Source organism: Aureimonas jatrophae, from assembly GCF_900104035.1.
Taxonomy (GTDB): Bacteria; Pseudomonadota; Alphaproteobacteria; order Rhizobiales; family Rhizobiaceae; genus Aureimonas; species Aureimonas jatrophae.
On the sequence record NZ_FNIT01000001.1, the window covers coordinates 108,404 to 166,074 of the forward strand.

The following is a 57,671-nucleotide window of genomic DNA, read 5'->3' on the forward strand; positions in this document are numbered from 1 at the left end:
GATGTCATGGGAGGGGTCCTTTTTCGGTGTTTCGCGCGGTCAGCGGCCGAGGGCCGCCTGGCGCTGAAGGGCGATGCGCTGCTGAAGGCGCTGCTGGAACTGGTCGACCACCACGGCGGCGATGATCACGAGACCCTTGATCACGGTCTGCCAGAAGGACGAGACGCCCATCATCACCAGTCCGTCGGACAGGATGCCGATCACGAAGGCGCCGACGATCGTGCCTCCGATCCGCCCGCGCCCGCCCGACATGGATGTGCCGCCGAGAACGGCCGCGGCGATGGCGTTGAGCTCGAAGGTCTCGCCGGTCGCGGGATGCGAGGCGACGAGCTGCGAGGAGACGATGAGGCCGACGATCGCCGCGCAGAAGCCCGAGAACATGTAGACGAACATCTTCGTCCGGTTGACGCGCAGCCCCGAGAGCGCGGCGGCCCGCTCGTTGCCGCCGACCGCGTAGATGGCGCGCCCGAGCGGCGTGCGCGCGGCGAGATATGCCGCCCCGCAGCCGACGATCACGAGAAGCCAGATCGAGACCGGCACGCCCGCGACCGCGCCCGCGCCGATGAAGGGAAAGCTCGCCGTGCCCCACTCGGCCGACCCGCGCAGGTTCGGAAAGGTCGCCCCGTCCGAGGACAGGAGCGCAAGGCCGCGCGCCACATAGAGCGTGCCGAGCGTCGCGATGAAGGGCGCGACGTTGAGGCGGGTGACGAGGAGCCCGTTGACGACGCCGACGAGGACGCCGACGCCGAGCGTGATCACGACGATCTCCGCCGTGTTGAAGAAGACGGTGTAGCCGAGGGGATCGATCGCGACGCCGTTGAGGACGAGATAGCCCGCCACCATGCCGCAGAGGCCGACGATCGAGCCGACCGACAGGTCGATGCCGCCCGTCACGATCACGAAGGTCATGCCGATCGCCAGAAACGCGTTCAGCGCGACGTGCTCCGACATGATCACGAGATTGGCCGCCGACAGGAAGTTCGGCGCGGCCACGCTGAAGAAGGCGATCACCGCGAAAAGGGCGATGAAGGTACGCGCCTTCAGAAGGAGAAGGGCGACCGAGACGTCGCCGGATCCTGCGGGCACGGTGGGATGGGCGGCGGTCATCGAGGCGTCTCCGGAAGCGTGGGGCCGGACGAGGGGCGGTGGCCGGCCGCGGACAGGGCAACGATCTCGGCCTCGTCGGTCGCGGCGCGCTCGCGCTCGCCGGTCATCCGCCCGTTGGACATGACGAGGATGCGGTCCGACAGCTCCATGACCTCCTCGAGGTCGGAGGTGACGAAGAGGATGCCGAGCCCGCCCGCCGCCAGCTCGCGCATGACGCGGAAGACCTCGGCCTTGGCACCGATGTCGATGCCCCGGCTCGGCTCGTCCATCAGCAGCACCTTCGGCCCCGTCATCAGCGCCTTGCCGATCACGATCTTCTGCTGGTTGCCGCCCGACAGCGCGGAGACGGGATTGTCGAGGCCGGACACCTTCACGGCGAGGCGCCGCACGAAGTCGCCGACGCTCGCGCGCTCGCGCCGCACGTCGAGATGGAAGAGGCGCGTGAAGGACGCCAGGCTCGACATCGACATGTTCTCGGCGACCGAGAGGATCTGCACCAGTCCTTCCGCCTTGCGATCCTCGGGGATCAGCGCGATGCCGCGCCGGATGCGCCCGTGGACGGAGCGGCCCGACAGGTCCTGCCCGCCCAGCGTGACGCGGCCCGTGGCGGCCGGCTCGCGTCCCATGATGCAGTCGAAGAGCTCGGTGCGCCCCGCGCCCATCAGCCCGTAGATGCCGACGATCTCGCCCGCCCGCAGGCTCAGCGAGACGTGGTCCACCGCAAAGCCGCCGCCCTTGCGCGGCAGCGTCATGTCGTCAACGCGCAGCACCTCGGGGCCGTAGTCGTGGTGGAGCGTCTTGGCGAAGTCCTTGGAGGAGGCGCCGATCATGGCGCGCACGATCCAGGGTACGTCGACGTCGGTCATGGGCCGCGCGCCGGTGATCGACCCGTCGCGCAGGACCGTGATGTAGTCGCCGATGCGCACCAGCTCTTCCAGGCGGTGCGAGATGTAGACGATCGCGACCCCTTGGGCCTTCAGCTCGCGGATCACGCCGAACAGGATCTCGACCTCGGTCGCCGAAAGCGCGGAGGTCGGCTCATCGAGGATCAGGATGCGCGCGTCCCCCGCCAGGGCCTTGGCGATCTCGACGATCTGCTGCTCGCCGATGCGAAGGTCGCCGACCGGCGTGTCGGGCGGATTGGCGTGCTCCAGGCGCGCCAGAAGCCGGCGCGCCGCCTCGGCCTGCCCCCCGCCGTCGATGTCGATGCCGAACCGGGTCTTCTCGCGGCCGATGAAGATGTTCTCGGCGATCGTCATGTTCGGAAAGAGGTTGAGCTCCTGGAACACGATGCCGATGCCATGGCGGGCGGCTGTCGCCGTATCGGGCAGCGAGACCGGCTTGCCGTCGAGACGGATCTCGCCGGTCGTCGGCTGCTCCACGCCCGCGATGATCTTCATGAGCGTCGACTTGCCGGCGCCGTTCTCGCCGACGAGCACGTTGACGGCGCCCGCCCGCACGTCGAAGTCGACGCCCTTCAGCGCCTTGGTGCCGGGATAGACCTTGGTGGCGCCCCGCACGCTCAGCACGACCTCGTGGCTCATGCGCCGGCCTCGAGCCGCAGGGCGACCGGGGTGACCAGCACCTTGTCGCCGGCCGAGCGCAGCGTGAAGACGCCGGTGACCTCGACCTTCGCGCCGACCAGCCTGTCGCGCGGCAGGTCCTTGAGGATGCGCTCGAAGGCCTGCGTGTTGATCGCCTTGGCGACGTCGGCGAACTCGATCTGGTTCGCGTAGCTCGTGAAGGTCAGGAAGGGCAGGGCGTCGCGGATCGCGGTGCCCTTGATGACGGGGCCGAGCTGGATGGTCGCGTCGCCCCGGCCGTCGCCGTCCGTGTCCACCTCGATCGTGGCGGCGCGCGACTGCGTGTTGGCGGCAACCACCGTGCCGGCGACCGTGACCGGGAAGTTCCAGGGCGCGCCCTCCTGCACCTCGCGGTAGCCGTAGGCCTTGCCGGCCGCATCGAGCCCTCCGGCGAGCGCTGCGCGGATCTCGGGCAGGGGCTTCGCCTTGCCCGCAAGGTAGGGCACGATCTCGCCGTCCCAGCGCGCGGCCATGTCGGAGCCCGCCGCGGGCTTGGCGGCGGCGGCGGCGCGCGCGGCGAGCTCGTCGGTCTTCACGAACTTGCATCCCGGCAGGGCCAGGATCAGCGCGAGCGAAAGAAGGGCGGTCAGGCGCGGCATGGCGGGACTCGGCCGAAGGGAACGGTACGGGGCGGGGCGGCCCGCGATGGGCGCGCCCCGCGTGAAAGGCGTTGCCGTCAGTCCTTGAGCGCGAAGGTCTCGAGCTTGGCCGCGTTGTCGGCGTTGATGAGGATGCAGTCCATGAGCTGCTTCTCCTCGGCACCGGTCTTGCCGGAGGCGAGATAGGTCTTGGCCTGCTCCACCGCGAGCTGGGCCTGCCGGTAGGCCGGCTGCAGGACCGTCGCCTTGATGCCGCCGGCCTTGATGGAGTCGCGCACGTCGTTGGAGCCGTCGAAGCCCACCACGATCACGTCCTTGCGGCCGGCCGCCTCGAGCGCCGCCCAGGCGCCCATCGCCATCGTGTCGTTGCCGGAGATGACGCCCTTGATCTCGGGGTTGGCCTGCAGGATCGTCTGCATCTTCTCGAAGGCTTCGGTCTGGCTCCAGTTGGCGGACTGCTGGGCCACCATCTTCATGTCCGGGTACTCGTCGATCACGTCGTGGTAGCCGCCCGAGCGAATACCGGCATTGGTGTCGGCCTCGCGGCCGAGAAGCTCGGCGTAGGGGCCGGCCTCGCCCATCAGCTTCACGAACTCCTCGGCGCCGAGCTGGGCGCCCTGATAGTTGTTGGAGACGATCTGCGAGACGGCGACGCCGGTCTCGTTGATTTCGCGGTCGATCAGGAAGGAGGGGATGCCCGCGTCCTTGGCCTTCTGCACCGCCGCCGTGGTGGCCGCCGCGCCCGCGTTGTCGAGGACGATGGCCTTGGCGCCGCGCGCGATCGCCGTGTCGAAGAGCTGGTTCTGCTTGTTGGCGTCGTCGTCGTGGACGAGCACGAGCGGCTCGAAGCCGAGCTCCTTGGCCTTGGCCGCCGCGCCTTCGGCCTCAGCCTTGAAGAACGGGTTGTCGTGGCTCGGCGTGATGATGGCGATGAGGTCCGCAGCCGAGGCCGGCGCGGACGACAGAACCGCAGCCGACATCGCCGCGAGCATGAACTTCCTGAGCATGACGATCCTCCCGAACCGTGCGCCGCTGGCGGGCCGTTTCGACCTCGCGTCGCCGCACGGCGATCTCCCCAAAACAGGGCGACCTTCCCATTCCGCTGGCGAGTCGTCAACTGGTATGATGACATCATCAATTAGACAGAGCCGCGAAATGAAACCGCCGCCCACGCTGGAGCGTGGGCGGCGGTACGGTTGGCGACCAGCGATGCGGGATCGTCAGGTGCGGATGCGCCAGCCCGTGCGGAAGATCCACCAGATGCCGGCCATGCACAGGAGCATGAAGCCGATCGTCGCCGCGAGGCTAAGACCGACATCGACGTCGGACGTGCCGTAGAAGCTCCAGCGGAACCCGCTCACGAGGTAGACCACGGGATTGAACAGCGTCACCTTCTGCCAGAAGGGCGGCAGCATGCTGATCGAGTAGAAGCTTCCACCCAGGAACGTCAGCGGCGTCACGATCAGGAGCGGGACGATCTGAAGCTTCTCGAACCCTTCCGCCCAGATGCCGATGATGAAGCCGAAGAGGCTGAACGTCACCGCCGTCAGGACCAGGAAGAGCAGCATGAAGACGGGGTGCTCGACATGGAGCGGCACGAACAGCGAGGCCGTCGCCAGGATGATGAGGCCGAGCAGGATCGACTTGGTGGCCGCCGCCCCCACGAAGGCGAGCGTGATCTCGAAGAAGGAGATCGGCGCGGACAGGAGCTCGTAGATCGTGCCCGTGAACTTCGGGAAGTAGATGCCGAAGGCCGCGTTCGAGACGCTCTGGGTCAGCAGCGACAGCATGATGAGGCCCGGCACGATGAAGGCCCCATACGGGATGCCGTCGACCTCGGTCATGCGCGAGCCGATGGCCGAGCCGAAGACCACGAAGTAGAGCGAGGTGGAGATGACGGGGGCCACGATGCTCTGCAGCAGCGTCCGGAAGGCGCGCGCCATCTCGAACCGGTAGATCGCCCAGATCGCGTGGCGGTTCATGCGCGCTCTCCCACCAGATCCACGAAGATGTCTTCCAGCGAGCTTTGGCGCGTCGTGACGTCGCGAAGGCGCAGGCCTGCTCCCGCGACCGCCTCTAGGAGCCGCGCGATGTCGGTCTCCTCGGCGCGCGTGTTGTAGGTGTAGCGCAACTCGAACCCGTCGTCCGAGAGCGCGAGATCGTAGGGTTCCAGGGCGGCTGGCACCGCGCGCGCCGGCTCCTGCAGCGTCAGGACCAGTTCCTTGCGCCCGAGCTTCTGCATCAGCGCGGCCTTTTCCTCCACCAGCAGCAGCTTGCCGCCGTTGATGACGCCGACCCGGTCGGCCATCTCCTCGGCTTCCTCGATGTAGTGCGTGGTCAGGATCACGGTCACGCCGCTCTCGCGAAGCTCGCGCACGACCTGCCACATCTCCTGGCGCAGCTTCACGTCGACGCCCGCCGTCGGCTCGTCGAGGAACAGAAGGCGCGGCTCGTGGCTGAGCGCCTTGGCGATCAGGACGCGCCGCTTCATGCCGCCCGACAGCGTCATGATCTTCGCGTCCCGCTTGTCCCAGAGCGTGAGCTGTCGAAGGATGCGCTCGATATGGGCGGGGTCGGGCGGATGGCCGAACAGCCCCCGGCTGTAGCTTACCGTCGCCCACACGGTCTCGAAGGCGTCGGTCGTCAGCTCCTGCGGCACGAGGCCGATCACCGAGCGCGCCGCGCGGTAGTCCCGCACGATGTCGTGCCCGTCGACGAGGACGCGGCCCTCGCCCGGATTGACGATGCCGCACACGATGCTGATCAGGGTCGTCTTGCCGGCGCCGTTGGGCCCTAGCAGCGCGAAGATCTCGCCGCGCCGGATGTCGAGATCGATCCCGTCGAGGACGCGCTTGTCCTTGTCGTAGCTCTTGCCGAGCCGCTGGATCGAGAGAATGGGTGCCCCGGCGTCCGGTGCGTGCGCCGGCGGCGGGCCGGCGCGGGAGGGTGCGGTCTGAAGCATGGGGTTCCGTGTCCGTCGGATGGGGACGCTGGCGGGAGGTTGCGCGGTTCGCGACGACGGCAAGGCAGGCGCGGCCGCGCGAAGGTCGACAGGCCCCGTCACTTCCTTTCCGCCGCTTCGGCGACATCTTTTCCGTCAGGGCGGCATATAGTCTGGGGCGGGGAATGTCGGAAGGCGGAAATCGGAGCGGCGCCGCGCAGGCGGACGAGGGCGACCTTCACCGGGTCATGGGACCGAAGCTCCTGCTCTTGTTCATCGTCGGCGACATCCTCGGTACGGGCGTCTATGCGCTGACGGGACAGGTCGCGGCCGAGGTCGGCGGCGTCGTGTGGCTGCCGTTCCTGGTGGCCTTCGCCGTCGCGCTCGTCACGGCCTTCTCGTATCTCGAACTCGTCACGAAGTACCCGAAGGCCGCCGGCGCCGCGCTCTACACCCACAAGGCCTTCGGCATCCACTTCGTCACGTTCCTGATCGCCTTCGCGGTCATGGCATCCGGCATCACCTCGGCCTCGACGGCGAGCCGGGCCTTCGCCTCCAACATGTCGGCGGCCTTCGACCTCGGCCTGGGCGGATGGGGCGTGACGCTTGCCGCGCTCGGCTTCATGGCGCTGGTCGCCATCGTCAACGTGCGCGGCGTCGGCGAGAGCGTGAAGGCGAACGTCGTTCTGACCCTCGTAGAGCTGACGGGCCTTTTGATCATCATCGCGATCGGCCTCTGGGCGATCATGGGGGGGCAGGGCGACGTCAGCCGCACCTGGACCTTCGAGCCGGCGGGCGACAAGGGTGTCGTGTGGAGCGTCGTGACCGCGACGACGCTCGCCTTCTTCGCGATGGTCGGCTTCGAGGACTCGGTGAACATGGCCGAGGAAACGCGCGACCCCGTGCGCATCTTCCCGAAGGTGCTGCTCGGCGGCCTCCTGATCACCGGCGCGATCTACATCCTCGTCTCGGTGTCGGCGATCACGCTCGTGCCGGCCGCCGAGCTCGGCGAGGGCGACACCCCGCTTCTCAAGGTCGTCCAGGCCGGTGCACCGGGTTTCCCGATCGGCGTCTTCGGCGTGATCACCATGTTCGCGGTCGCCAACTCGGCGCTGATCAACATGCTGATGGCCAGCCGGCTCGTCTACGGCATGAGCCGCGAGCGCGTGCTGCCGCACGTGCTCGGGCGCGTCCATCCCGGCCGTCGAACGCCCGTGGTCGCGATCCTGTTCACGACGCTGCTCGCGGTCGGCCTCATCACCTTCGTCGGCGAGGTGCCGGCGCTCGGCGGCACGACGGCGCTGTTGCTTCTGGCGGTCTTCACCGTGGTCAATGTCGCGGTGCTCGTGCTGCGGCGCGACCCCGTGGGGCACAAGCACTTCCGCACGCCGACCGTTCTGCCGGTGCTGGGCGCGGCGAGCTGCGCCTTTCTGGTTGGGCCGTGGACGGGCCGCGATCCCGTGCAATACCTGATCGCCGCGATCCTGCTCGGCATCGGCGTGCTTCTCTGGCTCGCGACCGTCGCCATCATGCGTGCGCGCGGCGAGGCGCCGGACGGCTCGATGCGCAACCTCAAGGTCGACGGCCCGGTGAACTGAGGGGCGGCGGGCCGCCGTCACCGGTTTGTTCTACGCATGTCATCATGGGCTGATTGGGATGTCGCCACGCGACGAAACAGGGGGAGCGTCATGAAACGGCAGGTCTGGGGTGCGGTTCTGGTTGCGGCTGCGGTGATGGCGGCGGCGGGGCCGTCGATCGCGGCGGATGCGACGGTCGGCGACCGCATCCTCAAGCTCACGCGTGCCACGAAGTGGCGAAAGACCGCCGAGATCCCTCTCGCCTTCCCGACCTTCCACCCGCAGGGCATGGTGCGGGTCGGCGACGAGTTCTTCATCTCCTCGGTCGAGATCATCAAGCCCACCACGCGCTACGAGACGCCGCGCGACGGTCTCGACCGCGACGAGGGCGAGGGGCGGGGGCATCTCTTCCGCGTATCGGCCGACGGCCGGCTGCTCGGCTCCGTGACGCTCGGCGAGGGATCGATCTACCATCCCGGCGGCATCGACTACGACGGCCGGTCGATCTGGGTGCCCGTGGCCGAGTATCGCCCCAACAGCCGCTCCATCTTCTACCGTGTCGATCCCGCGACGATGCGGGCGGAGGAGGTTTCGCGCTTCGCGGACCACGTCGGCGGCCTCGTGCATGATACCGACGCCAACACGCTGTCCGGCGTGAGCTGGGGGTCGCGCCGCTTCTACCGCTGGCCGCTCGACGCGGACGGCCGGGTCGCGAACCCGGACGCCGACCCGATGGCGCTGCGCGTCAGCAACCCCGCCCAATACATCGACTACCAGGACTGCCACTACGCGGGCCGCGGGCGCATGGCCTGCGCGGGCCTCAACGCCTATCGCGCGACAGCCGACGGGCCGGTCTTCCGCCTGGGCGGGATCGAGCTCGTCGATCTGGCCGACCAGCGCCCCCTCTGGCAGGTGCCGGTGGAGCTGTGGGCGCCGTCCGGCCTGCCGATGACGCAGAACCCCACCTTCCTGGAAGCGACCGCGACCGGCCTGCGGGCCTACTTCATGCCCGACGACGATCGCTCCACGATCTTCGTGTACGAGGTCGACGCATCCTGAGCCCTGCGAAAGGGGCGCGCGCTGCGCGGGCGGATCGCGGGTCCCGATGCTCATACGGGAACCGTGGTCGTCGCCTTCACGCGCTTCAACGTGAAGCTCGTGCTGATCGAGCGAACGTTCGGCAGCTCGGTGAGCGCGTTCTTCACGGTCGCCTCGTAGTCGCGCACGCTGCGTGAGACGACCTGCAGCAGATAGTCGTGGTCGCCGCTCAGCGAGTAGCACTGGAGAATCTCTGGCACGTGCGCCACGGCCCGTTCGAACTCCTGCAGCCGCTCGCGGCGATGCTCGACGATCTTGACGAAGCAGAAGGCGACGATGTCGAAGCCCACCGCCTCCGGGTCGACGATGAACCGCTTCTCGCTGACGATGCCCGCCTCCTGCAGGCGCTGAAGACGGCGCCAGCAGGGCGTATGGCTGAGGCCCGTCTCGTCGCCGAGCTCGCGCATCGTCAGTCCGGGGCGCTCCTGGATGACGCGCAGGATGCGCCGATCCGCCTCGTCGATCTGCATCCTCGATCCTCCCGGCGTCCGTTGCAACTTGTGGTCATCGCGTATCGGCCGCAGTGAGGATGCTGTCCGCAATTGGCGGGGAACACAAGGATAGCGTCCTCCTGAGTGCCGCTGGGCGACCCGAAATAGGGACCCTGGCCTAGCCGACCTGTGCCATTCTGGTTGCGCTGGGAGGCACAACATGGACGGGTCGCTGACGCTCGACGACAAGTACGAGGCGGAACGGGGATCCGTCTTCCTGACCGGAACGCAGGCGCTGGTGCGCCTGCCCATGACGCAGATGCGGCGCGACCGCGCCGCCGGCCTGAACACCGGCGCGTTCATCTCGGGCTATCGCGGCTCGCCGCTCGGCGCCTACGACCAGCAGCTCCTGGCGGCCCGGCGCTTCCTCGACCGCCACGACATCGTGTTCCAGCCCGGCCTCAACGAGGATCTGGCGGCGACCGCCGTATGGGGCAGCCAGCAGCTGCATCTCTCGCCCGGCGCCCGCAAGGACGGCATCGTCGGCTTCTGGTACGGCAAGGGACCGGGCGTCGACCGCTCGGGCGACGTCTTGAAGCATGCCAACGCCGCCGGCTCGGCGCCGCATGGCGGCGTGCTGGCGATCGCGGGCGACGATCACACCTGCAAGTCCTCGTCGATCCCGCACCAGTCGGACCATGCCTTCATCTCGGCTCTGATGCCCGTGCTCTACCCCTCGTCGGTGCACGAGTTCCTGGAGCTGGGGCTGCTCGGCATCGCCATGTCGCGCTTTTCCGGCTGCTGGGTCGGCTTCAAGGTCATCTCCGAGACCGTGGAGACATCCACCGTGGTCGATCTCGCGCAGGAGGCGCGCCGCTTCGTCCTGCCGGCGGACTTCGAGAGGCCGGCGGACGGCCTCAACCTGCGCTGGCCCGATCCGCCGCTCGTCCAGGACGCGCGGCTGCAGGACGTGAAGGCCTTCGCGGCGATCAGCTTCGCCCGCGCCAACGCTGTCGACCAGGTCGTGGTCGACAGCGCGCGGGCGCGCTTCGGCATCGTCGCCTCCGGCAAGGCCTACGAGGACGTGCGCCAGGCGCTGGCCGAACTGGGGCTGGGGCCTGCCGAATGGGAGGCGATCGGCCTGCGCTTCTACAAGGTGCGCATGCCCTGGCCGCTGGAGCCGCAGGGTATTCGCCGTTTCTCGGAAGGGCTCGAGGAGGTCCTGATCGTCGAGGAGCGGCGCGAGATCATCGAGAACCAGATCAAGCAGCAGCTCTTCAACTGGCGCGCGGACGTGCGCCCGCGCATCGTCGGCAAGTTCGACCACGAGGACCATCCCGTCCTGCCGCTCTCGGCCGGGCTGACCGTGTCCACGGTCGCGCGGGCCATCGCCGCGCGCCTCATGCGGCTGGACCTGCCGGAAGGCCTGGCCGAGCGGATCGCCGAGCGCCTGCGCTTCGTCGAGGCGGCCGAGGCGCGTGGCGCCGGGCAGGTCGCGCCGGTGATCCGCCTGCCGCATTTCTGTGCCGGTTGTCCCCACAACACGTCCACCCGCGTGCCGGAAGGCTCCAAGGCCATGGCGGGGATCGGCTGCCACTTCATGGCGCAGTGGATGGACCGCAGCACCGAAACCTTCACCCACATGGGGGCGGAGGGTGTGCCCTGGACCGCGATCGGCCGCTTCACCAGTGAGCGCCATCGCTTCGTGAATCTAGGCGACGGCACCTACTTCCATTCCGGGCATCTTGCGATCCGCCAGTCGGTCGCGGCCGGCGCCAACGTCACCTACAAGATCCTCTACAACGATGCCGTCGCCATGACGGGCGGACAGCCGGTCGACGGCGTGCTCACGCCGGCGCAGATCACGCACCAGATGCACCACGAGGGCGTCCGGCGCATCGTGCTCATGTCGGACCGTCCAGATGTCTACGACCGGGCCGATCTGGCGCCGGGCACCGCGATCCGGCACCGCGACGAGATCGACGCCGTGATGCGCGAGTTGCGCGAGGTCGAGGGCGTCACGGTGATCGTCTACGAGCAGACCTGCGCGGCGGAGAAGCGCCGGCGCCGCAAGCGCGGCAAGGCCACCGATCCGGCCCGGCGCCTCTGGATCAACCCGGCCGTGTGCGAGGGCTGCGGCGACTGCTCGGTGCAGTCGAACTGCATCGCCGTTGAGCCGGAGGAAACCGAGATGGGGCGCAAGCGCCGCATCAACCAGTCGGCCTGCAACAAGGACTATTCCTGCGGGAAGGGCTTCTGCCCCTCCTTCGTCACGGTTCTCGGCGCCGAGCCCAAGCGCCGCACGGCGCTCGGGCGCCCGGATGTCACCGCGCTTCCCGAGCCGACGCTGCCCGCCATCGACCGCGCATGGAACATCGCCGTCACGGGCGTCGGCGGTACGGGCGTGCTCACGATCGGCGCGCTTCTCGGCATGGCGGCCCATATCGAGGGCAAGATCCCGATGATCCTCGACATGGCCGGGCTGGCGCAGAAGGGCGGGGCGGTTCTCAGCCACGTGCGCATCGCGCGCGCCGACCGCCCGGTCGCCGCACCCCGCATCGCGGCGGGCGGCGCCGACCTGCTTCTGGCCGCCGATGCCGTGGTGGCCGCCGCCAAGGACAGCATCCTCCTGTGCGATCCCGGCCGCACCCATGCCGTCCTCAACACGCACAACACCCCGGTTTCCGACTTCGTGCGCGAGCGCGACTTCGACTTCCGGCAGGCCGGCGTCGAGCGCTCCGTGGAGCGGGCCGTGCGCGGCCGCGAGGACTTTCGCGACTTCTCGCGCATCGCTGTCGCCTTGTGCGGCGACGAGATCGCCGCCAACGTCCTGATGCTGGGATATGCCTGGCAGCGCGGTCGCATACCGCTGCGGCGCGAGTCCATCGCACGCGCGATCGAGCTCAACGCCGTCGCCGTTCCGTTCAATCTCATGGCCTTCGACTGGGGTCGCATGCTGGCCGCCGATCCGGGATCCGTGGAGCAGGCGACGAGCGGCGACGGGGCGCGATCGCGCGCGCTCGAGGCGCTGACGCTCGACGAGATCCTCGCGCACCGCAGGGCGCATCTGACGGCCTACCAGGATGCGGCGTTGGCCGAGCGCTACGAGCGGCGCCTCCAGCGTTTCGCGCAGGCGACGCGTCCGCTCGACGGCGACGGGACGCTTCTGCGCCGGGCCGCGATCGGCTACGCGCGCGTCATGGCCTACAAGGACGAGTACGAGGTCGCCCGGCTCTACGCCTTGCCGGCCTTCCGCGAGGGCCTCGACCGCGCGTTCGAGACCGGTGGCCGGCTGCGCCTCCATCTCGCGCCCCCCTTCCTGCCGGGCCGCGATGCGCAGGGGCGGCCACGCAAGCGCGCGTTCGGATCGTGGATCCTTCCCGTGTTCGGTGTTCTCGCCCGCTTCAAGCGGCTGCGGGGCACGCCGTTCGACCCGTTCGGCCGAACCCGGGACCGCCGGCTCGAGCGGCGGATGATCGCGCTCTTCGAGGACGACCTCGACTGGGCCGAGGCGCATCTGCGCCCTGAGACTCGGGACGCGGTGGCGAGCCTCCTGTCGCTGGCGAGCGAGGTCCGCGGCTTTGGGCCGGTGAAGGCGGCGAGCTTCGAAAAGGCGATGGCGCGGCGGGAAGCCCTGCGCGCCGGGATCGAGACGGCGGCGCCCGCCGCGTTGGCGGCCGAGTAGGTCGCGGGAGGGGCAAGAGGCATGTTCCGCAATTCCATGGTGTTCGACCTCGGCGAGGAGGTGAACGCGCTGCGCGAGATGGTGCACGGCTGGGCGCAGGAGCGTCTGAAGCCGATGGCGGCCGGGATCGACCGCGCCAACCGCTTTCCCGCCGAGCTCTGGCGCGAGATGGGCGATCTCGGCCTTCACGGCATCACGGTCGAGGAAGCCTACGGCGGCGTCGGGCTCGGCTATCTCGCCCATGTCGTGGCGGTCGAGGAGGTGGCGCGCGCCAGCGCCTCGGTCTCGCTCTCCTACGGCGCCCACTCCAACCTGTGCGTCAACCAGATCCGGCTGAACGGCACCGAGGCGCAGAAGAGGCGGTATCTGCCAGGGCTCGTGGCGGGCGACGCCGTCGGTGCGCTGGCCATGTCGGAGGCGGGCGCGGGATCGGACGTCGTCTCGATGGCGCTGCGGGCCGAGCGCCGGGGCGACCGCTTCGTCCTGAACGGCACCAAGTACTGGATCACCAACGGGCCGGACGCCGCGACGCTCGTGGTCTACGCCAAGACCGACCCGGATGCCGGGTCGCGCGGAATCACCGCCTTCCTGGTCGAGCGGGACATGCCGGGCTTTTCCGCCTCGGCCCATTTCGACAAGCTCGGCATGCGCGGGTCCAACACGGCGGAGCTCGTCTTCCGGGACGTCGAGGTGCCGGACGAGAATGTCCTGGGGGAGGTGGGCCGCGGCGTGCGCGTCCTGATGTCGGGCCTCGACTACGAGCGCGTCGTCCTGTCCGGCATCGGGCTCGGCATCATGGCGGCCTGCCTCGACGAGATCATGCCCTACATGGCGGAGCGCCGGCAGTTCGGGCAGCCGATCGGCTCGTTCCAGATGATGCAGGCCAAGATCGCCGACATCTACACCAAGCTGAACTCCGCCCGGGCCTATGTCTACGAGGTGGCGCGCGCGTGCGATCGGGGACGCGTGACGCGCCAGGACGCGGCGGCCTGCGTGCTCTATGCCTCGGAGGAGGCGATGACGGTCGCCCATCAGGCCGTGCAGGCGATGGGCGGGGCGGGCTTCATGAACGAGACGCCGGTGTCGCGCCTGTTCCGCGACGCCAAGCTGATGGAGATCGGCGCGGGCACGAGCGAGATCCGCCGCATGCTGATTGGGCGCGAGCTGGTGGAGGCGCAGCGCTGATGGCCGCGCTTCGATCCGACGCCGTCGCGGGCTCGGCCGCATTCGCCGCCAACCGGGCCGCGCACCTGCAGGCGATCGCCGAGGTGGAGCGCGCCTTCGAGGCCGCACGGGCCGGCGGCGGCGCGGCGGCGCGTGCGCGCCACGAGGCGCGCGGAAAGCTCCTCGCCCGCGACCGGGTGGAGCGGCTGCTCGATCCCGGCTCGCCCTTCCTCGAGATTGGCGCCTTCGCCGCGCACGGGCTCTACGACGGCGACGTGCCGGCGGCCGGGGTCGTCGCCGGCATCGGCCGCGTCGAGGGGCAGGAGGTCATGGTCCTGGCCAACGACGCGACCGTGAAGGGCGGCACCTACTTCCCGCTCACGGTCAAGAAGCACCTGCGCGCGCAGGAGATCGCGGCCGAGAACCGGCTGCCCTGCCTCTACCTCGTGGACTCCGGCGGCGCGAACCTACCGAACCAGGACGAGGTCTTCCCCGATCGCGACCACTTCGGGCGGATTTTCTTCAACCAGGCGCGGCTGTCGGCCGACGGCGTCGCGCAGATCGCGGTCGTGATGGGCTCCTGCACGGCGGGCGGCGCCTATGTGCCGGCCATGTCGGACGTCACCATCATCGTGCGCGACCAGGGGACGATCTTCCTGGCCGGCCCGCCTCTGGTAAAGGCGGCGACGGGCGAGGTGGTGTCGGCCGAGGAACTCGGGGGCGGCGACGTGCACACCCGCCTGTCGGGCGTCGCCGATTATCTCGCCGAGGACGATGCCCATGCGCTGGCGCTCGCGCGCCGCGCCGTGGCCGGGCTCAACCGGCGGAAGCATCCCACGCTCGCCCTGACGTCGCCGGAAGATCCGCTCTACGATCCCGACGAGATCCTCGGCGTCGTGCCCGCCGACCTGCGCACGCCCTACGACATCCGCGAGGTGATCGCGCGCCTCGTGGACGGCTCGCGCTTCGACGAGTTCAAGGCCCGCTACGGCGAGACGCTGGTCTGCGGTTTCGCACACGTCATCGGCATCCCCGTGGGGATCCTCGCGAACAATGGCGTCCTGTTTTCCGAGAGCGCGCTGAAGGGCGCGCACTTCGTCGAGCTCTGCTCGCAGCGCGGCATCCCGCTCGTGTTTCTCCAGAACATCACCGGCTTCATGGTCGGGCGCCGCTACGAGGCCGGCGGCATCGCCAAGGACGGCGCCAAGCTCGTGACCGCGGTCGCGACCAGCGCCGTGCCCAAGGTCACGATGATCGTCGGCGGCTCGTTCGGGGCGGGCAACTACGGCATGTGCGGCCGCGCCTACGGGCCGCGCTTCCTGTGGACCTGGCCGAACAGCCGCATCTCGGTGATGGGCGGCGAACAGGCGGCCGGCGTTCTCGCCACCGTGCGCCGCGCGGCGCTGGAGAAGGCGGGGCGGACCTGGTCCGACGACGAGGAGGCGGCGTTCCGGCGCCCGACGGTGGAGATGTTCGAGACGCAGTCGCATCCGCTCTACGCCTCCGCCCGACTGTGGGACGACGGCATCGTCGACCCGCGCCGCAGCCGGGAGGTTCTCGCCCTCTCGCTGTCGGCGGCGCTGAACGCCCCGATCGAGCCGACGCGCTTCGGCGTCTTTCGCATGTGAGGCCGCCGTGTTCCGCAAGCTCCTGATCGCCAATCGCGGCGAGATCGCCGTCCGCGTGACCACCACCGCTCGCCGGCTCGGCCTTCGCACGGTCGCCGTGTATTCCGAGGCCGACCGCAACGCCCTGCACGTTCGCATCGCCGACGAGGCCGTCCTGATCGGTCCGGCCCCGGCCTCGGAAAGCTACCTGAGCGCCGATGCGATCCTCGACGCGGCCCGGCGTACCGGAGCCGATGCCCTGCATCCGGGCTACGGTTTCCTGTCGGAGAATCCCGACTTCGTAAAGGCCGCCGAGGCCGCCGGCCTCGTCTTCGTCGGCCCGCCCGCTTCGGCGATCCGCGCCATGGGCCTGAAGGATGCGGCCAAGCGCCTGATGGAGGCCAGCGGCGTTCCGGTCGTGCCGGGCTACCACGGTGCCGATCAGGACCCGGAGCGGCTGGCCCGGGAGGCCGAGCGCATCGGCTTCCCGGTTCTCGTCAAGGCACGGGCCGGAGGCGGCGGCAAGGGCATGCGCCTCGTGGAGCGGCCGGAAGATTTTCGCGCCGCGCTGGACGGCGCCCGGCGCGAGGCCGAGGCGAGCTTCGGCGACCCGGCGGTGCTGGTCGAGCGCTTCGTGTCCGCGCCGCGCCATGTCGAGATGCAGGTCTTCGCCGATGCGCATGGCAACGTCGTCCATCTCTTCGAGCGCGACTGCTCGCTCCAGCGGCGCCACCAGAAGGTGATCGAGGAGGCGCCGGCTCCCGGGATGACGCCGGAGGTGCGCGAGGCGATGGGCCATGCGGCGGTCGAGGCGGCGCGCGCGGTCGGCTATCGCGGGGCGGGCACGGTGGAGTTCATCGCCGATGGGACGCATGGCCTGCGGCCCGACGGGTTCTGGTTCATGGAGATGAACACGCGGTTGCAGGTCGAGCATCCCGTGACCGAGGCGATCACCGGTCTCGATCTCGTGGAATGGCAGCTGCGGGTCGCGCGCGGCGAGCCGCTGCCGCTACGGCAGGAAGAGCTGCGCATCGGCGGCCATGCGGTGGAAGCGCGACTGTATGCCGAGGATGCGGCGCGCGGCTTCCTGCCCGCGACCGGGCGGCTGGAGCACCTGCGCTTTCCGGAAGCCACGCGCTTCACGACCGGTGCCCTGCGCATCGACAGCGGGGTGGAGGAGGGCGACGAGATCACGCCCTGGTACGACCCGATGATCGCCAAGGTGATCGCCCACGGGGCCGACCGCGCCGCCGCGCTGGCGACCCTGAGCAACGCGCTGGACGGCGTGCGGGTCGTCGGGGCCACCACCAACACCGCGTTTCTCGCACGGCTGGTCCGCCAACCGGACTTCGCCGCCGGGCGGCTCGACACCGGTCTGATCGCCCGACATCTCGACGCGCTAACCGAGGTTCCCGGGCCCTCGCCGGAGAGCGCCGTCGTCGCGGCTCTGGCGCTCGCCGGTCTCCTTGAGGCTCCCGCGACGGACGATCCATGGGCGCGCCTGCGCGCCTTTCGCAGCTGGGGCCGCGCGCACCTCCACGCGCAGCTCGTCTCCGGCACGGAGCAGATCGACCTGCGTCTCGAGCTGACCGAAGGGGGTGTCCATTTCGCCGACGGAACCAGCCTCGCGATCCGTCGCGACGGTCGCGGCATCGCGGTGGAGCGCGAGGGCCACCGGCAGACCTTCACGATCGAGGCGACCCATGGCGGGGTGACGCTCTTCGGGGCGGAGACGTCAACGAGCTTCCGCCTGGTCGACCCCCTGGAGCGGGATGGCGGCACGGCGTCGGGCGACGACGGCATCCGCTCGCCCATGCCGGGCGTCGTCACGAGGCTCCTGGCTTCGGTGGGGGACGAGGTCGCGGCCGGCACCCCGGTGCTGGTGGTCGAGGCCATGAAGATGGAGCACACGCTGCGGGCGCCGCGCGACGGACGGCTCGCCGAGATCCTGGTGCGCGAGGGCAGGCGCGTCGACGACGGCGACGTCCTGGCGCTTCTGGAGCCCGCAACCGATGGGTGACCGCGTTACGCTGTTCGAGGTCGGCCCGCGCGATGGCCTGCAGAACGAGGCGCGCCCCGTTCCGGCCGCCGACAAGATCCGGCTGATTGATCTCCTGTCCGGCGCCGGCCTGCCCAAGATCGAGGCCGCAAGCTTCGTCAGTTCGCGTTGGGTGCCGCAGATGGCGGACGCAGCCGTCGTCATGGCGGGCATCCGGCGTGCGCCCTCGGTCCTGTACACGGCGCTCACGCCCAACCTGCGGGGGTTGGACGATGCGATCGCCTCGCGCGCCGACGAGGTCGCCGTCTTCGCCTCGGCCTCGGAGGGCTTCAGCCGGGCCAACATCAACTGCACGATCGCGGACAGCCTCGCGCGCTACCGCGAGGTGGCGGATGCCGCGCGCGCGGCAGGCCTTGCCGTGCGCGGCTATGTTTCCTGTATTACGCAGTGCCCGTTCGACGGCGCGGTCGAGCCGGACGCCGTGCGCCGCGTCGCCGACGCGCTGCTGCGGCTCGGCTGCTACGAGATCAGCCTTGGCGACACGCTGGGTCGCGCCGCGCCCTGCGAGATCGCATGTCTTCTGCGCAGCCTCGCCGACGACCTGCCGGCGGAGCGCCTCGCCGGGCACTTCCACGACACGTCGGGCCGGGCGTTACGGAACGTCGAGGTGGCGCTGGACGCCGGGCTGCGGACCTTCGACGCCTCGGTCGGCGGTCTGGGCGGCTGCCCCTACGCGCCCGGCGCGAGCGGCAACGTGGCGAGCGAGGCGCTCGCCGCGCGCCTTGCGGAACTCGGTCTCGAGACCGGCGTCGATATCGCGCGCCTGGCCGAGGCGGCGGCCTTCGCTCGAAGCTTGAGGAACCGAGCATGAGCTACCGGACCTTGCGGGTGGAGCGTGACGCGCGCGGCGTGGTCACCGTGGCCCTGAACCGGCCCGCCAAGCGCAATGCGCTCTCGGTCGCAATGATCGACGATCTCACCAGCTTCGCGGCCGAGGCGAACCGCGACGGTTCGCTGCGCGCGATGGTTCTGCGCGGCGAGGGGGAGGTCTTCTGCGCCGGCGGGGACCTCGAATGGATGCGGTCTCAGGTCGAGGCCGATCGCGAAACGCGCCGGCGCGAGGCACGACGGCTCGCCGCCATGCTGCGGGCGCTGAACGAGTTGCGCGCACCGTTGATCGGGGCGATCCACGGCGCGGCGCTTGGCGGCGGGGCGGGGCTCGCTGCCGTCTGCGACGTCGCGCTGGCTGTCGACGGAACGCGCTTCGGCTTCACCGAAACGCGGCTCGGCCTGATCCCTGCGACGATCGGCCCCTATGTCATAGCGCGGCTCGGCGAGGGGCGGGCGCGGCAGGTGTTCATGTCGTCGCGCGTCTTCGACGCCGACGAGGCGGTCCGGCTCGGGCTCGTCGCGCGATGCGTCGAGCGGGCGGCGCTGGAGGCCGCGGTGGAACGCGAGGTCGCGCCCTATCTCCAGGCTGCGCCCGGCGCCGTGGCGCGGGCCAAGGCGCTCGCCCTCGATCTCGGCTCGCCCGTCGACGACGCGGCGATCGACCGTTCGGTCGAGGCGCTGGTTGACGCCTGGGACAGCGAGGAGGCGCGCGTTGGTATCGCCGCGTTTCTGGACAAGCGAAGCCCCCCCTGGGCGAGCGGTACGCGGAAGCCCTGACCGGCGCGTCTCGTCGGATCAGCCGTCCTTGTTCGCCTCCGCGGTTCGGCGATGGCGCAGGACGTCCGCCACGTAGTTGCGCGACAGGCTGTGGTAGAGCGGCGCGCCGGACACGAGCCGGGCCGTGCCGAAGCCGATCAGCGAGGCCAGCATGACCGGCACGACGTTGGCCGAGTTGCCGGTCATCTCCAGGATGATCACGAAGGCTGTCATGGGCGCCTGGACGACGCCCGCGAAGTAGCCCGCCATTCCCAGCGTGGCGGCCAGCGCCGGCGCGGCGCCCAGAACCAGCCCGAGCGTCGAGCCCAGGCCTGCGCCCACCGCCAGCGAGGGCGCGAAGATGCCGCCGGGTATGCCCGAGACCATGGAGGCCAGTCCGGCGACGAACTTTTCCGCAAAGAACAGAGGCGACAGCGTTTCGCCCTCGATTGCCGATCGTGCCGCCTCGTAGCCCGTGCCGTAGGTGGTTCCGCCCGACAAGAGCCCGACAACCGCCACCACGAGACCGCAGGCGGCGGCCACCAGGACGATCCGCCCGCGGCTTCCCCGGGTCCAGCGTCGCACGCGGCGCATGAGAGTGAGGGCTCCGGCGCTGAACAGGGCGCCGAAGGCGCCGCCCATCGCACCGCACAGCACCACCAGCACCCAGCCACGGAGCGAGACGACGCTCGCCTGACTTTCGCCGAAATAGGTGTAGTTGCCGGTCAGCGCGAGCGAGGCGAGGCCCGCCAGCACCACGGCCGACAGGACGAGACCGTTGGTGCGCGCCTCGTAGGCGCGGCCCATCTCCTCGATCGCGAAGACGATGCCCGCGAGCGGGGTGTTGAAGGCCGCCGCGATACCCGCCGCCGACCCGGCCAGGATCAGCCCGCGAGCCCGCTCCATGCCGCCGATCCGTCCGGCCGCCAGCATGATCGCCGCGCCGACCTGAACGGTCGGCCCCTCGCGCCCGATCGAAGCGCCCGACAGGAGACCGAGAAGGGTGAGAAGGATCTTGCCCACCGCGATGCGCAGCGACAGGAGAACGCCCCGATCCTCGTCGCGCTCGAAATGGCGGGCCGCGATGGCCTGGGGGATGCCGCTGCCGCCCGAGTTCGGAAAATAATGAAGCGCCAGATAGCTCGACAGGGCGAAGCCGAGGGGTGGCAGGAGAAGGGCCAGAAGCGGACCGGCCGTGGACACGCCCCGCAGGACGGCAAAGCCGCTCTGGGCGGCGTCCGCCAGCTTGGCGAAGGCGACGCTGACAAGGCCGACCGCGAGCGCACCCGACCAGAACACGAGGCGCGGACGCCAGAGACGCTTCGACAGCCAGACCGCGCGCGAGCGCCGAAGCATCGGCGTGCGTCCAAGACGCCGGCGAGACGAGTGGCTGTTCGTATTCGGCATCGACGCAAGACCACTGTTTCCCGAGATGGTCCGTGATGGGGGACGCGGCTGCCGATGTCGAGCGATACGGGTGGGCGAAGGCGAGATCGGCATGGAACGGACGCTGGCGTAACCCCTCGCAGGCACCGGCCAAGCCGGAACCGCGCCGTGTCATGCGCGCCGGCCCATCAACCCGACACCCGCCAACGCCCGCCTCGCGCATCCGGGAAAACCGCTCGCCAAATGCCATCGATGCGATGCGGCGACCGATCACATCGCTCGGACTCAACGGCCAGCGACGCCCCGAACGCAGCACATTTCGGTCGCCGCCCTGTCGGAACGCAGGGTTGCTATCGGACGGATTGCCGGGATCGGATGACCGTCTCGAAGATCGACGGCGGGGACAGCTTGCACGATCGCGCGTTCGCGGATCGCGAGCCAGCCTTACGAAGTCCATCGGGGGCGACCAGCGCTCGGTCCGACCATCGCCTATGCCCGCGGGAAACGCCGCGCCCCTGATCGCAGGACCACGGCTCTAATAGCGCTGGAACTCATAGGAATGGCGGAGAGGGAGGGATTTGAACCCCCGATACGGTTGCCCGTATGCCGCATTTCGAGTGCGGTGCATTCAACCACTCTGCCACCTCTCCGTCCGAGGTCGGCGACCGGGTCGCCGTTGCGTGGTCTGGCGCCCGGAAGGCGCGGGTCGTGTCCTACAAAGGTTCGATCCCGCACACAAGAGGAAATCGCTTGCCCGTCATGGGCGCGCAGGCGTCGGGTCAGATGCGCAGGAGCAGGGCGGCGACGGCAAAGCCGAGATTGCCCGCCAGAAGGCAGAACACCGCGAACGAGCCGAGGTCCTTGGCCTGCTTCGCGAAGGTCGAGATCTCGGGCGAGACGCGGTCGACGATCAGCTCGATCGCCGTGTTCAGCGCCTCGGCCGCCGCCAGGATCAACAGAAGCACGACCTGAATCAGGAGCATGGCCGGCGATACGCCCGCGATCAGCAGAAGCGCCAGAAGGGCGGCCCCCAGCATGATCTCCTGCCGGAACGCCGTCTCGCCGAGGAGGCGCAGGAGGCCGGCGGCGGAGTAGCGCGCCGAGGCCAGGAGATGGTCGATGCCGCGCAGCTTGGCATGCGCCCGGCGATCGGCAGGCGCTTCGATGCTCATGGGGTGGTCTCCGACTGGGCGGTCAGACGCGCGGCGGCGGGCAGGGGCGCGCGGCATGGGGCGAAGGCATCGAGCGAAGCGTCGTAGACCGCCGTGCGCACGTCGTTGAGCCCGATCAGCGTGTGGAAGAGGTTGTCGTGCGACAAGGGCTCGTTGCGACGACCGTCGAGGCAGGCGGTATCGAGGTCCATGCGCTGCGCGAAACGGGGCGAGAACCAGGCGATCATCGGAACGGTGGTCTGTGTCACGGGCGCGAGCAGGTAGGGCATGGCGTGCAGGTAGATGCCGTTCTCACCCAGCGACTCCCCGTGGTCGGAGACGAAGAGCAGCGTGGTGTCGAGATCGTCCCGCGAAGCCAGGAGATCGATCGTCTCGGCCAGGACGTGATCGGTATAGCGGATCGTGTTGTCGTACGCACGGACGATCTCGTCGCGTTGGCAGTCGGCGAACACGGCGGTGCGGCAGGCCGGCGCGAAGACCTCGAAGCCGTCGGGATAGCGTTCGAAATAGGTCGGACCATGGCTGCCGATCTGGTGGAGGACGATGACGGTGTTGCGCGTGATCGTGGTCAACTCGCGGCGCAGGCGATCGGTGAGGATGCCGTCGTGGCATTCCCCGCCGCTGCAGAAGCGCGGATCGTTGCTCTCCGGGAGGAAGGCGTAGGGGATGCGGTCCGCCACGTGGTAGGCGCCGCTGTCGTTGTCGATCCAGCGAACGTCGAACCCGGCCCGCACCAGGACGTCCAGCACGTTCTCGGACGAGCGGGCGGCGGCCTTCGAGTAGCGTTTGCGCGTCAGGTTCGAGAACATGCAGGGGACCGACACGGCGGTCGAGGTGCCGCAGCTCGATACGTTCGTGAAGGACACGACGCCGCGCCGGGCGAGCTCGGGGGTCGTGTCCCGCTCGTAGCCGTTGAGCGCGAACTGCTGGCTGCGCGCGGTTTCGCCGACGACGAGGATCGTCACCACAGGCTTGGTGGCGGACGCGAGGCGCGGTCCGGCAACGGCGTCCGTGCCGAGCGGCGCCGCGACGTAGGTCTCGGTCCCGATCTCCTGGTCGGCATATTTGTAGCTCGCGATCAGCGGCGCCACCGGATTGAGGCTTGCGATCAGGTCTCGGTGCATGCGGAAGGTCGAGGCGTAGCTGGGATAGAACGCCAGCACGATCGCGACGGTGACCGCAAGGCTCGGGACGATCACCGCCGAGTTCCACTTCGCCTTCTGCCAGAAGCGGCGGTGGCGGACGCGCACGACGGCGACCAGCAAAGCGGGAAAGAGCCCGAACAGAAGGAGGTGGAACACCAGGCTCGACGTCAGGAGATGGTTCGCCTCGGCCGGATTGGTGAGCACGACATTCGCGATCATGTCGCGGTCGATCAGGATGCCGTAGCTGTCCACGAAGTACGAGGCGGTCGCCGATACGAGGATGAGCGCGATCAGCACCGGCTTGACGAGATACTTCACCGAGACCGACGTCAGGATCGCGAACAGGAGAAGAAAGAGCCCGATCCCGAGGCCCACGAGATGCAGCGGGTGATCGCCGAAGTAGGCAAAGCCCTTGCGCCAGAACGTGCCGTTGGTCGCGAAGATCAGGTAGGCCGAGACAAGCGCCACGAGGGGCACGCTGCCGATGGTCGGTCTGGGAAGGCGCATGGTTCGGATCCCGAGGGACCGGACAAGCCCGGCCCGCGGCACCGCCTTAGCCGTCGCACCTCGGGGTTCGGCTGTCCGTTCCTATACGGTTTCGTATAATCGGCGTCCGCGACGTGAGAGCGCTGGCGCGATCGCATAAGGATGCATCGGTTGCCGGGAGGAAAAGGCTTGAAGGTCCTGCTGATCGAGGATGACGCATCGAGCGCGGCCTATGTCTGCGCGGGACTGCGCGAGGAAGGGCACGAGGTCGACCACGTGTCGAGCGGGGCTCTGGGTTTGGAACTGGCGCTGACGCGCTCCTACGATACGGCGGTGATCGACCGCATGCTGCCGGATCTCGACGGGCTGTCGCTTCTCAAGGCCATGCGGGCGGCGGGCCAAAGGGTGCCCGCGATCTTCCTCACCGCGCTGGGCGGCGTCGACGACCGGGTCGAAGGGCTGGAAGCGGGCGGCGACGACTATCTCCTGAAGCCCTTCGCCTTCTCGGAACTGATGGCCCGCCTGAATGCCCTGGCCCGGCGTGCCGTGCCGGAGCGGCGCGAGGAGGTCGTTCTGACGGTCGGCGACCTGCAGATGAACCTGGTGGCCCGAACCGTGTCGCGCGCCGGCCGCTCCATCGACCTGCAGCCGAGGGAGTTCCGGCTCCTGGAGGTGCTGATGCGCAACCGCGGACGCGTCCTCACGCGGACCATGCTCCTGGAGCGCGTCTGGCAGTTCCACTTCGACCCCAAGACCAACGTCGTCGAGACCCATGTCAGCCGTCTGCGCGGCAAGGTGGACCGGCCGTTCGGGCGCGAGATGATCCGCACGGTTCGCGGCTCGGGATATCTCCTCGATGCGGCTGCCTGACCGCTTCCGAACGATCTCGTTTCGCCTGTCGGTGGGCTACGGGCTGATGTTCGGCCTGTCGGCGCTCCTGATCATGGGCGTCACGTATGTCGCGGCGAGCACGCAGATGCAGAGCATCGTGCGCGCCTCGATCGCCGAGGATCTCGAACTCTTCGTCCAGGCCTTCCGGGAGGGCGGCGTGCCGGCGCTGCGCGAGGAGGTCGAGGAGCGCGTCGACAGCGCCGCGGCGGACCGCTTCTTCCTGCTTCTGGGCCCGGATGGCGAGCGGCTGGGCGGCAACCTGCCGGTCCATGCCTGGAGAGCCGGCGCGAGCGCCGAGCCCATGGCGCGATCTCCGGTCGACCCGCCGGCGGAGGAGGCGGGGCAAACGCTGTATGCCGACGGGGTCGAACTCGGCGCATACCGCGTCATGGCGGGGCGCCGATCGGACATCCTCGAGGAGATCCGGGCGATCCTCCTGTCGGCCATCCTGACGGGCGGGGTGATGACGGTGATGCTGGCGCTCGTGGGCGGCATCGTGGTGGGGCTCGGACCGAGCCGGCGCGTCGATGCGATCGCGGCGACCACCCGATCGATCGTGGAGGGCCGGCTCGACCTTCGTCTGCCGGTCTCGGGGCGAGGCGACGAACTCGATCGCCTGGCCACCGACATCAACGTCATGCTCGCTCGCATCGAGACGCTGGTGGAAAGCCTACGTCAGGTTTCGGCCGATATCGCGCATGACCTGCGCACGCCGCTGGCGCGGCTGCGGCAGGGGCTGGAGGGTATCGGCCGCTCGACCGACAGGACCGATCTGGAACGCGCCGTCGCCGGGGCGGTGGCGGAGTCGGATGCCATCATCGAGACCTTCAACGCTCTTCTGCGCATCGCGCAGATCGATGCCGGGGCGCGCAAGGCGCGGTTCCAGACCGTCGATCTCACGGAGCTGACCGAACGGGTCGCCGACGCCTACGGCGAGGTGGCCGTGGATGCCGGGCACCAGCTGACGGCCCGGATCGAGCCGGGCCTGACGGCGGTCGGCGATGCCGATCTCCTGACGCAGGCGCTGGTCAACCTCGTCGAAAACGCGATCACGCACGTTCCCGCGCCCGGGCGCATCGCGCTCGCCGCGCGTCGCGGCGCGCAGGGCCCCGTGATCGAGGTGGCGGACAACGGACCGGGGGTTCCCGCTGAGGAGCGCGACAAGATCTTTCGCCGGCTGTATCGCCTCGACCGAAGCCGCACGACCCCCGGCCACGGGCTGGGCCTGGCGCTCGTGTCCTCGATCGCCGAGCTGCACGAGGCCCGCGTCGTGGTCGACGACGGTCATCCCGGCCTCGTCATGCGTCTCCTGCTGCCGGCGGCCTGAGGCCGCCGGGGCGGATCAGCCCAGCGCTTCGCGCTTGCCTGCCGCCCGCACCGGTTGGGGCGCCCAGCGCAGGACGATGGCGCCCACCGTCATGCTGAGAAGCGAGCCGACGAGGACGCCGACCTTCGTCTCGGCCTCGAGTTCGGGACGGCTCGCGAAGGCGAGGAGACCGATGAACAGGCTCATCGTGAAACCGACCCCGCACAAAAGCGCGACGCCGTAGACCTGGATCCAGCTGGCCCCGGCGGGGCGCTGCGCGAGCTTCAGCCGCACGGCGAGCCATACGGTCGCAAACACGCCGAGCTGCTTTCCGAGAAAGAGACCCAGCGCGACGCCGAGCGTGACCGGCGCCAGCAGCATCGAGCCCGTGAAGCCGGCCAGCGACACGCCGGCATTGGCGAAACCGAACAGCGGCAGCACGAGATAGGCCGACCAGGGAAGGAGCCCGTGCTCCAGGCGGTGCAGCGGCGAGGTCGCCTCGTCGGGCCGGCCGGGGCTTGCGCCGAGCGGGATCGTCAGCGCCAGCACGACGCCGGCGATGGTGGCATGGACGCCGGAGCTGAACACGAAGAACCAGAGCGCAAGGCCGAGCAGCAAATAGGGCGCGAGCTGCCGCACGCCCGCCCGGTTCATCGCGACGAGGATCGCGACCACCACGGCGGCGGCGCCCAGCATCGGCCAGGACAGGTCGGCCGTATAGAACAGGGCGATCACCACCACGGCGCCGAGATCGTCGAGGATCGCGAGCGCGGTGAGGAACACCTTGAGCGAGACCGGAACGCGGCTGCCGAGAAGCGCCAGGACACCCAGCGCGAAGGCGATGTCGGTCGCGGTCGGGATGGCCCACCCCCGAAGCGTTCCGGGCGACGACCAGTTCACCGCCGCGAAGATGAGGGCGGGCACGGCCATGCCGCCGACCGCCGCGACGCCGGGCAGAATGCGATCGGACCAGGACCGAAGCTGGCCGTCGAGCAGCTCTCGCTTGATCTCCAACCCGACCAGAAGAAAGAACAGGGCCATCAGCCCGTCGTTGATCCAGTGCAGGACGCTGAGCGGGCCGAGATAGGTACTGAGGGCCGCGAAGTAGGCGGGTGCTGCCGGCGAGTTGGCGACGATCAGCGCGAGCGCGGCGCTCGCCATCAGAACGATGCCGCCCCCTGTCTCGCCCCCGATCAGGGCACGGAAGGCGGAAAGCGGACGTCGAAGGGGAATGGACGGCAAGGGCACGGATCTCCTTCGCTGGCGGCCCGACCAGCGTGAGAAAAACCTGCGAACCCGCCATGGACCCGCACCCGCGGTCGGTATCGCATCGCCCTCCCGCAGGCGCAAGGCTAGCGGGAAAGAGGTCTAGCGATCCCGCTCCATGATCCATTCGACGTTCAAGTCGGGCACGAAGCGCCAGTTGCGACGCGGGCCCGCCATGACGTTGAGGTAGTACATCTCGAAGCCGTAGGGCGCGCCGCACGGGTGGTGCCCGCGCGGCACCAGCACCACGTCGCCGTCGTGCACCGCCATGGTCTCGTCGAGCTGGCGGTCGTCGGTATAGACGCGCTGGACGCCGAAGCCCGAGGCCGGGTTGAGGCGGTGGTAGTAGGTTTCCTCGAGGTAGGTGATGCGCGGGAAGTCGTCCTCGTCGTGCCGATGCGAGGGGTAGCTCGACCAGTGGCCGGCGGGCGTGAACACCTCGGTGACGAGGAGGCTGTCGCAGTAGTCCTCGTTCTCCATCGCGATGTTGTTGATGTAGCGCGTGTTGGTGCCGCGGCCGCGCTCGGTGAGCGTGATGCCGTCCGGCCCGATGCGCCGCGCCTCGTGGCCTCGCCGGCCGGGCGCCAGACAGACGGCGATCGTGCAGTCCGTCTCGGCGACCGCCTCCCAGCTTTCCTCGTTCGGCACGTAGAGACAGTGCGGCGGCGTGCGCTCGAAGACGCTCATGCGCTCGCCGAGCAGCCCCCAGTCGCGTCCGGCCGCCTGCAAGCGTGCCTTGCCCTCGACGACGACGAGGATGGCCTCGTTGGCGCCCGTCGCTTCACCCGCCCGCTCGCCGGCCCGCAGGCGGTGGAGCGAGAAGCCGACATAGCGCCAGCCGGCCGATTGCGCGGTGATCTCGTGTACCTTGCCATGGGTGCCGAACGGGCGGCGCAGAAGCGGCTTGGAGAGAAGCGGCGAGGTCATGATGTCTCCTGCGCTCAGGCTTCGGCGCGGTCGAGGCCGGTCTCGCGCGCCATGCGCTTGAGAGCCTGGAAGCCCATGTTCTGATAGCGGAAGGGTTCACGCACGAGGCTGTCCTGCTCGGCCTCGATCACCAGCCAGCCCTCGTAGCCGTGCTTGGCCGCGATCGCGAGAACCGGCGCGAAGTCGACGCAGCCTTCCTCGTCGCCCGGCACCGTGAAGGCGCCGCGCCGCACGCCCTCCAGGAACGACAGGTTCTCCTCGCGCACCTGCCGCGCGATCGCGGGCCGCACGTTCTTGGCGTGGATATGGGTGACGCGGTCCATGTAGCGCTCGGCGATGTCGGCCGGGTCGGCGTCGCCGAAGGTGCAGTGGCCGGTGTCGAGAAGGAGGCGGGTGTGGGGGCCGGCCATCGCCATGAAGCGATGGATATCGTCGGCCGACTCGATGATCGTGCCCATGTGGTGGTGGTAGCCCATCTTCACGCCCTGGCCGGCGGCATGAGCGGACAGCGTCTCGTAGCCTTGGGAGAAGCGCTCCCACTCGGCATCCGTCATGACCGGGCGGTCGTTCACCGGCACACCGTCGTTGCCGTGCACCGTGTTGGAGCATTCGCAGGCGTTGATGTGATCGCCGCCGGCATCTCGCACCATGTCGATGAAGCGCTGGAGCGCGGCGATCTCGGTCTCGACGTCGTTGACGAGGAGGTTGGTCGAGTGCCAGCCGGCGGCAAAGCGCAGCCCGTAGGCTCCCAGCGCCGCCTTCAGCGCCGTGCCGTCGTCGGGCATGAGGTGCCCCTTCTCGATACCGTCGAAGCCGATGCGCCGGCAGTCGGTCAGGCAGTCGTCGAGCGTCAGGTGCGCGCCGATCGAGTGGTCGTCGTCGTTGGTCCAGGCGATCGGGTTGGTGCCGTAGAGGATCATGTCGGTCGGGTCCGGATGCGGGTGGAGACGGGCAGCGTCAGTTGACGAGGTTCTGGCGCGACAGGTTCTCGACGTAACCCTCGCGGGCCGCCTCGATCGCGTCGGTGCGGCCGACCTCGGGGACAGCGACGTCCCACCAGTGGCCGCCGCCCGCCTCGCCGGGGCCGGGCGCGGGATCGGTGTCGATCACGACCACGGTCGGGCGGTCGCGCCCTCGCGCCTCGGTGACGAGGCGCTCGAGATCGGCGATGCCCTCGGCCTTCACCGCGTGGGCACCCATCGACGCCGCATGGGCGACGAAGTCGATCTCGGGCTGCGCCTCGACGCGCGAGTCGACATAGAGGTTGTTGAAGGGCGCGCCGCCCGTATGCTTCTGCAAACGATTGATGCAGCCGTAGCCCCGGTTGTCGGTCAGTACCACCGTGAAGGGCACGCGCCGCATGACGGCGGTGGCGAGTTCGGAGTTGGCCATCATGTAGGAGCCGTCGCCGACGAAGCAGACGATCTCGCGTTCGGGCAGGGCGAGCTTGGCGCCGAGCGCGCCGGCCAGCTCGTAGCCCATGCAGGAGAAGCCATATTCCATATGGTAGCCGCCCTGGCTCGGCTGCCACAGGAGCTTCAGCGCGCCGGGCATGGTGCCGGCGGCGCAGAGCGCGATCGTCGCTTCGGTCGAGACACGCTGCACGGCGCCGATCACCTGCGCATCGGTCGGCAGCTCGTTGGAACGCTCGGCGGCCGGCGCCGCGCAATGCCGGTCGACCTGCGCCAGCCAGTCGGTGCGCGAGGCCGCATCGGGCTCGGCGGCGCGATGGCTTCCCAGCGCCTGCGACAGCTTCTCCAGCCCGACCCGCGCATCGGCCACCAGTGAGACGGCGCCGTGCTTGGCGGCGTCGAAGGCCTGGACGTTCAGCGAGACGAGACGGCGGCCGGGCGCCGAGAAGAGCGACCACGAGCCGGTGGTGAAGTCCTGGAAGCGCGTGCCGACGCCGAGGACAAGATCGGCCCGTTCGCACAGGGCGTTGGCGGCGGCCGAGCCGTCGACGCCGGCCGCGCCGAAGTTCATGGGATGGCTCTGGGGCAGGGCGGACTTGCCGGCCTGCGTCTCCACCACGGGAATGGCGTGGCGCGTGGCGAAGTCGGCCAGCGTCGCTTCCGCCTCGCTGAAGATCGCGCCGCCGCCGCAGACGATCACAGGGTTTTGGGCCGCGCGCACAAGATCGGCCACCTCGGCGAGTTCCCGCGCGTCCGGCTCGGGACGGCGGATGTGCCAGACGCGTGGCTCGAAGAAGGCTTCCGGCCAGTCGTAGGCCTCGGCCTGCGTGTCTTGGCAGAAGGCGAGCGTGACCGGACCGCAGGTCGCGGGATCGGTCATCGTTCGCAACGCGCGGGGCAGGGCGGTGAGAAGCTGCTCGGCGCGCTGGATGCGGTCGAAGTAGCGCGACACCGGACGGAAGCAGTCGTTGGCCGAAACCGTGCCGTCGTCGAAGTCCTCGACCTGCTGCAGCACCGGGTCGGGCCGGCGGTTGGCGAAGACGTCGCCGGGGATGAGAAGCACCGGCAGGCGGTTGACGTGGGCCAGCGCGGCGGCCGTCACCATGTTGGTGGCGCCGGGGCCGATCGACGAGGTGACGGCCATGGCGCGACGGCGCTTCTTGGCCTTGGCATAGGCGATGGCGGTGTGCGCCATGGTCTGCTCGTTCTGGCCGCGCCAGGTGGGCAGCGTGTCGCCGATGCCCTCCAGCGCCTCGCCGAGTCCGGCGACGTTGCCGTGGCCGAAGATGGCCCAGACACCTTCGATGAAGCGCTCGCCCTCCGCGGTCATCTGGACCGAGAGCCAGCGCACCAGGGCCTGGGCAGCCGTCAGGCGGATCGTCGTCATCGTGTGCCTCCCGCAGCGCTCGCGCGCGCCTCGTCCCATAGCTTGCACAGCCTGAGGAAGCGACGCCGCATCTCGTCGACCGCCGCCTCGTCGTCGATCCCGCCCGTCATCCAGCGGCGCGCCGCATCGCCGAAGATCGTGCGCCCGACCGCAAAGCCGCGCACGAGGTCGAAGCCCGCCGCCACGCGGAACGAAGCCGCGAGTTCTTCCTCCGGCGCATCGAGGCCCAACACCACGATGCCGCGCGTACGACGGTCGTGGGCCTCGATCGCCTGAATGGCGTTCGACCAGGCCTCCGGCGTCCGCAGCGGCTCGAGCTTCCACCAGTCCGGGTAAACGCCGATCTCGTACCAGCGACGGATCAGCTGCGCGTTGGTCCCGTCGTCGACCGGGCCGACCTTGGACGGGATGATCTCCAGGAGGAACTCCAGCCCGTTGCGCCGCGACGCCTCGAACAGGCGCTTCACCGTCGTCTCCTGCTCGTCGCGCATCGCCGGCGCGTCGCCGGGATGGCAGAAGCACAAGACCTTCACGACGTTCTCGCGCGCCCATTCCTCCAGACCGCCGCAGTCGGGGCCGAGCTCGGGCTCGAGCGTCAGCGGGCGCGAGCCCGGCCACTCGGCCGGACGACCGATCCACAGGCCCGTGCCGGACGCGGCATGGAGCGCGCGGCGACCGATGCGGTTGTCGCACAGGATGCCGTAGCCTTGCTGCCCACCCTGCACGCCGAGGGCCGCCCGCAGGCACAGCTCCTTGAAGGCGCCACCCTTTTCCGGCGTGTAGCCCTCCATCTGCTCGAGCTGCATGCGGTGGTCGAAGGCGAAGACGCGCATCGTCTGCCGGTCGCCGTGCCGGTTGGTCGACCAGTGGATCTGCTCCAGCTCCGCGTCGTTGCGAAGGTCGGGGCGGACGACGCCACGCTTCAGGAAGAAGTCCAGTTCGGTCAGGCTCGGATAGGCCGGCGTGCAGCCGTGGCGCGAGACCGCGAAGGCGCCGCAGGCGTTGGCGTATTCGAGGGCCTTCGGCCATGTCTCGTCGCCGAGCCAGCCCTTCAGGAGGCCGGCAAAGAAGCCGTCGCCGGCACCCAGAACGTTGAACACCTCGATCGGGAAACCGGGGCCGGACTGCGCCTCGTCGAGGCTCGCCGGGATCGCACCCTCGATCGCGACCGCGCCCTTGGCGCCGCGCTTGCAAACGAGGGTCGCGCTTGAAACCTTGCGCACGGCGCGCAGCGCCGCCAGCGTGTCGGTCGAGCCGCCGGCGATGTGGAACTCCTCTTCCGTGCCGACGATGAGGTCGAAGAGGTGCAGCGTCGACTGGAGCTTGGCCGTCACCGCGGCGCTCTCGACGAAGCGGCTCTCGCCGTCGCCGTGGCCGGCGACACCCCAGAGGTTCGGCCGGTAGTCGATGTCGAGCGCGGTGCGAAGCCCGTGCGCCCTGGCCAACCGCAACGCCTTCATGACGGCGGCCTCGGTTCGCGGGTTGGAGAGGTGCGTGCCGGTGACGACGAGGGCGCGCGCGTCGGCGACGAAGGCCTCGTCGATGTCGTCCTCGGCGAGTGCCATGTCCGCGCAGTTCTCGCGGTAGAAGATCAGCGGAAAGGAGTCCTCGTCGCGGATGCCGAGAATCACTAGCGCGGTGAGGCGCTCCCGGTCCGTCTTCACGCCGCGCACGTCGACGCCCTCGCGCTCGAGCTGCTCGCGGATGAAGCGGCCCATGTGCTCGTCGCCGACCTTGGTGATCACCGCGCTCCTGAGGCCGAGGCGCGCCGCGCCGCAGGCGATGTTGGTCGGGCTGCCGCCGATATACTTGCGGAAGGATCCCATGTCCTCCAGACGCCCGCCGACCTGCGCGCCGTAGAGATCCACCGAGGAGCGGCCGATCGTGATCACGTCGAGCTGGCGGGCCATGGCTTCTTCCTTGGAAAACGGCGGGCGGGGGGCAGGGGCGGCGACGGGCGCCGCCCGCAAGGCGTCAAGCGCCGAGCATGTCCGGGGTGAGCGTGACGGTCTCGCCGGTCTGGGACGAGCGGGTCGCGGCCTCGGCACAGGCGAGCGCGGCCACGCCGTCGCGCAAGGTCACGGGGAAGGCGGACTTGTTCTCCACCGCGTCCACGAACGCCGTCCACTCCGTTTCGTAGGCGCGCATGTAGCGCTCGAGGAAGAAGTAGACGGGCTTGGCCGATGCGGCGCCGGCGGCCGTGATCTTCTCGACCGTGTTCTCCAGGACGTTGCGCGCCGAGAGCAGCCCCTCGGATCCCAGCAGCTCGACGCGCTGGTCGTAGCCGTAGCCGGCCCGGCGCGAGTTCTTGATCACCGCGATGCGTCCGTCGGCCCAGGTCATCGTGACCGCCGCCGTATCCACGTCGCCCGCCTCGCCGATCGCGGGGTCGACGAGCGAGGAGCCGACCGCCGTCACCTTCTCCGGAGCGCCGCCCATGAGCCAGCAGGCCATGTCGAAGTCGTGGATCATCATGTCGCGGAACAGGCCGCCCGAGACCTTCACGTAGGAGACGGGCGGGGGCGCGGGATCGAACGAGGTGATCGAGAGAAGCTCGGCGCGCCCGATCTCGCCCGCGTCGAAGGCGGCCTTGAGGGCCGCGAAGTTCGGGTCGAAGCGACGGTTGAAGCCGATCATCACGCTCTCGCCGCCGACCGTCTTCTGGCAGGCCAACGCCCGCTCCAGCGACAGGTCCACCGGCTTCTCGCACAGAACCGCCTTGCCGGCAGCGCTTGCGCGCTCGATGAGGTCCGAATGGGTGTCGGTCGAGGTCGCGATCAGCACGGCGTCGATCGCGGGGTCGGCCAAAATCTCTTCGATCGTCATCGCCTTGGCGCCGGTGCGCTCGGCCAGCGACCGTGCCGCGTCGCTCACGACGTCGGCGACGGCGACGAGCCGCGAGTTCTTGTCGGCGGCGATCGAGCGGGCATGAACCTGGCCGATGCGGCCCGCACCCAGAAGCGCGACGTTGAGCATGGGAGATGATCCTCGAAGATCAGTGGGAAAGGGTGAAGGCGTCGCGGAAGCGCTGGAGCGCAAGCTCCGAGTCGCTCTCGGGCCAGGCTTCCAGCCCGACGACGCCGCGGTAGCCCATGGCATCGAGCGCGCGGGCGATCGCGGGATAGTGGATCTCGCCGGTGCCCGGCTCGTGGCGCCCCGGCACGTCGGCGACCTGGATCTCGCCGATCAGCGGCAGCGCGCGGCGGCAGAGCTCGATGAGATGGCCCTCGCCGATCTGCGCGTGGTAGAGGTCGAGGTTGAGACGCAGCGAGGGTCGGTTCACCGCTTCCACCAGCGCGATCGTGTCGGCGGCCTTGGCAAACGGCGTTTGCGGGTGATCCACCGCCTCGTTCAGGTTTTCCAGAACGAACACGACGCCATGCTCCTCGCCGAGGTCGGCGATGCGCCGCAGCGTGTCCACCGCCTTCAGCCACATGGCGGGCGTCGTGCCGTGCGACTTCATGACCGGCAGGCCGTCGCCGTCGAGGCCCGTGCCGTGAAGGTTCAGGCGGGGGCAGCCGATCTCGTGGGCCACCGGGATCGACTGCCGCGCGGTGCGCAGCAGCTCGTCGGCGCCCGCGTCGTCCGCCAGCGTCCCCGTGACGTAGCCGGTCATCGACGAGAAGCGCGCGCCGGACGACGCGAGCGCCGGGATGTCGTGCTTCCGCCAGTCCCAGATCTCGACCAGAAAGCCGGCCTGTGTCAGGCGCGCGATCCGCTCCGCGACGGGAAGCTCGCGAAACAGCATCTCGGCGCAGGCGGCGAGCTGGAACGGTTGGGTCATCGCAGTCCGCAAAGGTTCGGGGAAGCCGTCAGCGCAGCCCATCGCGACCGACGTTCGGGCTTTCGCGCCGACCGTCCGAAAGGCGAGCCGTCATCCAGATCGGTAGCATCGGCTTCCTCCCGTCGCTGTCGATCCGCGTCCAACGCGAGATCGATCACCGAGACCGCGAGCCTCTTCGAGGGCTCTCAGCTGCACGAGCATTCGATATCACCTTCTCCGGTCGATGCAAGCGACCGTTGCATTTTTTGTTGTGTTGGAATTTTTGTTCCATATCGGTCGCCGGTCCGGGGAAGAACTCGGCATCCCGTTCGGCATCCGGACTTGTCCCTGCGGCCCGGTCGGGCATGATAAGTCCCGTTGACGAGATGCTCCGCTGCGGATCATCCCCTGTTCGAGGACGACTGATCGATGGCATCTGGACCGCGCGTCGACCAGGCGGCAGCGCCGGTCGCCCGTTTCCAAGGCGATACGCAGGCGCGAGCGATTCTCGCCGAACTCTTCGCGGCGGCGGTGTCGAGCGCCGACCCGATGCAGGTCCTTGCCCCGGCCCTGCCGGAGCGTCCGCGCGGCCGGTGCGTCGTGGTCGGCGCCGGCAAGTCCGCGGCGGTGATGGCGCAGGCCGTCGAGGCGGCCTGGACCGACGTCGATCTGTCCGGCGTGGTGGTCACGCGCTACGGCCACGGCGCGCCCACCCGCCGCATCGAGGTGCTGGAAGCCGCCCATCCCGTACCGGACGCGGCGAGCGAACAGGCCGCGCGCCGCATTCTTTTGGCCGTGCAGGGGCTGGGTCCGGAGGACCTCGTGCTGGCGCTGATCTCGGGCGGCGGCTCGTCGCTGATGGCGCTGCCGGCCGGAGGGCTGACGCTCGACGACAAGCGCGCGGTCAACCGCCTTCTGCTCGCGTCCGGCCTCGGCATCAACGAGATGAACCAGGTTCGCCGCCGCTTGTCCGCCATCAAGGGCGGACGGCTCGCCGAGGCCGCCCATCCCGCCCGTGTGGCGACGCTGGTGATCTCCGACGTGCCCGGCGACGATCCGCGCGCCATCGCCTCGGGGCCGACCGTCTACGACCCCGAGGCGGCGGCGGACCTTTCGGCTCTGGCCCGGCGCCTCGGCCCGGCCTTGCCCGAGGCGGCCCGCCGGCTCCTGGTCGAAACGCCGCTGCCGCGCCCGCCGTTTGCGTCCGACGTGCGCATGATCGCCACGCCGCAGATGGCGCTGGAGGCGGCGGCCGCGGTCGCTCGCCGGCATGGCCTTCGGCCGATTCTTCTGGGCGATGCGCTGGAGGGCGAGGCGCGCGAGGCCGGCACGTTGTTCGCCGGCATGGCGCGCTCGGTGCGCCGCCACGCGCAGCCAGCGGCAGCGCCCGCCGTTCTCCTGTCGGGCGGCGAGACCACGGTGACGATCGGCTCGGCCGAGCCGGGGCGGGGCGGGCGAAACACCGAGTTCCTTCTGGCGCTCGCCGTGGCGCTTCGGGGCGAGCGGGGTATCAGTGCGATCTCGGCCGACACGGACGGCATCGACGGCACCGAGGATGCGGCCGGCGCGGTGATCACCGCCGACACGCTGGAGCGCGCGCGACGGGCCGGCCTCGACCCCGCCGCCTTCCTTTCCGCCCACGACAGCTACACGCTGTTCCAGCGGCTCGGCGACCTCGTGGTCACGGGACCGACCCTCACCAACGTCAACGACTTCCGCGCCGTCCTTGTGCTTCCCGAGCCCTGAGGGACCGCCGTGCGTCCCGTCCCACGGTTGGACGCTAGCCGGCTCATGCGCTAGGCCCGGGGCCGACCGCAGACCCGCGCGCGGCATGGGCGAGCCGACAAGCGCGGTCAGGAGATGCGAGACGCCGATGACCAAGCCGACCGCGTTCCTGGTTGCCCTTCTGATCGTGCTGGCGGGCTGCGCGTCGCGCCCCTACGCGACGCTCCTGTCCGTCGCCGATACGGTGCCGGGCGCCCATCTCGTGGACATGCTGGTGGCGACCACGCGCGCGCCCTCCAGCGTTCCGGGCGTCGTGTTCGCGAGCGAGCGAGGCTCCGGTCTCTCGGTCGAGAACATTCTCGTCTCGATCCCGCCGGATGGCGCGCGGCAGCCCGGCGCCGTGATCTATCCCAAGCGCAATCCCGGCGACCCATCACGCGAGTTCGTCGCCCTCCGGGTCGCACCGCTGGATGCCGCCGGCGCGCGAGCCTGGTACGACCGCGTGTCGGGATCGCGGCGGCGCGTCCTGATCTTCGTTCACGGGTTCAACTCGACCTACGAGGAGGCGGTGTTCCGCTTCGCCCAGATCAGTCACGACACGGGCGTCGACGCCGCGCCGGTCCTGTTCACCTGGCCCTCGCAGGGCTCGATCTTCGGCTACCTCTACGATCGGGAAAGCGCCAACTACTCGCGCGACGCGCTGGAAGAGGTGATCCGGCAGGCCGTCGAGGACCCCGACATCGGCGAGATCACCCTCATGGCCCACTCCATGGGCAGTTGGCTGGCGATGGAGGCGCTGCGCCAATACGCGATCCGGCATGGCGACCTGCCGGCGAAGCTGCGCAACGTGGTGCTGGCCGCTCCCGACCTCGATATCGACGTCTTCCGGGCGCAGCTCGACGAGATCGGCCCGGCGGGGGACCGCATCACCATCTTCACGTCGCAGGATGACCGGGCGCTACTGGTGTCCCGCCGGCTGTCGGGAGGCGTCCAACGTCTCGGCTCCGTGGACCTGACTCGGCCCGAGGTGGAAGCCGAGTTCGAGCGGCGCGGCATCAACGTCGTGGACCTGTCCGACATCCGCGCGGGCGACAGCCTGAACCACACGAAGTTCGCCGAAAGCCCCGTCGTCGTGCAGGCGATCGGCCGGCGGCTGATCGCGGGCGACCGCGTGTCGGGTTCGCGCCTCAGCCTCGCCGAGACGATCGGCGCCACCGCGATCGGCACCGCGCAAGGGGTCGGCTCGGCGGTCGGCGCGACACTCACCCTGCCGGCCGCCGTGGTGGACCCGGCCGCGCGCGAGCGTCTGGGCGAGCAGGTCCGCAACACGGGCCGGAGCCTGGGTGGAACGGTGCTGACCGCAACCGGCCAGTAGAGCGCCGCGCTCAGTCGGTAGCGGTCCCGCGACGTAGGTCGGCGACGCCGAGCGCCAGCGTCATCGCCAGGGCCAGGCTCGCCGACAGCGAGCGGAAACCCTGGAAGTCGGCCTCCACGACCTCGAACCAGATGCGCGCCGCCGACGCGATCGGGCTGAAGGGGCTGTCGGTGATCACGACGAGCGGCACGCCGTTCTCGGCGAGCAACCGCGCATGATCCACCGTCGCCGAGGCGTAGGGCGTGAACGAGATGGCGAGCGCCGCGTCGCGACCTGTGGCGAAGGACAGCGTCTCGGGATCGGTGCCCATGGCCGAGCCGACCAGCAGGTTCCGCACGCCGAGCTTGCCGAGCGCATAGCTGAGATAGGACGTGACTGGGAACGACCGGCGCTGGGCGACGAGATAGATCGTCTCGGCGCGCGCCAGAAGCCGCGTCGCCTCCTCCACCGCCTCGATGTCGACCCGGTCGTGCAGCGAGCTGATGGAGCGCGTCGCGCTTTCGCACAAACCGTCCAGAAACGCCGCCGACTTCGACGCCCCCTCGGCCTTGGCGCGCAGCGAGAGCATGCGCTCGTCGTAGTTCGACACCTGGTTGCGCAGGCGTTCGCGGAACACGGCCTGCAGGTCCGTGAAGCCGGTGAAGCCGAGCGCCTGGCCGAACCGCACGAGCGTCGAGGGCTGGACGCCGGCATCTTCCGCGATCTTGGCGACCGTGCCGAGCGCGATCTCGTCGGGCTGCGCGAGGGCGAAGGTCGCGATCTGCTTCAAGCGCTTGGGCAGGCGCACCGAGCCGCTGGCCAGACGGTCGCGCAGCTCGGCAAAGCTCGCCGGCGGCTCGATCGCAACGGCATCGGGGTCCTCGGCCGGGGGCATGGGGCGACGGTTCCTCCTTTTCGCGCCGCAGGACGGGCGACGCGGTCTCGTCGGTTATCGACCATCCCGGTGGAACGCGAAATCCGCGTCTTGCCGAAACAGGCGGAATATTCCTTGTCTTCCACCGGACATCGAAGGGCGGGAGACGGGAGAATGACGGGCGAGCGAACGATCGGCGTCGGTCTGATCGGGACGGGCTTCATGGGCAAGTGCCATGCGCTGGCCTGGAACGCCGTGGCGCCGACCTTGGCGACGGGCCTGCGCCCGCGCCTGGTTCACCTCGCCGAGGCCGACAACACGCTGGCGCGGCAAAGGGCCGGCGAGTTCGGCTTCGCGCGGGCCACCGGCGGCTGGCGGGACGTCGTGAGCGATCCGGAGGTCGACGTCGTCTCGATCACCGCACCCAACCCGTTGCATGCCGAGATGGCGCTGGCGGCCTTCAGCGCCGGCAAGCACGTCTGGTGCGAGAAGCCGATGGCGACCTCGCGCGCCGACGCTCGCGCCATGCGGGAGGCCGCCCGCGCGTCGGGCCGGGTCGCGGCCCTTGGCTACAACTACATCCAGAACCCGGCGATCCGCGAGATGGAGCGTGCCATCCGGGCGGGGGCGATCGGCCGGGTGAACCACGTGCGCCTCGAGATGGACGAGGACTTCATGGCGGACGAGGACGCGCCGTTCGCCTTCAAGAACGGGGCGGCTTCGGGCTACGGCGCGCTGGACGACTTCGCGGTGCACCCCTTGTCGCTCGTGTGGCGGCTGGTGGGGCCGGTCGAGGCCGTGGTGGCCGACCAGACCCGGCCCTACCCCAGCCGCGAGGGTCGCGCGGTCGAGACGCACGAGATCGCCTCCGCGCTTCTGCGCCTTCGCGGCGGTGCGTCGGGCACGCTCGGCGTCAACCGCGCGGCGTGGGGACGGAAGGGCCGGATCGCGCTGCAGATCTTCGGCTCGCGCGGCACGATCGGCTTCGATCAGGAGCGCATGAACGAGTTCCAGATCTTCCAGCGCGATGGCGAGGCGCGCCTTGCGGGCTTTCGCACCGTTCTGGCGGGACCCGTGCACGAACCCTATGGCCGCTTCGTGCCGGCGCCGGGCCATTCGCTCGGCTTCAACGACCTGAAGGTGATCGAGGCGGGCGAGGTTCTGGCGGCGATCGAGGGACGCGAGGCACGCATCGTCGACTTCGAGACGGGCTTGGCGATCGAGGAAACGATCCATGCCATGGCCCGGTCGCACGCCGAAGGGCGCTGGATCGGCGTCGGCGAGGAGAACTGAGCCACGCCAGCGCTTGCCCGCCCGGGGCGGCGGTGCTTAACCTGCGATCTTCCATCCGGGGTTGCGGCGGGGGCCGGGGAGAGGGCGCATGGGTCGGCTTGGAACGGGGCTCCTCGCGGGCTGGCTCATCGGCATGGCCGCGACCGGCGCCGCGCTCGCGCAAGGGGCGGAGCGACGCATCGTGCCGGCGCCCGGCAGCGATTACTACGGCCACGACTACGACATCCTGAAGGACGCGACGCAGGACCTGTGCGAAACGGCGTGCCTGTCCGACAACCAGTGCCGGGCGTTCACCTTCAACACCGCCAAGGGCTGGTGCTTCCTGAAGAACGAGGCGGGCGAGTTGCGCGCCGCCGCCGGCACGGTCTCGGGCCGCATCGCGGAAGGAGCCGCCCCGGCCGCCGACGAGGCGACCCTGCGGCAGCGCGAGGGCGACCTGGCCTTTCTGGGACGCGAGACGCTGGATGCGGCGCGCAGCTTTCGCCTGGGACTTGCGGACGAGGCGGCCGATGCTTCCGCGCCGCGCGGCGAGGCGATCTGGCCGGCGGCCGACGTCGCCCTGGCCGCCCGTGACTATGCGGGCGCCGGAAAGCTTTACCGCGAGGCGCTGCGCCGCGATGCCTCGTTGAGCCGCGCCTGGCTGGGCCTTGCGCTGGCCAGTCTCGACGACGTCGATCCGGCGACCGTCGGACTGTCCACCGAGGCGCGCCTGCCCGCCGCCGTCAACGCCTTCCTGACCGGAGCCGACGAGCGCGAGCGCGCCGCCGCGCTGGACTTCCTCGGCCGCACCCTGGCCGCGCAGGAGAACTGGCGCGAGGCGATCCGCGCCTACCGCCTGTCGGTCGCCACGCTGGCACGGCCCGATACGCAATCGCGGCTCGACGCGGCGGTCGCCGAGCACGGGTTCCGCATCATCGGCAACTCCGTCGACAACAATGCCAGCTCGCCCCGCATTTGCCTGAACTTTTCCGAACCGCTCGCGCCGGCCGTCACGGCCGGAGAGGCCGCCGGCGACTATCTGCAGGTCGAGAACGGCGACACCCTGCCGGTGACCGCCAGCGGTTCGCAGATCTGCGTCGACGGCGTGCGCCACGGCCAGCGCTACCGGATCGTCGCGCGGCGCGGCATTCCGGCGGCGAGCGGCGAAACGCTCGCCAAGTCGGCGGACAGCTCGATCTACGTGCGCGACCGCGACCCTTCGGTGCGCCTGTCGGGCAATGCCTACGTGCTGCCGGCCGGCGGCGAGGCGACCATTCCGGTGACCACCGTCAACACCGACACGGTGGAGGCGCGCCTCCTGCGGATCGGCGACCGGGCTCTGGCCGGCGCGGTTGGCACGAGCCGCTTCCTCCAGCAACTGGAAAGCTACGACGTCGACCAGATCGTCGCCAACGACGGCGAGGCGGTCTGGACCGGCGCGGTCGACGTCTCGCGCGAGGCCAACGAGGAGGTCGTGACCGCCATTCCGGTGGCTGCGATCCTCAAGGAGCAGAAACCCGGCGTCTATATCCTGTCGGCCAGGGCGAAGAACGCCCGCGCCGAGGACACGACGCCCGCCACGCAGTGGTTCGTCCTCACCGATATCGGGCTCACGAGCTTCGCGGGTGCGGACGGCTTCCACGTCTTCGCCCGCTCGCTCGGCACGGCGGATCCGCTCGCGGGCGTCCAGCTCCAGCTCGTGGCCGCCAACAACGAGATCCTGGGAAGCGTCGAGACCGACCGCAACGGCCACGCGCGTCTTGCACCCGGTCTCCTGCGCGGCACCGGCGGCCAGCGTCCGGCGCTCGTGACCGCGAAGCGGAACGGAGGCGACTTCGCCTTCCTGGACATGACCGCCGCCGCTTTCGACCTCGCCGACCGGGGCGTCGGCGGGCGCGCGGCGCCGGGCGCTCTGGACGTCTTCCTCACCCCCGAGCGCGGCATCTACCGCGCCGGCGACACGGTTCACCTGACGGCGCTTCTGCGCGAGGCGGGCGGGCGCGCGGCAACCGGCGTCGGCCCGGTGACGGCGATCCTGAAGCGACCGGACGGCGTCGAGGACCGGCGCTCCGTTCTTCACTCGCGCGAGGCGGGCGGCCTCGTCTGGGACGCGACGCTGCCCGGCGCGGCGATGCGCGGCATCTGGACCGCGCAGCTTCTTCTCGATCCGAAGCAGCCCCCGATCGGCTCGGCGACCTTCCGAGTCGAGGACTTCGAACCCGAGCGCATCCGCGTCTCGCTCGATGTTCCGGAGGGCGCGGTGGATCCGGCGGCGCCTCCCGTGCTCGGCGTGGAGGTGCGCACGCTGTTCGGCGCGGCCGGCGCGGGTCTTGCGGTTTCGGGCGAGGTGATCCTGTCGGCGACCGACCGCCTCGACCGCTATCCCGGCACGCGCTTCGGCCTCGCCTCCGACCAGCCGACCGCGACGCGCCTGCCCTTCGAGGGCGAGCCCACCGACGCGGAGGGGCGGGGGCAAATCCGCCTCTCGTCGTTCAATCTGCCCGGCACCACCAAGCCGCTGGAGGCGAGCATCCAGCTGCGCGTCAGCGATGTCGGCGGGCGCCCGGTCGAGGAGAGCGCCGCGCGCCCCGTTCGCGTGGACACGGGACGTCTGGGTATTCGCCCGTCCTTCGAGGGCACGCTCGGCGAGAACTCCGAGGCGGGGTTCGACCTCGTCGCGCTGGACGCGGCCGGCGAGCGGGCAGCGCTGGCCGGGGCGCGCTGGGTGCTCGATCGCATCCAGACCGACTACCAATGGTATTCCGCCAACGGTCGCTGGAACTACGAGACCGTGGAGCGCCGCGAGCGCATCGCCGACGGAAGCGTTGACATCGCCGCCGGCGAGCCGGCTCGCATCACGCGGCCGGTTCGGTGGGGCCGCTACGAGCTGACGCTGACCGACCCGGCGGGCGCCTCGCTTCCGGCCAGCGTCGCCTTCGAGGCGGGCTGGGGCAGCGCGCCGCGCACGGCCGAGACGCCCGACGTCCTGGCTCTGACGCTGGACAAGCCGCGCTACGCGGTCGGCGAAACGGCTCGCGTTCACATCGAGCCGCGTTTTGCGGGCCAAGCCCAGGTGCTCGTCCTGTCGGATCGGCTCGTATCGGTCCAGGAGGTTCCGGTTGCCGTGGGCGGAACCGATGTCGAGCTGCCCGTCACGGCCGACTGGGGACCGAGCGCCTACGTCACCGCCGTGGTCTACCGGCCGATGGACATCGAGGCACGGCAGATGCCGAGCCGCGCCATCGGCCTCGCCCATGCCGCGAGCGATCCGGGCGACGCGAAGCTCGCGCTGCAAGTGGACGCTCCCGAACAGGCGCGACCGCGCGAGCCGCTGGAGGTCGCGGTTCGCCTTGCGAACGCCGAGCGCGGCAAGCCAGCCTTCGTGACGCTCGCGGCGGTGGATGTCGGCATTCTCAACGTAACCGACTTCCAGCCGCCGGCGCCGTCCGAGTTCGTGTTCGGACAACGGCGCCTCGGCGTCGAGATCCGGGATCTCTACTCGCGCCTGATCGACCGCATGCAGGGCGCGCCGGGGGCCGTGCGCTCGGGCGGTGATGCCGGCGCCTTCGGCGAGCGGCCGCCGCCGATGGATCAGCTCGTCGCCCTCTTCTCCGGCATCGTGCCGGTCGACGCGGACGGTGTCGCCCGGGTGCGCTTCGACGTGCCCGACTTCAACGGGACGCTGCGCCTGATGGCGATCGGCTGGAGCGAGAATGGCGTCGGTGAAGCCCATCGCGATGTCGTGGTTCGCGACCCGGTCGTCGCTCAGGTGAGCCGTCCGTCCTTTCTCAGTCCCGGCGACCGCTCGCGCATCGCGATCGACCTCGACCATGTGGACGGTCCGGCCGGCAAGGTCGAGCTGACGCTGACCGGCACTGATGGTTCGCTTCGCCTCGGCGAGGGCGCGTCGGCGACGCTCGACCTTTCCGAGCGCGGTCACGCGCGCATCAGCGTGCCGGTCGATGTGGTCGCGGCAGGCGCGGGCGAGATGGAACTCGCGATCGCGACGCCGGGCGGCGAGCAACTCGTTAAGCGCTTCGCGCTGCCGGTGCGCTCGATACAGCCGCGCGACCTGCGCAAGAGCCGCTTCGAGATTGCAGGCGGAGGCGGCCGCCTGACGCTCGATCCGGCTTTGCTCGCCGACTTCCAGCCCGGAACGGAACGGCTGACGGTGTCGGTCACGAACCTGGCCGGTTTCGACGTCGCGGGTGTGGTCGCAAGCCTGGACCGCTATCCCTACGGCTGCACCGAGCAGCTGACGAGCCGGGCCCTGCCGCTCCTCTACCTCGACGAAACGGTGCTCGCCGCCGGCCTGCCGGGTGCGGGAGCGGACGATCTCCGGACGCGCGTGACGGGGGCGATCCAGGCGGTTCTGGCCAACCAGGACTCGTCGGGCGCCTTTGGCCTCTGGGCGCCCGGCAGCGGAGACCTGTGGCTCGACGCCTATGTCACCGACTTCCTGTCGCGCGCCAAGGAGCGCGGCTTTGACGTGCCCGCGGAAGGGTTGACGCTCGCACTCGACAATCTGGCGAACCAGGTCGGCTATCTCGGCGACACGCCCGACTGGGACCGCGCGTCCTACGCCTACTACGTGCTGGCGCGAAACGGGCGGGCGGCGATCGGCGACCTGCGCTACACGGCCGACAACGAGGCTGCGCGCTTCCGCTCGCCGCTGGCGCAGGCCCAACTGGCCGCCGCGCTCGGCTTCTATGGCGATCGTCTGCGCGCCGAGATGCTGATGCGGCAGGCGGCCGGCGCCGCCGAGCGGGGCGGCTCGGACGCACCCTCGCGCTCCGACTACGGCAGTCCCCTGCGGGACGGGGCCGGCGTCCTGACGCTCGCGCTGGAGACGGGGCAGGATGGGGTCGATCTTCGTCCGCTTCTGCGGCGCGTGAGCGAGGAGCGTGCGGCACGCCGGTACACCTCGACGCAGGAGGATGTCTGGTCGCTGCTCGCCGCCCACGCCGCCCTGGAGCGGGCGCCGCCGAACCTTGCGATCGACGGCACGCAGCGCAGCGGCGACTACACCACGTCGCTGGATGCGGCGGCCCTGGCCGGTGGGGGACCGCAGATCGAGAACCGGGGCGCTGCGCCCGTGTCGGCCTCCCTGACCGTGTCCGGCGTGCCGCAGGTCGCACCCGCGGCGGAAGCCTCGGGCTACGAGATCACGCGGCAGGCCTACACGATGGAGGGCGAGGAGGCAGACCCCGGCGCCGTTGCGCAGGGCGATCGTCTCGTGATGGTCGTCGAGGTCCTGCCCGTGGACCGCGCCGCGGCCCGCCTGATGATCGACGATCCGCTTCCGGCAGGCTTCTCGATCGACAACCCGGCGATCCTGAAGGGTGGCGACCTCGCGGCGCTCGACTTCCTCGACCTCAGCGAGGAGGCGGCCCACACCGAGTTCCGCTCCGACCGCTTCCTTGCGGCCGTCGACAAGGCCGAAGGGGAGACCGGCGTCTTCCGCTTCGCCTATGTCGTGCGCGCTCTGTCGCCGGGCGAGTTCGTGCATCCCGCGGCGGTCGTGGAGGACATGTACCGGCCCGAGCGGCGCGGGCGCACCGACGAGGGACGCGTGTCGGTGGTCGGGCCGCTGCGCTAGGTCGCCCCGATGCGGCAGCGGCAGTGGTTCGCGCTGGCGGGAGCGATCCTGGTGCTCGCGCTGGTCGGTGGAGGCTTGCGAACCCTCGACCGGGAGATCGCGCGCCGGGCCGAGCGCGTCCGGGAGCCCGAGACCGGCATGGTGGTGGAAGCACGCGACGGCGCGATGCTGCGCGCCTTCGCGGCCTCGGACGGGCGGTGGCGCCTGCCCGCCACGGAGCGCGACGTCGACGCGCGCTTCCTGCGCATGCTGGAGGGCTGGGAGGACAAGCGCTTCCGCTCCCATGCCGGCATTGACGCGATCGCTCTCGTCCGTTCGGCCTGGAGTTCCGCCCGGCACGGCCGGCTTGTGTCCGGAGGCTCGACGCTGACCATGCAGGCCGCGCGCCTCCTCGACCGGCTGCCGACCGGCAGTTGGCGGGCCAAGGGCGAGCAGTTTCTGGGCGCCCTCGCGCTGGAGCGCGCGCTCGGCAAGGACGGGATCCTCGACCTCTACCTGCGTCTTGCGCCCTATGGCGGCAACATCGAGGGCGTGCGGGCAGCGAGTCTGGCCTGGTTCGGTCACGAGCCGCGGCGGCTGACGGCCGGCGAGGCGGCGCTGCTGGTCGCCCTGCCGCAGAGCCCGGAGCGGTTACGCCCCGACCTTCATCCGGACCGGGCGCGTGCGGCGCGCGACCGCGTGCTCGCCCGCATGGCGCAGATCCGGGTCCTGTCGCCCGAAGAAGCGCACCATGGCATGGCCGAACCGATCCCGACGCGTCGGCGCGAGATGCCGATGCTGGCGGCTCACGCCGCGCAGGCGGCGCGCGACCGGGCGCTGGCGGCGCACGATACCCGCGCGCCGCGCCTGACGATCGACGCCGCGCTTCAGTCGCGGCTGGAAGCCTACGCCCGCGAGACGGTCGCCGGCCTGCCCGTTCCCGAAAGCCTGGCCATCCTCGTCAGCGACCATCGCACCGGCGAGGTCCTGGCGAGCGTCGGTTCACCGAACCTCCTGGATGCCGCTCGCGACGGGCATGTCGACCTGACGCTCGCGCCCCGCTCGCCGGGATCGACGCTCAAGCCCTTGATCTACGGCATCGCGTTCGAGCGCGGCGTCGCCCATCCCGAGTCCCTGATGGACGACCGGCCGCGCTCGTTCGCGGGCTACACGCCCGACAACTTCGATCACCTGTTCGAAGGAACGCTGACTGCCCGTCGCGCACTCCAACTCTCGCGCAACCTTCCGGCCGTGGAACTCCTGTCGGCGGTCGGTCCCTCGCGCCTCGTCGACCGGATGCGCCGTGCCGGTGCCGCGCCCGAACTCGGCAGCCGCACGCTGCCGGGTCTCGCCATCGGACTGGGCGGCGTCGGCCTGTCGCTGGCAGACCTCGTGCGCATCTACGGCGGCATCGCCCATGGCGGCGTCGCCGCGCCGCTGCACATCGGGGCTGCGCCCGCCGGGCGTGAGGGGATCGGCTCGCGCATCCTGTCCGAGCCGGCGAGCTGGTATCTGGCCTCCATTCTGGCGGGCGCCCCATCCACCGTGAAGGCATCGCCCGGCACGATCGCGTGGAAGACCGGGACCTCGTTCGGTTATCGCGATGCCTGGACGCTCGCCTTCGACGGACGCCACGTGGTGGGTGTATGGCTCGGGCGGCCCGACGGCGCGCCGGTGCCGGGCCTGATCGGGCAGGAGGCCGCCGTGCCCGTGATGCGCGACGTCTTCGCGCGCATCGGCCCGCCCGTACCGCTGCCCGCGCCGCCGCCCGGCATTCTTGCCGATATCAGTCGTCTCCCGCCCGCCATGCGTCGCATCGAGCCGAGCGGTCCTGCCGGCGGATCCACGGACGCGCCGGAGATCGTGTTTCCGCCGCGCGGCGCGCATCTCGAACTGGCCGGGGGAAACGGCGACCTGGCGTTGAAGCTGAGAAGCGGCCGACCGCCCTTCACCTGGTACATCGACGGGCGGCCGACGCTGACGGGCCTTTATGCCCGCGAGGCGATCTGGCGGCCGCGTGAGCCGGGTTTCGTCACGATCTCGGTGGTGGATGCCAGGGGCGCGGCGGCGACCACGCGCGTCTTCGTCGACTGACGCCGGGTCCCGGTCCGCGCGCCCGACAATCGGCTCTAGGCGGCCGGCGGTCGGCATGGCATGGGATGCCCCAGTCCCGGCACATGAGTGGATCGCGATGGAGCTTCCGACACCCAAGACCCTCGTGACGGTCGGCGAGATCGTGGTCGAGATCATGGCGACCGAGATCGGGCAGGTGTTTCTGGAGCCCGGTCCGCTGGTCGGACCCTTTCCCTCCGGTGCGCCGGCGATCTTCATCGACCAGGCGGCGCGCCTCGGGCAGCCCTGCGGCATGATCGCGGCGGTGGGCGACGACGACTTCGGCACGCTCAACATCGAGCGCCTGCGATCGAGCGGTGTCGACGTCTCGGCGATCGAGCGCCTGCCGGGCGTGCCGACCGGCACGGCCTTCGTGCGCTACGCCGCGGACGGAAGCCGCGCCTTCGTCTTCAACATTCCGCTGAGCGCCTCGGGCCATATTCGCCTGACCGAGGCCGGGCAGGCCCTTCTGAGCCGGGCCGACCACGTCCACGTCATGGGCTCGTCCCTGTTCTCGCCCGCCGTGGTCGCGGTGGTCCGCGAGGCGATCGGGCAGGTGAAGGCGCGCGGCGGCACCGTATCCTTCGATCCCAACATCCGGCCCGAGATGCTGGAGCGTCCCGGCATGCGCGAGGCGCTGCAGGAGATCCTGCAGGCCTGCGACCTCTTCCTGCCGAGCGGTTCGGAGCTCTTTCTGTTCACGAAGGCGCGCCACGACGCGGAGGCCGTCGCCGAGCTTCTCGCGCGAGGCATCCGGGCCATCGTCGTGAAACGGGGTGCCGAGGGCGCCACCTATCACGACCGAGACACGACGGAAGCGGTGGACGCCTTCCGCGTCCGCGAGGTCGATCCGACCGGCGCCGGCGACTGCTTCGGCGCGGGCTTCGTCTGCGCCTGGCTGCGGGGCGCTTCGCCGCGCGAGGCGCTGTTGCAGGCCAACGCCTGCGGCGCGCTCGCGGTCGGCGCCAAGGGGCCGATGGCGGGAACCGGCACGACGCGAGACGTTCACAACCTGATTGCTGCCCACAAGGAGGTCCGCCTATGACCACCGCGACCGACCGCTTCGCCCGCATCGCCGAGCGCTTCCGCGCCGGCGAGCCCGCCGGCATCTGCTCCGTCTGCTCGGCCCATCCGGTCGTGATCGAGGCCGCCCTGCGCCATGGCCTCCGGCGTGGAACCGACGTCCTGATCGAGGCGACCTGCAACCAGGTCAACCAGGATGGCGGCTATACCGGCATGACGCCGGCCGACTTCCGCCGCTTCGTCGAGCGCATCGCGGCCGAGGTCGGCTTTCCGCTCGATCGTCTCGTCCTCGGCGGCGATCATCTCGGCCCCAACCCCTGGAAGGCGCTGGCGCCGGATGTGGCGATGCAGCGGGCCGAGGTCATGATCGCGGCCTTCGCGGAGGCGGGCTTCACGAAGCTGCACCTCGACACCTCGATGGGCTGCGCGGGCGAGCCGCCGGCGCTCGCCGACGCGGTCGTGGCGGAGCGCGCGGCGCGTCTGGCGGCACGGGCCGAGCAGAGCGTCGCGGGGCGAGCCGGGAGCCGGCCGGTCTATGTCGTCGGCACCGAGGTTCCCGTGCCGGGTGGCGCCTTCGAGGCGCTCGACCATCTTGCGGTCACCACGCCGGATGCGGCGCGCCGCACGATCGAGGTGCATCGCGAGGCCTTCGCGAAGGCCGGTCTCATGGACGCCTTCGGCCGCGCCGTGGGGGCCGTGGTGCAGCCGGGCGTCGAGTTCGGCAACGCCGAGGTCGTGGTGTTCGAGCCGGACAAGGCGCAGGCCCTGTCGGCCGTGCTTGGCGATCTGCCGGGCTTCGTGTTCGAGGCCCATTCCACGGACTACCAGCCGGTGGAGGCCCTGGCCGCGCTGGTGCGCGACGGCTTCGTGATCCTGAAGGTCGGGCCCTGGCTGACCTTCGCGCTGCGCGAGGCGCTCTACGGCCTGTCGGTCGTGGCCGAGATCCTGGCGCCGGAGCCCGGCGGCGAGACGCTGCCTGAAACCATGGAGCGCGTCATGCTCGGCGCCCCCGACAACTGGCGCAAGTATTATCCGGGCACCGAGGCCGAGCAGCGCATCCAGCGCCATTACTCGTTCAGCGACCGCATCCGCTACTACTGGCCGGAACCCGAGGCGCAGGCGGCGGTGGACCGCCTGCTCGACCGCCTGGGCGATACCGACATTCCGCTGCCGCTGGTGAGCCAGCATCTCGGTCAGCTCTACCCGTTGGTGGAACGGGGCGCGGCTCAGCCGCGCGCGTCGGCGCTGCTTCTCGCCAGCGTCGAGCGCGTTCTCGACATCTACGCCGACGCCATCGCCGCGTCCCGCGATTGACCGGCCGTCAGCGCCGCGGGCCGCAAGCGGGGCACGAGCCGCGCGCCCCATGGCGGCGGAACCACGCCCATTCTCCGCAGTTGGACGCCCGACGATCAACTTCGGAGTTCCCCGCATGGCCTATATCGAAGCCAAGGACGGCACCCAGCTGCACGTGAAGGATATGGGACAGGGCCGTCCGGTCCTGCTGATCCACGGCTGGCCGCTCACCGGCGACATGTTCGAATACCAGACGCTGGCGCTCCTCGAGGCCGGCTTTCGCGTGATCACCTACGACCGGCGCGGCTTCGGCCAGTCGGGTCATCCGGCCACGGGCTACAACTACGACACGTTCGCCGACGATCTCGCCTCGGTGATCGAGGGTCTCGACCTTCGCGACGTCGCCTTGGTCGGCTTCTCGATGGGCGGCGGCGAGATTGCCCGCTACCTCAGCCGCCACGGTGCGTCGCGCATCTCGAAGGCGGTGCTGGTCGCCTCGGTCGCGGGCTACCTTCTCAAGGACGACACCAACCCGGACGGCGTCGACGCCAGCGTCTTCGAGGACATGAAGCTGCAGATCCGCAAGGACCGCTTCGCCTTCCTCCAGAGCTTTGCCAAGACCTTCTACGGCGTCGGCATGATCTCCAGCCCGGTCAGCCAGGGCATCCTCGACTGGAGCTTCATTCTCGCCGTCATGGCGAGCCCCAAGGCCACGGTGGATTGCGTGGACGCCTTCGGCAAGACGGACTTCCGGCCCGACTTCAAGGCCTTCACCATTCCGACCCTCGTGATCCATGGCACGGGCGACAAGACCGTGCCGATCGACCCGTCCGGCCGCGCCGCCGCCAAGGCGATTCCGAACGCCAAGCTGATCGAGTACGAGGGCGAGCCGCACGGCCTGTTCGCCACCGCGCCCGAGCGACTGAACGACGATCTGCTCGCCTTCCTTCGCTAGGCCCGACGGGACCAGCCGGGCGACAGGCGCCCGGTTGGTCCACGGCCTCTCGTCAGCCGGGCAGGACCTCGTAGCGCAGGTGGACCGCGCCGTGGTCGAGCCGGTCGCAGCCGATCAACCGCAACTTCACCCGATCCTTGAGGCCGCCCGGAAAGGCGACGATCCCCTGAACGTCGAGGTCGGCGTCGAGCGCCGGCGCGATCACGACGCTGAATTCCGCCACGAGACCGGCAGCCAGAAACGCGCCGTTGATCTCGGCCCCGCCTTCCAGAAGCAGCTTGGAAACGCCGAACTCGCGCTTCAGCGTGACCAGCGCCGCCCGCAGGTCGATGTCGGGCGTCTCCGACACGATAAAGGACACGCCGTCGGCCGCAAGCTCCGCCAGATGCGCGTCCTCGACCGCGCTTCCGAGCACGACCACCGCATGGTCGCCGCCGATGGCGTCGCCGCGGAAGTGGACGCGGCCGCGTCGGTCGAAGGTGACCGCGATCGCCGGCGCCTCGCGCTGTGCGACACGGAGCGGGCGGGGCGGTGGCTCGAACTGGACGGGCGGGTGCGGTTCGCCCTTCGCCATCTCCTGCATGGTGGCGCGGCCGACGATCCAGCCGTCGCCGCCGTAGCGGTCGTGCAGTTCTTCGGTCATGCGGCCCCAGTCCTTCACGACGCCATCCGGGCTCGCGGTGAAGCGGCTGGGGTGCAGGCGTCCGTCAATCGAGGTCACCATGTGGCAGACGATCGTCGGTAGCTCGCTCATGCCGGGGGCTCTCCTTCTGTTGTGCCGGCGCTTGCCGCACGTGTTGCCGTCCAAGACCCGCCCTGTCGCACCGGGCGGTCGCAAGCCGGGTCGTGGCGAGGCCAACGTCCGCCAGGGGGAAAGGGTCCGAGCGCGACAACCCGGATGGGGCCCCGCGCGCTACTTGCGCTGGCCCGCCTTGACAGCCTTCAGAAGCGTACCAGAGACTTCGGCGCCGGCGTCGTGCGGCAGCACCAGGAACCGCAGCGACGTGAGGATGCCGATCGCGCCCATCAGGCCGATCGCGATCTGGAAGTCCGGCAACATCGCATCGGCCTCCATGGTGCCCGTGCCCGCCAGCACGCTGAGGCGGATCAGGAGCGCGGCGCCGGCCACCGCCAGAAGCACGGAGAGTTGCTGCGTCATCGACGAGAACGTCGTCGCGGCGCCGCGCTCGTGCGCCTCGACATCGGCAAAGGTGATGGTGTTGAGCGCGGTGAACTGCATCGAGCGCGTCAGGCCCGCCACGAACAGGAGCACGAGGAGGAGAACGCGAGGCGTCTGCGTGTCCACGAACGCAAAGGCCGCTACCGAGGCCGACGCGAGAATGCCGTTCGCGACGAGAAGCGTGCGAAAGCCGAAGTGGCGCAGCGTCCGCGTGGTCACGACCTTCATGGACAGGTTGCCGAGGAAGTAGACGAGCATCAGCGTGCCCGTCTCCACCGCGCTCAGACCCATGCCCACCTGAAACAGAAGCGGCAGCAGAAAGGGCGTCGCGTTGATCACCATGCGCGCCACGGTTCCCGTCACCAGCGACGAGATGGCGAAGGTCTGGGTCGACAGGACGCGCAGATCCACGAGCGGATACGCGGCGCGGCGCAGGTGTCGAACCGCCAGCCAGCCGAAGCCGAGGCCGAGGACCGTCAGCAGTCCCGCCAGCACGCCGGCGTCCTGCGACAGGAGTTCCAGGCCGACCAGGATCAGGGCGAGGGCAGCCGACGTCCACAGGAAGCCGAGGCGGTCGAAGGGACGCGGCGTCTCGCGGTCGCCGCCCGCCATGAAGGCCAGCGTCAGCGCGACGCCGATCGCGCCGATCGGCAGGTTGAGCAGGAAGTTCCAGCGCCAGCCGGCGTGGGTCGTGATCCAGCCGCCGAGCACTGGGCCAATCACCGGTGCGATCAAGGCGGGCCAGGTGATCAGGGCGATGGCATCGACGAGTTCGGATTTCGGCGTGTTGCGCAGGACGATCTGGCGGCCCACGGGCGTCATCAGAGCGCCGCCGACGCCCTGTGCGATGCGGGCGGCGGCAAACGACCAGAGACCCTCCGCCATGGCGCAGGCGAGCGAGGACAGCGTGAAAAGCACGATCGCGCCAAGAAAGACGTTGCGTGCGCCCCAGCGGTCGGCGAGCCACCCGGCCGGCGGGATGCACACCGCCATGGCCAGAAGATAGGCCGTGAAGCCGACGTTGAGGCTGACGACGTCGGTGCGGAAGTCGGCCGCCATGGCGGGCAGCGAGGTCGCGATGATCGTGCCGTCCAGCGCCTGCATGAAGAAGGCCACCGCCACGATCGCCGCCACGAGGCGGGGGCGGGAAACGGTGGCGCTGTCCGATGTCGTCGCGGTCATGGCGCGATGCGATCCTCCCTGCGGCCTCTTGGGCGGGCCGCAGCGACTTCTGCGCCCCTGCCGCCGCGAAGGAAAGGAAAACTTACGACGCCCGGCGTCAGTCCGATCGGACCTGCGTCAGGGCATCCAGCGCGTCGACGAGCGAGGCCGGGCGATAGGGCTTGCTGAGAAACACGCCGTGCGCCGGCATCTGGTCGGAGCCGATGCGGACATGGCCCGACGTGACGATGACCGAGACCGGCGGCCATCGCTCGCGCACGGCATGGGCCAGCTTCAGCCCGTCCATCGTGCCCGGCATGTCGATATCGGTGAAGAGGATGCGGATGTTGTCGTGCTGTTCCAGAAGCTCGAGCGCGCGGGCGGCATGGGACGCGCCATAGACCGTGAACCCGGCATCCTCGATCATGTCCATCGCATCCATCAGCAGCAGCGGTTCATCCTCGACGACGAGGATGCCGATGCGGGATCGATCAAAGGGTCTTGGCGTGGCCGTCATGCTGTCTCGTCGCGTCGGCCGCTCGGGGTCAGCGAGCCGTTCAATGTGTAGATAAGACCGCCGGGTTCATAATCGCTTGCGGCAGATCCGCCGAAATAGCTCGGCACGATCCGCTCGGTCAGCTTCGAGCCGAAGCCCCGGCGTTCGGGCGCCGCGACGGGCGGGCCCCCGCGCTCCTCCCAGACGAAGGCGAAGCGGTCCTGCGGCCCGACGTCCCAGCGAACGCTGACGCGGCCCTCGTCGGTCGACAGCGCGCCGTACTTCACGGCGTTGGTCGACAACTCGTGGATGGCGAGCGCCAGTCCCAGCGCCTGCTGCGCCTCGACGCGCGCCGGAGGGCCCTGAAGCGTCACGCGCTCGCCGTCCGCGCAGTGAGGCGCGACCGAGGCCGCGACCACCGCGGCAACGTCCGAGGCGGCCCAATCCGTCGCGGTCAGAACGTCCTGGGCACTGGCCAGGGCCTGGATGCGCGCCGATGCTTTTTCGGACGCGTCGCGCGTATCGAGCGCGTTGCGCAGGCTCTGCGACACGACGGCCTGGACCATCGCGAGCGTGTTCTTCATGCGGTGGGAGAGCTCGCGCTGCAGAACCGCCTGCTGACGCACGCGGGCCTGCTGATCGTCCAGAAGGCTCTTCTGCCGCGACAGGAGCGAGCGCGTCTGGGCCCGCTCGACCCGAAGGCTTCGGACCGCCCGATGCGTGACGTGGATCAGGAGAAGATCGACGCTGACGACGCCGATATAGAACAGGAGGGCGACCGCGACCGACGGGTTCATGGTGAAGACGCCGACCGGCGGGATGAACCAGTACCATGCCGCCAAGCCCGACAGGACCGCGCAGGCGACGCCCGGCCACAGGCCCGCGAAGAAGGCCGTCAGAATGACCGCCGGAAAGAAGGTCAGATAAGGAAAGCCGGCCGGCAGGACGTGGTCCGAGGCGAAGCGAACGCCGAGCGCCGTCAGGAAGGCGAGGGCTGCCAGGGTCCAGGCGGCCAGCGGCGTCGACGAGATGCGTTCCGCCCAGACGAATGCCTTCATGCCCGCCAACCTCGAATAGCCCATCGCCCCGGGGCCGCGTTTCTAGAATGCGTCGGGCGGCTGGGCCACAACAGCTTCGTTGCCCGTCGAACAGGGCCGGCGAGCCGGTCGGTTCGCTCATGGCGACCGTGCGTTGTGTCCACTCTGGCTTGCCGGAAGGTGGAGTGCCAACAAGCTTGACGGCAAGCCTCCGCCGTTCATAGGCCGAGCCCGAGGCAGGCAGGCGACACTCCGTGCGAGAGGCGAGAACCATGATCCGGACGCTGGCGGTTTCCGGTTACCGCTCCTTGCGCGACCTTGTGCTTCCCCTGGAGCAACTGACGGTCGTGACCGGTGCCAACGGAACCGGCAAGACGAGCCTTTATCGTTCGCTGCGCCTTCTCGGCGAGACCGCTCAAGGGCGGCTCGTCGCCTCGCTCGCGGCCGAGGGCGGGCTGACCTCGGTTCTCTGGGCCGGGCCGGAGCGCATCGGGCGTGGGGTGCGCGAAGGGCGGTATCGCGTGGAAGGAACCGTTCGCAAGGGGCCCGTCAGCCTGCGGCTCGGCTTCGGCGACGAGCATGCGGGCTATGCGCTCGATCTCGGCATGCCGAGCGCCGAGAACCCGTTTCCCCTGGACCCCGCGATCAAGCGCGAGGCCATGTGGACCGGCGGGCGCCTGTCCCACGCCTCGATCTTTGCCGACCGCCGCGGCGGTCTCGTGCGTCTTCGCGACGCCGCGGACGGCACGTGGCGCGAGGCGGCACGCGATTTGTCGCCCTTCGACTCCATGATCACCCACTGCGCCGATCCGCTCCACGGCGCCGAACTTCTGCTTCTGCGCGAGCGCCTGCGCGACTGGCGCTTCTACGACGCGCTGCGGACCGATCCCCAGGCGCCGGCACGCCGGCCGCAGGTCATGACCTATACGCCTGTACTGGCGAGCGACGGATCGGACCTGTCGGCCGCGATCGCGACGATCCGGGCGATCGGCGACGAGGACGCTCTGGAGCAGGCCGTGGACGATGCCTTCCCCGGCTCGCGTCTTTCGATCGAGCCGGGCGAGAACGGCGGTTTGGCGCTGCGCCAGCACGGCCTCCTGCGCCCCCTTCGGCCGGCCGAACTCTCCGACGGGACGCTCCGGTTCCTGCTTCTGTGCGCCGCGCTTCTTTCGCCGCGCCCGCCCGGGCTGATGGTCCTGAACGAGCCGGAGGCTAGCCTCCACCCGGACCTGATGCAGCCTCTCGCACGCCTCCTGTGGCAGGCCTCGCGTGCCTGCCGCATCGTGGTGGTCAGTCACAGCGCCGCGCTGATCGCCGCGCTCGGGCGCGAGGGCGAGGCAGGCGAGATCCGTTTGGAGAAGCGCTTCGGCGAGACCGTCGCGCCGGACGTCGATCCGCCGCGCTGGGAATGGCCGAAGCGCTGATTTGAATCCCCGCGGCGGCGGCGCGGGAAAGACCGGCCCTTAGCGCTGAAGGGCGGCCGCGTAGTTCTGCGAGACCTGCGTCCAGTTCACCGCCTCCCACCAGGCCTTCAGGTAGTCCGGTCGGCGATTGTTGTACTTGAGGTAATAGGCGTGCTCCCAGACGTCGTTGCCGAGCACGGGTGTGCCCTTCGTTTCGGCGACGTCCATCAGGGGGTTGTCCTGGTTCGGCGTCGAGGTCACCGCCAGCTTGCCGCCCTCGTCCACGATCAGCCAGGCCCATCCCGAGCCGAACCGATCGGCGCCGGCCTTGTTGAAGGCCTCGCGGAAGGCATCCATGGAGCCGAAGCTCGACTCGATAGCCGAGGCCAGTTCGCCGGACGGCTCGCCGCGCTGGCCCTCGGGTGCCATGATGCGCCAGAAGAAGCTGTGGTTCCAATGGCCGCCCGCATTGTTGCGGATCGCGGCCGACCGCTGTCCGGCCGTCGCGACAAGCTCCTCGAGGGTCAGCCCGGAGAGGGCGCTGTCACCTTCCACCGCCTTGTTGAGGTTGTTGACGTAGGCCTGATGGTGCTTGGAATGATGGAGTTCCATGGTCTGCGCGTCGATCACCGGGTCGAGCGCGCCGTAGGCATAGCCGAGTTCCGGCAGCGCGAAGGGTGCCTTGGCCTCGGCCTGGCTTTGCGCGGTGGGCTGAGCGGCGGACTGCTGCGCGGCAGCCGGCATCGAGGGCGCGAGTCCCATCACCAGGGCGACGGCGAACAGGGAGGCGGCGGAGCGAAGGCTCGACATGATGGAGGGCTCTCCAGGAAGGGGGTCGATCATTGCCCAATGCCGGCGACTGGTCGCCGTTGCAAAAACAAGTCGTGATCCGTCCCCATCCTCCGCAGGCGGATCGCGCATGGCATCGTGTGATGGCGCGCGTCCGAGGCCGCTAGGCGAGGTGGACATCGAACGCATGCGCGCTCGACCACGGCGGGGAACGTTCGAAGCGAGAAGCCCTTCCCCTCGTATGGGCACGCTGCGGTCCTCCATGCTAGGACGCCGTGCCATCCAGCCCGTGCGTCGGGATCTCGACGTGCGGTCCGGGCGCAGTGCCGCAGGTCCGAACCGTGCCTTGCGCTCGCGGCGACCCAGACTTATTGCCTGTCCAACGAAAGGCCGGCCGTGGAAGAACCATCGATTCCGTTCGAGTTGCGGGATTATTTCGAGCGCTCGAACATCGCGTTGGCTCTGGCCGCCGCGGAGCCGGACAACCCGCTCGTTCTCGTCAACGAGAAGTTCCGCTCGCTGACGGGCTACGCGGACGACGACGTGATCGGGCGCAACTGTCGCCTCCTCCAGAAGGACGTCGAGAACCGCGAGGCGCGAGAGCGCATCCACGCGTTTCTGGAGGGCGATGCTCAGGCCAGCGTGCGCACGCCCATCATCAACTTCCGCAAGAACGGCGAGCCCTTCGTCAACCTCCTCTACATGTCGAAGCTGCGCGACCGCTCGGGGCGTCCGCGCTTCCTGTTCGCCTCGCAATACGACATCAGCCGCTCGCACCCCGAACGCCTGGCCGAGTACGACGCCGAACTCGCGCGGACGCTGTCGCGCATGACACCCGCC

At 69.9% G+C, this 57,671-nt stretch carries 44 protein-coding genes and 1 tRNA gene (2 of these 45 running past the window's edge); 20 read left to right on the forward strand and 25 right to left on the reverse strand.

Annotated features, from left to right (window positions below; translation table 11 throughout):
• The 7 genes from BLQ76_RS00555 to BLQ76_RS00585 form a co-directional block, all read right to left on the reverse strand.
• Positions 1-8: the beginning of a phosphogluconate dehydrogenase C-terminal domain-containing protein gene (locus tag BLQ76_RS00555; RefSeq protein WP_090667367.1), read on the reverse strand. Its footprint begins 820 nt before the window's first position; only the first 8 of its 828 coding nucleotides appear in the window; the start codon lies at positions 6-8; the stop codon falls past the left edge of the window.
• Between the two features lie 31 nt (positions 9-39).
• A complete protein-coding gene (locus BLQ76_RS00560) occupies positions 40-1,107 on the reverse strand; it encodes an ABC transporter permease (protein ID WP_090667369.1) in 1,068 nt (355 codons plus the stop codon).
• The gene (locus BLQ76_RS00565) at positions 1,104-2,651 is read right to left on the reverse strand and encodes a sugar ABC transporter ATP-binding protein (RefSeq protein WP_090667372.1); all 1,548 of its coding nucleotides are present in this window, start codon (positions 2,649-2,651) and stop codon (positions 1,104-1,106) included. The genes BLQ76_RS00560 and BLQ76_RS00565 overlap by 4 nt, the downstream gene beginning before the upstream one ends.
• On the reverse strand, positions 2,648-3,289 hold the full coding sequence (locus BLQ76_RS00570; protein WP_090667376.1) for a DUF2291 family protein: 642 nt from the start codon (positions 3,287-3,289) through the stop codon (positions 2,648-2,650). The genes BLQ76_RS00565 and BLQ76_RS00570 overlap by 4 nt, the downstream gene beginning before the upstream one ends.
• A 77-nt stretch (positions 3,290-3,366) precedes the next feature.
• Positions 3,367-4,296, reverse strand: a complete 930-nt coding sequence (locus BLQ76_RS00575; RefSeq protein WP_090667379.1) for a D-ribose ABC transporter substrate-binding protein — start codon at positions 4,294-4,296, stop codon at positions 3,367-3,369.
• 213 nt (positions 4,297-4,509) lie between these two features.
• A complete protein-coding gene (locus BLQ76_RS00580) occupies positions 4,510-5,271 on the reverse strand; it encodes an ABC transporter permease (RefSeq protein ID WP_090667382.1) in 762 nt (253 codons plus the stop codon).
• Positions 5,268-6,251, reverse strand: a complete 984-nt coding sequence (locus tag BLQ76_RS00585) for an ABC transporter ATP-binding protein (RefSeq protein ID WP_090667385.1) — start codon at positions 6,249-6,251, stop codon at positions 5,268-5,270. The genes BLQ76_RS00580 and BLQ76_RS00585 overlap by 4 nt, the downstream gene beginning before the upstream one ends.
• A 227-nt stretch (positions 6,252-6,478) precedes the next feature.
• Here BLQ76_RS00585 and BLQ76_RS00590 point away from each other — a divergent pair, with 227 nt between their 5' ends.
• Positions 6,479-7,828, forward strand: coding sequence for an APC family permease (locus BLQ76_RS00590; protein ID WP_090667387.1), 1,350 nt, complete (start codon positions 6,479-6,481; stop codon positions 7,826-7,828).
• A 90-nt stretch (positions 7,829-7,918) separates the two neighbouring features.
• Positions 7,919-8,866 (forward strand): DUF6454 family protein, encoded by a 948-nt coding sequence (locus BLQ76_RS00595; RefSeq protein WP_210184126.1) that lies wholly within the window; start codon positions 7,919-7,921, stop codon positions 8,864-8,866.
• 50 nt (positions 8,867-8,916) lie between these two features.
• Here BLQ76_RS00595 and BLQ76_RS00600 read toward each other — a convergent pair whose 3' ends face one another.
• Complete coding sequence (locus BLQ76_RS00600; protein ID WP_090667390.1) at positions 8,917-9,375, reverse strand: Lrp/AsnC family transcriptional regulator; 459 nt, start codon at positions 9,373-9,375, stop codon at positions 8,917-8,919.
• Positions 9,376-9,556: 181 nt separating this feature from the next.
• On the opposite strand from BLQ76_RS00600, the gene BLQ76_RS00605 reads away from it, so the two are divergent.
• Genes BLQ76_RS00605 through BLQ76_RS00630 form a run of 6 tightly spaced genes read left to right on the forward strand, consistent with a single transcriptional unit; the run spans position 9,557 to position 19,459 of the window.
• Positions 9,557-13,021: an indolepyruvate ferredoxin oxidoreductase family protein gene (locus BLQ76_RS00605; RefSeq protein WP_090667393.1), complete on the forward strand. Its 3,465-nt coding sequence runs from the start codon at positions 9,557-9,559 to the stop codon at positions 13,019-13,021.
• Positions 13,022-13,042: 21 nt separating this feature from the next.
• On the forward strand, positions 13,043-14,206 hold the full coding sequence (locus BLQ76_RS00610; protein WP_090667396.1) for an acyl-CoA dehydrogenase family protein: 1,164 nt from the start codon (positions 13,043-13,045) through the stop codon (positions 14,204-14,206).
• Positions 14,206-15,813 (forward strand): carboxyl transferase domain-containing protein, encoded by a 1,608-nt coding sequence (locus tag BLQ76_RS00615; protein WP_090667399.1) that lies wholly within the window; start codon positions 14,206-14,208, stop codon positions 15,811-15,813. The genes BLQ76_RS00610 and BLQ76_RS00615 overlap by 1 nt, the downstream gene beginning before the upstream one ends.
• Before the next feature lie 7 nt (positions 15,814-15,820).
• Complete coding sequence (locus BLQ76_RS00620) at positions 15,821-17,812, forward strand: acetyl/propionyl/methylcrotonyl-CoA carboxylase subunit alpha (RefSeq protein ID WP_090667401.1); 1,992 nt, start codon at positions 15,821-15,823, stop codon at positions 17,810-17,812.
• On the forward strand, positions 17,805-18,662 hold the full coding sequence (locus tag BLQ76_RS00625; protein WP_090667404.1) for a hydroxymethylglutaryl-CoA lyase: 858 nt from the start codon (positions 17,805-17,807) through the stop codon (positions 18,660-18,662). Before BLQ76_RS00620 ends, BLQ76_RS00625 begins: the two co-directional genes overlap by 8 nt.
• Positions 18,659-19,459 carry a crotonase/enoyl-CoA hydratase family protein gene (locus BLQ76_RS00630; protein ID WP_090667407.1) on the forward strand — a complete coding sequence of 267 codons (801 nt, stop codon included), beginning with the start codon at positions 18,659-18,661 and terminating at the stop codon, positions 19,457-19,459. Before BLQ76_RS00625 ends, BLQ76_RS00630 begins: the two co-directional genes overlap by 4 nt.
• 18 nt (positions 19,460-19,477) lie before the next feature.
• Here the strand turns inward: BLQ76_RS00630 and BLQ76_RS00635 are convergent, their stop codons facing one another.
• The 4 genes from BLQ76_RS00635 to BLQ76_RS00650 form a co-directional block, all read right to left on the reverse strand.
• Positions 19,478-20,845 (reverse strand): chloride channel protein, encoded by a 1,368-nt coding sequence (locus tag BLQ76_RS00635; RefSeq protein WP_090667410.1) that lies wholly within the window; start codon positions 20,843-20,845, stop codon positions 19,478-19,480.
• Positions 20,846-21,384: 539 nt separating this feature from the next.
• Positions 21,385-21,474, reverse strand: a tRNA-Ser gene (locus BLQ76_RS00640).
• 129 nt (positions 21,475-21,603) lie between these two features.
• Complete coding sequence (locus BLQ76_RS00645; protein WP_090667413.1) at positions 21,604-21,996, reverse strand: diacylglycerol kinase; 393 nt, start codon at positions 21,994-21,996, stop codon at positions 21,604-21,606.
• Positions 21,993-23,648, reverse strand: coding sequence for a phosphoethanolamine transferase (locus BLQ76_RS00650; protein WP_170842412.1), 1,656 nt, complete (start codon positions 23,646-23,648; stop codon positions 21,993-21,995). Before BLQ76_RS00650 ends, BLQ76_RS00645 begins: the two co-directional genes overlap by 4 nt.
• A 168-nt stretch (positions 23,649-23,816) precedes the next feature.
• On the opposite strand from BLQ76_RS00650, the gene BLQ76_RS00655 reads away from it, so the two are divergent.
• A complete protein-coding gene (locus BLQ76_RS00655; protein ID WP_090667416.1) occupies positions 23,817-24,497 on the forward strand; it encodes a response regulator transcription factor in 681 nt (226 codons plus the stop codon).
• Positions 24,484-25,845 carry a sensor histidine kinase gene (locus BLQ76_RS00660; protein WP_090667419.1) on the forward strand — a complete coding sequence of 454 codons (1,362 nt, stop codon included), beginning with the start codon at positions 24,484-24,486 and terminating at the stop codon, positions 25,843-25,845. The genes BLQ76_RS00655 and BLQ76_RS00660 overlap by 14 nt, the downstream gene beginning before the upstream one ends.
• A gap of 15 nt (positions 25,846-25,860) precedes the next feature.
• Here BLQ76_RS00660 and nhaA read toward each other — a convergent pair whose 3' ends face one another.
• From nhaA to BLQ76_RS00695, 7 genes are all read right to left on the reverse strand, one after another.
• Positions 25,861-27,072: a Na+/H+ antiporter NhaA gene (gene nhaA, locus BLQ76_RS00665; RefSeq protein WP_425285126.1), complete on the reverse strand. Its 1,212-nt coding sequence runs from the start codon at positions 27,070-27,072 to the stop codon at positions 25,861-25,863.
• A gap of 120 nt (positions 27,073-27,192) precedes the next feature.
• Complete coding sequence (gene iolB / locus BLQ76_RS00670) at positions 27,193-28,017, reverse strand: 5-deoxy-glucuronate isomerase (RefSeq protein ID WP_090667422.1); 825 nt, start codon at positions 28,015-28,017, stop codon at positions 27,193-27,195.
• A 14-nt stretch (positions 28,018-28,031) separates the two neighbouring features.
• Positions 28,032-28,937: a myo-inosose-2 dehydratase gene (iolE, locus tag BLQ76_RS00675; protein ID WP_090667425.1), complete on the reverse strand. Its 906-nt coding sequence runs from the start codon at positions 28,935-28,937 to the stop codon at positions 28,032-28,034.
• Positions 28,938-28,974: 37 nt separating this feature from the next.
• Positions 28,975-30,816 carry a 3D-(3,5/4)-trihydroxycyclohexane-1,2-dione acylhydrolase (decyclizing) gene (gene iolD / locus BLQ76_RS00680; RefSeq protein WP_090669399.1) on the reverse strand — a complete coding sequence of 614 codons (1,842 nt, stop codon included), beginning with the start codon at positions 30,814-30,816 and terminating at the stop codon, positions 28,975-28,977.
• The gene (locus BLQ76_RS00685; protein WP_090667428.1) at positions 30,813-32,726 is read right to left on the reverse strand and encodes a bifunctional 5-dehydro-2-deoxygluconokinase/5-dehydro-2-deoxyphosphogluconate aldolase; all 1,914 of its coding nucleotides are present in this window, start codon (positions 32,724-32,726) and stop codon (positions 30,813-30,815) included. The genes iolD and BLQ76_RS00685 overlap by 4 nt, the downstream gene beginning before the upstream one ends.
• Positions 32,727-32,790: 64 nt before the next feature.
• Entirely contained in the window at positions 32,791-33,792 is a 1,002-nt protein-coding gene (gene iolG / locus BLQ76_RS00690; protein WP_090667431.1) for an inositol 2-dehydrogenase, read from the reverse strand.
• Between the two features lie 19 nt (positions 33,793-33,811).
• A complete protein-coding gene (locus BLQ76_RS00695; protein ID WP_170842413.1) occupies positions 33,812-34,600 on the reverse strand; it encodes a TIM barrel protein in 789 nt (262 codons plus the stop codon).
• Between the two features lie 408 nt (positions 34,601-35,008).
• On the opposite strand from BLQ76_RS00695, the gene BLQ76_RS00700 reads away from it, so the two are divergent.
• Positions 35,009-36,325, forward strand: a complete 1,317-nt coding sequence (locus tag BLQ76_RS00700) for a glycerate kinase type-2 family protein (protein WP_090667434.1) — start codon at positions 35,009-35,011, stop codon at positions 36,323-36,325.
• A 127-nt stretch (positions 36,326-36,452) separates the two neighbouring features.
• Positions 36,453-37,679: an alpha/beta hydrolase gene (locus BLQ76_RS00705; RefSeq protein ID WP_090667437.1), complete on the forward strand. Its 1,227-nt coding sequence runs from the start codon at positions 36,453-36,455 to the stop codon at positions 37,677-37,679.
• A 10-nt stretch (positions 37,680-37,689) separates the two neighbouring features.
• Here BLQ76_RS00705 and BLQ76_RS00710 read toward each other — a convergent pair whose 3' ends face one another.
• Positions 37,690-38,553, reverse strand: coding sequence for a MurR/RpiR family transcriptional regulator (locus tag BLQ76_RS00710; RefSeq protein WP_090667439.1), 864 nt, complete (start codon positions 38,551-38,553; stop codon positions 37,690-37,692).
• A gap of 153 nt (positions 38,554-38,706) precedes the next feature.
• Between BLQ76_RS00710 and BLQ76_RS00715 the strand changes: the two genes are divergently transcribed.
• The 6 genes from BLQ76_RS00715 (at position 38,707) to BLQ76_RS00740 (ending at position 50,765) form a co-directional block, all read left to right on the forward strand.
• On the forward strand, positions 38,707-39,825 hold the full coding sequence (locus tag BLQ76_RS00715) for a Gfo/Idh/MocA family protein (protein ID WP_090667442.1): 1,119 nt from the start codon (positions 38,707-38,709) through the stop codon (positions 39,823-39,825).
• An 88-nt stretch (positions 39,826-39,913) separates the two neighbouring features.
• The gene (locus BLQ76_RS00720) at positions 39,914-45,403 is read left to right on the forward strand and encodes an alpha-2-macroglobulin family protein (protein ID WP_090667445.1); all 5,490 of its coding nucleotides are present in this window, start codon (positions 39,914-39,916) and stop codon (positions 45,401-45,403) included.
• Between the two features lie 9 nt (positions 45,404-45,412).
• A complete protein-coding gene (gene pbpC, locus BLQ76_RS00725) occupies positions 45,413-47,476 on the forward strand; it encodes a penicillin-binding protein 1C (RefSeq protein WP_090667448.1) in 2,064 nt (687 codons plus the stop codon).
• A gap of 97 nt (positions 47,477-47,573) precedes the next feature.
• Positions 47,574-48,539, forward strand: coding sequence for a tagatose kinase (locus tag BLQ76_RS00730; protein ID WP_090667451.1), 966 nt, complete (start codon positions 47,574-47,576; stop codon positions 48,537-48,539).
• Complete coding sequence (locus BLQ76_RS00735; protein WP_090667454.1) at positions 48,536-49,831, forward strand: D-tagatose-bisphosphate aldolase, class II, non-catalytic subunit; 1,296 nt, start codon at positions 48,536-48,538, stop codon at positions 49,829-49,831. Before BLQ76_RS00730 ends, BLQ76_RS00735 begins: the two co-directional genes overlap by 4 nt.
• Before the next feature lie 115 nt (positions 49,832-49,946).
• Positions 49,947-50,765, forward strand: a complete 819-nt coding sequence (locus tag BLQ76_RS00740) for an alpha/beta fold hydrolase (RefSeq protein WP_090667457.1) — start codon at positions 49,947-49,949, stop codon at positions 50,763-50,765.
• Positions 50,766-50,817: 52 nt separating this feature from the next.
• Here the strand turns inward: BLQ76_RS00740 and BLQ76_RS00745 are convergent, their stop codons facing one another.
• The 4 genes from BLQ76_RS00745 to BLQ76_RS00760 all read right to left on the reverse strand — a co-directional run bounded on the left by BLQ76_RS00745 (position 50,818) and on the right by BLQ76_RS00760 (position 54,660).
• Positions 50,818-51,519 carry a dihydrofolate reductase family protein gene (locus BLQ76_RS00745; protein WP_090667459.1) on the reverse strand — a complete coding sequence of 234 codons (702 nt, stop codon included), beginning with the start codon at positions 51,517-51,519 and terminating at the stop codon, positions 50,818-50,820.
• A gap of 159 nt (positions 51,520-51,678) precedes the next feature.
• Entirely contained in the window at positions 51,679-53,127 is a 1,449-nt protein-coding gene (locus BLQ76_RS00750; protein WP_090667462.1) for an MFS transporter, read from the reverse strand.
• 97 nt (positions 53,128-53,224) lie between these two features.
• Entirely contained in the window at positions 53,225-53,623 is a 399-nt protein-coding gene (locus BLQ76_RS00755; RefSeq protein WP_090667465.1) for a response regulator, read from the reverse strand.
• The gene (locus BLQ76_RS00760; protein ID WP_170842414.1) at positions 53,620-54,660 is read right to left on the reverse strand and encodes a sensor histidine kinase; all 1,041 of its coding nucleotides are present in this window, start codon (positions 54,658-54,660) and stop codon (positions 53,620-53,622) included. The genes BLQ76_RS00755 and BLQ76_RS00760 overlap by 4 nt, the downstream gene beginning before the upstream one ends.
• Before the next feature lie 251 nt (positions 54,661-54,911).
• Here BLQ76_RS00760 and BLQ76_RS00765 point away from each other — a divergent pair, with 251 nt between their 5' ends.
• Positions 54,912-56,063, forward strand: a complete 1,152-nt coding sequence (locus tag BLQ76_RS00765) for an AAA family ATPase (protein ID WP_090667472.1) — start codon at positions 54,912-54,914, stop codon at positions 56,061-56,063.
• 39 nt (positions 56,064-56,102) lie between these two features.
• Here BLQ76_RS00765 and BLQ76_RS00770 read toward each other — a convergent pair whose 3' ends face one another.
• Positions 56,103-56,852: a superoxide dismutase gene (locus BLQ76_RS00770; protein ID WP_090667474.1), complete on the reverse strand. Its 750-nt coding sequence runs from the start codon at positions 56,850-56,852 to the stop codon at positions 56,103-56,105.
• Between the two features lie 375 nt (positions 56,853-57,227).
• On the opposite strand from BLQ76_RS00770, the gene BLQ76_RS00775 reads away from it, so the two are divergent.
• Positions 57,228-57,671 carry the 5' portion of a PAS domain-containing protein gene (locus BLQ76_RS00775; RefSeq protein ID WP_090667477.1) on the forward strand. Its footprint extends 117 nt past the window's final position, so the window shows 444 of its 561 coding nt (coding positions 1-444); the start codon lies at positions 57,228-57,230; its stop codon lies beyond the right edge, outside the window.

Bases quoted from the DNA above. Each gene is read 5' to 3' on its own strand.
- BLQ76_RS00615 (WP_090667399.1), top strand. From the start codon at position 14,206: ATGGCCGCGCTTCGATCCGACGCCGTCGCGGGCTCGGCCGCATTCGCC.
- BLQ76_RS00650 (WP_170842412.1), bottom strand. From the start codon at position 23,648: ATGCGCCTTCCCAGACCGACCATCGGCAGCGTGCCCCTCGTGGCGCTT.
- BLQ76_RS00740 (WP_090667457.1), top strand. From the start codon at position 49,947: ATGGCCTATATCGAAGCCAAGGACGGCACCCAGCTGCACGTGAAGGAT.
- BLQ76_RS00565 (WP_090667372.1), bottom strand. From the start codon at position 2,651: ATGAGCCACGAGGTCGTGCTGAGCGTGCGGGGCGCCACCAAGGTCTAT.
- iolD (WP_090669399.1), bottom strand. From the start codon at position 30,816: ATGACGACGATCCGCCTGACGGCTGCCCAGGCCCTGGTGCGCTGGCTC.
- BLQ76_RS00645 (WP_090667413.1), bottom strand. From the start codon at position 21,996: ATGAGCATCGAAGCGCCTGCCGATCGCCGGGCGCATGCCAAGCTGCGC.
- BLQ76_RS00580 (WP_090667382.1), bottom strand. From the start codon at position 5,271: ATGAACCGCCACGCGATCTGGGCGATCTACCGGTTCGAGATGGCGCGC.
- BLQ76_RS00695 (WP_170842413.1), bottom strand. From the start codon at position 34,600: ATGACCCAACCGTTCCAGCTCGCCGCCTGCGCCGAGATGCTGTTTCGC.
- BLQ76_RS00755 (WP_090667465.1), bottom strand. From the start codon at position 53,623: ATGACGGCCACGCCAAGACCCTTTGATCGATCCCGCATCGGCATCCTC.
- BLQ76_RS00625 (WP_090667404.1), top strand. From the start codon at position 17,805: ATGGGTGACCGCGTTACGCTGTTCGAGGTCGGCCCGCGCGATGGCCTG.
- BLQ76_RS00700 (WP_090667434.1), top strand. From the start codon at position 35,009: ATGGCATCTGGACCGCGCGTCGACCAGGCGGCAGCGCCGGTCGCCCGT.
- BLQ76_RS00760 (WP_170842414.1), bottom strand. From the start codon at position 54,660: ATGAAGGCATTCGTCTGGGCGGAACGCATCTCGTCGACGCCGCTGGCC.
- BLQ76_RS00720 (WP_090667445.1), top strand. From the start codon at position 39,914: ATGGGTCGGCTTGGAACGGGGCTCCTCGCGGGCTGGCTCATCGGCATG.
- BLQ76_RS00605 (WP_090667393.1), top strand. From the start codon at position 9,557: ATGGACGGGTCGCTGACGCTCGACGACAAGTACGAGGCGGAACGGGGA.
- BLQ76_RS00710 (WP_090667439.1), bottom strand. From the start codon at position 38,553: ATGCCCCCGGCCGAGGACCCCGATGCCGTTGCGATCGAGCCGCCGGCG.
- BLQ76_RS00730 (WP_090667451.1), top strand. From the start codon at position 47,574: ATGGAGCTTCCGACACCCAAGACCCTCGTGACGGTCGGCGAGATCGTG.
- BLQ76_RS00570 (WP_090667376.1), bottom strand. From the start codon at position 3,289: ATGCCGCGCCTGACCGCCCTTCTTTCGCTCGCGCTGATCCTGGCCCTG.
- BLQ76_RS00685 (WP_090667428.1), bottom strand. From the start codon at position 32,726: ATGGCCCGCCAGCTCGACGTGATCACGATCGGCCGCTCCTCGGTGGAT.
- BLQ76_RS00600 (WP_090667390.1), bottom strand. From the start codon at position 9,375: ATGCAGATCGACGAGGCGGATCGGCGCATCCTGCGCGTCATCCAGGAG.
- BLQ76_RS00750 (WP_090667462.1), bottom strand. From the start codon at position 53,127: ATGACCGCGACGACATCGGACAGCGCCACCGTTTCCCGCCCCCGCCTC.
- BLQ76_RS00590 (WP_090667387.1), top strand. From the start codon at position 6,479: ATGGGACCGAAGCTCCTGCTCTTGTTCATCGTCGGCGACATCCTCGGT.
- BLQ76_RS00745 (WP_090667459.1), bottom strand. From the start codon at position 51,519: ATGAGCGAGCTACCGACGATCGTCTGCCACATGGTGACCTCGATTGAC.
- pbpC (WP_090667448.1), top strand. From the start codon at position 45,413: ATGCGGCAGCGGCAGTGGTTCGCGCTGGCGGGAGCGATCCTGGTGCTC.
- iolB (WP_090667422.1), bottom strand. From the start codon at position 28,017: ATGACCTCGCCGCTTCTCTCCAAGCCGCTTCTGCGCCGCCCGTTCGGC.
- BLQ76_RS00765 (WP_090667472.1), top strand. From the start codon at position 54,912: ATGATCCGGACGCTGGCGGTTTCCGGTTACCGCTCCTTGCGCGACCTT.
- BLQ76_RS00560 (WP_090667369.1), bottom strand. From the start codon at position 1,107: ATGACCGCCGCCCATCCCACCGTGCCCGCAGGATCCGGCGACGTCTCG.
- iolG (WP_090667431.1), bottom strand. From the start codon at position 33,792: ATGCTCAACGTCGCGCTTCTGGGTGCGGGCCGCATCGGCCAGGTTCAT.
- BLQ76_RS00715 (WP_090667442.1), top strand. From the start codon at position 38,707: ATGACGGGCGAGCGAACGATCGGCGTCGGTCTGATCGGGACGGGCTTC.
- BLQ76_RS00575 (WP_090667379.1), bottom strand. From the start codon at position 4,296: ATGCTCAGGAAGTTCATGCTCGCGGCGATGTCGGCTGCGGTTCTGTCG.
- BLQ76_RS00705 (WP_090667437.1), top strand. From the start codon at position 36,453: ATGACCAAGCCGACCGCGTTCCTGGTTGCCCTTCTGATCGTGCTGGCG.
- BLQ76_RS00735 (WP_090667454.1), top strand. From the start codon at position 48,536: ATGACCACCGCGACCGACCGCTTCGCCCGCATCGCCGAGCGCTTCCGC.
- BLQ76_RS00635 (WP_090667410.1), bottom strand. From the start codon at position 20,845: ATGCCGAATACGAACAGCCACTCGTCTCGCCGGCGTCTTGGACGCACG.
- BLQ76_RS00610 (WP_090667396.1), top strand. From the start codon at position 13,043: ATGTTCCGCAATTCCATGGTGTTCGACCTCGGCGAGGAGGTGAACGCG.
- BLQ76_RS00630 (WP_090667407.1), top strand. From the start codon at position 18,659: ATGAGCTACCGGACCTTGCGGGTGGAGCGTGACGCGCGCGGCGTGGTC.
- BLQ76_RS00585 (WP_090667385.1), bottom strand. From the start codon at position 6,251: ATGCTTCAGACCGCACCCTCCCGCGCCGGCCCGCCGCCGGCGCACGCA.
- BLQ76_RS00595 (WP_210184126.1), top strand. From the start codon at position 7,919: ATGAAACGGCAGGTCTGGGGTGCGGTTCTGGTTGCGGCTGCGGTGATG.
- BLQ76_RS00660 (WP_090667419.1), top strand. From the start codon at position 24,484: ATGCGGCTGCCTGACCGCTTCCGAACGATCTCGTTTCGCCTGTCGGTG.
- BLQ76_RS00770 (WP_090667474.1), bottom strand. From the start codon at position 56,852: ATGTCGAGCCTTCGCTCCGCCGCCTCCCTGTTCGCCGTCGCCCTGGTG.
- iolE (WP_090667425.1), bottom strand. From the start codon at position 28,937: ATGATCCTCTACGGCACCAACCCGATCGCCTGGACCAACGACGACGAC.